Source organism: Micromonospora sp. C41 (assembly GCF_018070485.1).
GTDB classification, from domain to species: domain Bacteria; phylum Actinomycetota; class Actinomycetes; order Mycobacteriales; family Micromonosporaceae; genus Micromonospora; species Micromonospora chalcea.
This window is the reverse complement of the sequence record NZ_JAGPXP010000016.1, coordinates 56,197-112,078: the sequence shown is the minus strand read 5'-3', so window position 1 is coordinate 112,078 and position 55,882 is coordinate 56,197. Positions and strand designations below refer to the sequence as shown.

Sequence of the window (55,882 nt, the reverse complement as noted above, 5' to 3'; positions counted from 1 at the left end):
CGTCGGAGACCTGGACCACGCCGGCGTTCTCCCCGATGCCGGCGAGCAGCCGGTCGCTCGGCGGGGCCTTCTCGCCGAACTGGCGCAGGTGCACCTTGCTCGACTTGTAGGAGCAGTGCTCGCTCCACATGATCGAGTACATGGCCAGCTCGGCCTGGGTGGGCCGGCGGCCGAGGATGTGCCGGATCCGGTCGTACTCGTCGTCGCGGAGGCCCAGCTCGGCGTACGGCTGAAGCTCTTCCGGCGTCTCGGCGGCCCGGGGGACGGTGTCCACGCCCGGCGCCCACTCGTCGGTCGGGCCGCCCTGCGGCTCCCGCAGGGCCGGGTCCGGATGGGTGGTCATGACGTCTCCTTGTTGCGCTCGCCGCCCGTGCGGCGGGTGAGCCGACCGATGATCACGGCCACCATCACGCCGGCGCTCCCACCAGGTGCTTGAGCACCGAGGTGAAGAAGCCGAGGCCGTCCAGGGACGGGCCGGTGAGCGCCTCCACCGCGTGCTCGGGGTGCGGCATGATGCCGACCACGTTGCCGGCCTCGTTGGTGATCGCGGCGATGTCGCGCAGCGATCCGTTGGGGTTGCCGCCGACGTAGCGGGCGACGACGCGGCCCTCGCCCTCCAGCCGGTCGAGCGTCGCGGCGTCCGCGACGTAGCAGCCCTCGCCGTTCTTGACCGGGACGAGCACCTCCTGGCCCGGCTGGAACGCGTTGGTCCAGGCGGTGCCGGTGGCCTCGATCCGCAGGACCTGGTCCCGGTTGCGGAAGTGCAGGTGCTGGTTGCGGGTGAGCGCGCCGGGCAGCAGGTGCGCCTCGCAGAGGATCTGGAAGCCGTTGCAGATGCCGAGCACCGGCAGGCCACCTCGCGCGGCCTGGACGATCGTCTCCATCACCGGGGCGAACCGGGCGATGGCGCCGCAGCGCAGGTAGTCACCGTAGGAGAAGCCGCCGGGCAGGACGACGGCGTCCACCCCGTGCAGGTCCGGGTCGCCGTGCCAGAGCCGGACCGCCTCGGCGCCGGCGATCCGCACGGCCCGGGCCGCGTCCCCGTCGTCGAGCGAGCCGGGGAAGGTCACCACACCGACCCGGGCGGTCACGACTGCGCGCCCGCGGTCTCGTCGGTGTTTACCACGCGGACGGTGAAGTCCTCGATGACCGGGTTGGCCAGCAGCTTGTCGGCGATCTCCCGGGCCCGGTCCAGGTCCGGTTCGCCGGTGAACTCGATCTCGATCCGCCTGCCGATCCGAACCGAGGCGACGTCGCTGACGCCGAGCCGGGGCAGCGCGTTCGCGACGGCCTGGCCCTGCGGATCGAGGATCTCGGGCTTGAGCATGACGTCGACTACGACGCGAGGCACGGGGCACTCCTGACTGTGTACGCAGTTGGGTGCCGGCCCACTATCGGGCGAGCGCAGCCAGCCTACCTGGCAGATACCGCCCGGCCCGAACCGGCCGGGGGCAGTTCCGGCAGTGCCGGGCGGGACCGGCGACGCCGGCCGGGCACCGTTGCCCGTTCGTTGCTGCGTCGATGCGAATTCGTTGCGCTCGGTGCCTGTGGGTGACCCTCCGCACCCCCCTCTACCAGGCATTCTGCTGCGAAACGCCCCAGCTTGGACAGGTATCCGACAGCACGTCGACGCGACACGCGGCGGACGTCACGCCATCGGCGTTTTTCGATTCATCTCTTGTGACACCGCGAGGCACGCCCGTAGCATGCATCGTCAGATGTCGATGCACCCGATCGACGTCTCTCGCCGGCTCCCCCGTCCGGCGGGTGTCATTCTGCCCGGCAACCCCGGGCGTCGCGCAGAAGGAGCCCCGACATGCGCCTCCGTCCCCTGCTCGCCGTGCTGACCACCGCGCTGGCCGGTGTCCTGGCCACCGCCTCCGGCGCCGCCGCCGCGCCGGCCGGCCCGCAGCCGATCATCGGTGGCGGCACCGTCTCGTCCGCGCCCTGGGCCGCCGCCGTCTTCAGCAACGGCTCGTTCACCTGCTCCGGCAGCGTGATCGCGCCCCAGTGGGTGCTCACCGCCCGGCACTGCGTCAGCGGCACCATGTCCGTGCGGGTCGGCAGCGTCTACTACGCCTCGGGTGGCGTCACCCGCACCGTGAGCGCCTCCTACACCCGCTACGACCTGGCCCTGCTGCGCCTGTCCAGCACGGTGAGCACCTCCGCCGTCTCGCTCGCCAGCAGCAACCCGCCGGTCGGCTCCACGAACACCATCTACGGCTGGGGCATGACCTGCTACAGCGGTTGCGGCGCGTCGCCCCAGCTCAAGACCGCGAGCGTACGGGTGACCAGCACCAGCGTCACCGACGCGTACGGCGGCCAGGCGATCCGGAGCACCCGGGTCAACGGCAACGCCTGGCGGGGCGACTCGGGCGGCCCGCAGTTCTACAACGGCCAGCAGGTCGGCGTGGCCTCCACCGCCGACGGCCAGAGCATCCAGAACTACGGCAGTGTCGCGTACAACCGGTCCTGGATCGCCTCGACGGCCGGTGTCTGACGGTTGATGCCGATGCGGCGCGGATCGGCCGGGAGCAGCCCGGCCGTCCGCGCCGCGTCGTTTTTCAGCATGCGATCAGCTGAACACGGCTCCCGAACCACCCGGCCGGGGGCTGACAGCATCGGAAACGTGCTGGTCGTGACGACGGATCAACTGCCTGGCTACGAGATCCGCCAGATCCTCGGCGAAGTGGTCTCGTCGATGGCGAGGACCCGCAACCCGTACCGCGAGGGGGTCAAGAACCTGCGCGGTGGCGCATACGACCCGCTGGCGCCGGACAACCTGACCCGGTGGCGTACCGACTCGGTGGCCCGGCTCGGCGAGGAGGCCCGCCGCCTCGGCGCGAACGCGGTGATCGGCATGCGCTTCGACAGCCGCGACTGCGGCGAGATGTGGATGGAGATCTGCGCGTACGGCACGGCGGTGATCGTCGCGCCCAAGATGCCGGACGTCATGCCGCCGGACCAGCCGGCGATCGCGGCCGAGACCGCCCACGACCCGGAGATCGCCTCCGCCCCGGGCGGCATCGCCGAACCGGCCAGCGCCCCCAACCTGAGTTCCGCAGCCGAAACCCCCACCGGCCCCTGACCCCTCGCCCTGCGGCGTCGATCATGAAGTTGACGGCAGGAATGATCTCCCTGAGTGCCGCCAACTTCATGATCGCCGGGGAAAGAGCCTGGGTCAGAGGATGGGGGGTGGGGAGTAGGTCGCGGCCTGGGGGTGGGACTCGACCACACCGGTGATCCTCTCGGTCACGCGGTTGACCTGGTCGGCGGCGGCGCCAACGAAGGCGTTGCGGTCGGCCACCAGGGTGTCGATCTCGGCCCGGGTCAGGCCCAGCCGGCCGTCGGCTGCCAGGCGGTCGAACAGGTCGTTCTCCGCCGCGCCCTTCTCCCGCATGGCCAGCGCCACGGCGACCGCGTGCTCCTTGATCACCTCGTGCGCGACCTCCCGGCCGACACCCCGGCGTACGGCTGCCACCAGGATCTTCGTGGTGGCGAGGAACGGCAGGAAGCGCTCCAGCTCCCGGTTGATCACCGCTGGGTACGGACCGAACTCGTCCAGCACGGTGAGGAACGTCTGGAACAGCCCGTCGGCGGCGAAGAAGGCGTCCGGCAACGCGACCCGGCGTACCACCGAGCAGGAGACGTCGCCCTCGTTCCACTGGTCACCGGCCAGCTCACCGACCATCGACAGGTAACCCCTGATGATCACCGCGAAGCCGTTCACCCGCTCCGACGAGCGCGTGTTCATCTTGTGCGGCATGGCGCTGGACCCGACCTGGCCCGGCTTGAAGCCCTCGGTGACCAGCTCCTGGCCCACCATCAGCCGGATCGTGGTGGCCAGCGACGACGGCGCGGCGGCCACCTGGGCCAGCGCGGAGAGCACGTCGAAGTCCAGCGAACGCGGGTAGACCTGGCCGACGCTGTCCAGCACCCGGCTGAAGCCCAGGTGCCCGGCCACCCGGCGCTCCAGCTCGGCCACCTTCCCGGCGTCGCCGTCGAAGAGGTCGAGCTGGTCGGCGGCGGTGCCCACCGGCCCCTTGATCCCGCGCAGCGGGTAGCGGCCGATCAGGTCCTCCAGCCGCTCGTACGCGATCAGCAGCTCCTCCGCGGCGGACGCGAAGCGCTTGCCGAGCGTGGTGGCCTGCGCGGCGACGTTGTGCGACCGGCCGGTCATCACCAGCGCCGAGTACTCGCCCGCGTGCCAGCCCAGCCGGGCCAGCGTGGCGACCACCCGGTCCCGGATCAGCTCCAGCGAGGCACGGATCTGGAGCTGCTCGACGTTCTCGGTGAGGTCCCGGGAGGTCATCCCCTTGTGCACGTGCTCGTGCCCGGCGAGCGCGCTGAACTCCTCGATCCGGGCCTTCACGTCGTGCCGGGTGACCCGCTCCCGCGCCGCGATCGAGGCCAGGTCGACGTCGTCGACCACCCGCTCGTACGCCTCGACCACACCGTCCGGCACCGGCACGCCGAGATCACGCTGGGCCTTGAGCACCGCCAGCCAGAGCCGGCGCTCCATCCGGACCTTCTCCTCCGGCGACCAGAGGGCGACCAGTTCGGGCGAGGCGTACCGGTTGGCGAGCACGTTCGGGATCGTCGTCACGGCCCTCATTCTCGCGTACGGGCTCGCGCCGCCACCGGTCGGCCCGCTGGTGGCGGACGCCCTGGACCGGTCCGGCCCGGGGCGTCCGTCTTATCCGGTCAGGGCAACAGGTTGATCAGATCCGGGTGACCGGCAAGCGCCGTGACCTGCTCCAGAGTGAGCGGCGGGGTCGCGCCACCCTTGACGCCCTTCGGCCAGCGACGCCCGAAGTCTCCGTCCGTCGGCATGTCCGAGGCGCCTCCGGTGTTGGGCCGGTTGTCGATCACCACCTCGACCGTGCCGCGGTCGGGTCGCTGGACGAACACGCTGTAGACCACCGACCCGGCCGGACGGGAGACGATCGTGACGACCCGGTTCCCGTCCGGGCGGGTCGACTCGGTGCACTCGCCGTCATGCGCGTGCGCCCGGTGCGTCGCGGGCGGGAGCGCCCCGACCGTGGCGCAGCTCAGCACCAGGGCCGCGCGGCGCTCCACGATGATCTCCCCGTCGCCGGCCAGCCCGCCTCGCTGCACCATGAAGTTGTACGACAGGAGAGTCGCGCCGTTGGGCCCGTCGCCCCCTCCGCGGAAGGGCAGCAGATAGATCATTCCGTCCGGCGAGACGGCGTCGAGCGCGCCGGTGGCTGCCGCCGACGCTGCGCCGTCGTAGTCCCACCTGAGCGGGCTGTAGACCTGGCTGGTGGCGGTTCCCGCCGGGGGCCGTGGGGCCAGGACGAGCGACGGCTCCCGTGCAATCTCGATCGTCTGTTCCATCGAGAGCGCCGGCTTGTCCTGCGTGAGATAGAGGCGGACCAGCGTGCCGTCCGGGCGAAGCGACTCGATCAGGTAGCTGTTGCTTCCCACCGGCCGGGCCGAGTCGGGGCGCGAGCCGAAGTCGGAGAGCATCCGCCGGGCTCGCAGGCGCTCGCCACCAGGGAACTCGGTTACCGTGCAGTGACGGGCGGCGAGCGCGGCGGTCGGGCAGGGCGGGGCGACCGACCAGGCTGCCTGTCCGTCGCGCACCAGCCGTAGCGTGACCTGCGCGGCCCGGTTCCCGACCCGGAACGTGGCGGCATCCATCATCGGTGCGTCGACGCTCAGCCAGCCCTTGGGCTCGAACCCGACCGGGGTCGGGCTGCTCTCGCCGCCCCACTTGGTCAGCCAGGTGAAGTCGGGTGCCTGCCGGCGCAGAGCGCTGGTCAGCGCCGCCTCGAGACGCGCCGCGTCCGCGGCGGTGCCCGCGACAGTGGTGACGGTGGACGTGGCCGCCGGTGTGGGGGACGGCTCCGGCGCGAGGGCGACGGCCCGGTCGACCACGACCGGGATCAGCTGCCCGACGGCGACCGGAAGCTTGTCCTCGGCGGTGACGGTCCTGAGGCTCAGGTTCAGAAACGTGCCGTCCCGACGCAGTGCTGTCACGCCAGCGCTCTCTGTCCGGCTCGACATCTGATCCCGGAGCTGCGGAGGTACCTCCTGCTCCCAGACCGACCGGTGGTACCTGATCTTCTCGCCGTCCGGACCCGTCTGCTCGCCGCACTCGACGGCGTTCTTGGAACATCCGCGAGCCGCCTCGGCCTGCCAGCTCTTCGCGCCGTCAGGAGTGATCTGCAGGCTCGCGACCAGGTCCACCCCGTCCGCCCGGAAGCTGCCGTTTCCCCGGTAACCGAGGGAGCCGGGGCCCATCACGTTGGAAGCCCACGCGGGGGTGTCGATCACCGGCCCGTCCTTGACCGCCCAGGCCAGGCGCGGCACCGCGCGGGTCAACGCCGCGATCACCGCGGCGTCGATCCGGTCCAGGTCCTGATCGCTGCCGGGAATCGTCGTGACGGCCGGTGCCGGCTTGGCCGGCTGGGCGTGCGGCTTGCCGATGAGCGTCGTGGTGCCGACCAGCACTGCCGCCACCACCGCGGCGACAGCCGTCATGCCGCCCCCGATTCGCAGCCGCCGGGCCCGGCGCTGTCCGCTGATCACCCGGTCGACATCCACCGTGGAGATCGGCGGCTCGCCGATCAGGTCGTCGAACAACTGTCGGTACGTCATGACAGCTCCCCTCGGGTCGACGGGATGCCGCCCAGCAGCAGGCGCAACGCCTCCAGGCCGCGTGCGGACTGGCTCTTCACAGTGCCGGTACTGATACCCATGACGTCGGCGGTCTCCTCCACCGACAGGTCGCAGTAGTAGCGCAGCACCAGCACGGCGCGTCGTCGGGGCGGCAGCTGGCCGAGCAGGGCGAGCAGCATGTCGCGTTCGGCGAGCGTGGGCTCCGGCAGGATCATGTCGGCGGTCTCCGGCACCGTGTCGGTGCTGTGCTCGCGCCGCCAGGGCCGCCGCCGCTCGTCCAGCCAGGCGTTTGTGAGCATTCCGCGCACGTACGCGTCGATGTTCTCCGCCGCGCGGACCCGGCGCCAGTGCCGGTAGAGCTTGCCGATCGTGATGGAGACCAGGTCGTCGGCGGTGTGCCACTCGCGGCAGAGGAGGTACGCGGTGCGGCGCAACGACTCCAGCCGGGCGGTGACGAACTGCCGGTACTCGTCTTCCTCGGCCCGGTTCACGTCCCGGAGCCTCTCGTACGCCTCATGCCCAGGTGACGCGGCCGAGCCGCCCTCGGGTTGCTCCGGGCGCCGACGGGAACGTGGAGCAGGGCTGCGGCCGGGACCGCAGCCCTGCCGGAGGCTGTCAGCGCTCCAGGATGGCTGTCACGCCCTGCCCACCGGCCGCGCAGATGGAGATCAGGCCGCGCCCGCTCCCCTTCTGATCAAGCAGCTTGGCGAGCGTGGCGACGATCCGGCCGCCGGTGGCGGCGAACGGGTGGCCGGCCGCCAGCGAGGAGCCGTTGACGTTCAGCTTCTCCCGGTCGATCGAGCCGAGCGGCGCGTCCAGGCCGAGGCGCTCCTTGCAGAACTCCGGCGACTCCCAGGCGGCGAGGGTGGCCAGCACCTGGGAGGCGAACGCCTCGTGGATCTCGTAGAAGTCGAAGTCCTGGAGGCTGAGCCCGGCCCGGGCCAGCATCCGGGGCACCGCGTACGTGGGGGCCATCAGCAGCCCCTCGTCGCCGTGCACGAAGTCGACGGCGGCGGTCTCGGACCAGGAGAACCAGGCGAGCACCGGCAGGTTGTGCGCCTTGGCCCACTCCTCGGACGCGAGCAGGACGGTCGACGCGCCGTCGGTGAGCGGCGAGGAGTTGCCGGCGGTCATGGTGGCCCGCTCGGCGTCCGCGCCGGAGGCGCCGAAGACCGGCTTGAGCGAGCCGAGCTTCTCCAGGCTGGTGTCCGGGCGCAGGTTCTGGTCGCGGGTCAGCCCCAGGTAGGGGGTCATCAGGTCGTCGAAGAACCCCTTGTCGTACGCGGCGGCGAGCCGCTGGTGCGAGCGCAGCGCGAGTTCGTCCTGCGTGGTCCGGTCGACGTTCCAGCGCAGCGCCGTCCGGGCCGCGTGCTCACCCATGGACAGTCCGGTACGCGGCTCGGCGTTGCGCGGGATCTCCGGCTTGAACGGCTGGTGCGGGCGCAGCTTCGCCGCGATCTTGAGCCGTTCGCCGAGCGTACGGGCGGAGTTGAGCTGGAGCAGGGTGCGCCGCATGTCCTCGTTGACGGCGAGTGGCGCGTCCGAGGTGGTGTCGACGCCACCGGCGATGCCGACCTCGATCTGCCCGAGGGCGATCTTGTTGGCGACCAGGATGGCGGCCTCCAGGCCGGTGCCGCAGGCCTGCTGGATGTCGTACGCGGGGGTGTGCGGGTCGAGCCGGGAGCCGAGCACCACCTCACGGGTGAGGTTGAAGTCGCGGGAGTGCTTGAGCACCGCGCCGGCCACCACTTCGCCGACCCGCTCGCCGGCCAGCCCGAACCGGGCGACCAGCCCGTCGAGCGCCGCGCCGAGCATGTCGGCGTTCGACGCGTGCGCGTAGCGCGAGTTGGACCGGGCGAAGGGGATGCGGTTGCCCCCGATGACCGCGACCCGCCGGACACTCTGCACGATCGGCCTCCCTCGAAACTGTTGCCCGAACCCTACTCGCCAGTAGGCTACGCCTATGACCGACAGGTACGCGAGCTTCGTCCAGACGGGGGCCGGTCGCGCGCTGGTCAAGCGCCTCGGGCTGCCCGATCCGCCTCGACTGCGCCGGCACACGCCGGGCGACCCGCTCGTTCCCGGGCCGGTCCTGCTCGGCTCCTCGACCGGCGGCCGGATCGCCGAGCCGACCGGCAAGATCCTGACCGCCGCCGGGGTCGAGCTGGCCGATCCGGTCGCCGCCCACGACGCCGACCGCCGCTTCGCGGCCCTGGTGTACGACGCCAGCGGCGTCACCGACTCCACCGGGCTGCGCCAGCTCTACGACTTCTTCCACCCGCAGGCCCGCTCGCTGGTGCCGAGCGGCCGGGTGATCGTGCTGGGCACGCCGCCGGCCGAGTGCGGCTCCCCCCGGGAGGCTACCGCCCAGCGCGCGCTGGAGGGCCTGACCCGCAGCATCGGCAAGGAGTTCGGCCGGGGCGTCACGGCCCAACTGGTCTACGTGACACGCGAGGGTGACGCCGGTACCCCGGTGAGCCTGGAGTCCACGCTCCGGTTCCTGCTCTCCGGCCGGTCCGCGTACGTCTCGGGCCAGGTGATCCGGGTCGGCGCCGGCACCGCCGTCGCGCCGGCCGACTGGGACCGGCCGCTCGACGGGCAGGTGGTGCTGGTGACCGGCGCGGCCCGGGGCATCGGCGCGGCGCTGGCGAAGGTGCTGGCCCGCGACGGCGCCCAGGTGGTGGCGCTGGACATCCCCGCGGCCGGGGACGAGCTGGCCGCCGTCGCCAACGACATCGGCGGCAGCGCGGTGCAGCTCGACCTGACCGCGCCGGATGCGCCGACCCGGCTGGCGGAGCACCTGGCGTCCCGGCACGGGCGGGTCGACGTGGTGGTGCACAACGCGGGCATCACCCGGGACAAGACGCTGGGCCGGATGGACGCCGACCGGTGGGACTCGGTGATCGACGTGAACCTGTCCAGCCAGGAGCGGATCAACGACGTACTGCTGGAACGCGACCTGATCCCGGCCGGCGGCCGGATCGTCTCGGTCTCGTCGATCGCCGGGATCGCCGGCAACCGGGGGCAGACCAACTACGCGACCAGCAAGGCCGGCGTGATCGGCCTGGTCGACTCGCTCTCCCCGGTGCTGCGCGAGCGCGGGATCAGCCTGAACGCGGTGGCGCCGGGCTTCATCGAGACGCGGCTGACCGCGCGTATCCCGTTGACGATCCGCGAGGCGGGACGGCGGATGAACAGCATGGCCCAGGGCGGCCTGCCGGTGGACGTGGCCGAGACGATCGGCTGGCTCTCCTGGCCGGCGAGCGGCGCGGTCAGCGGCAACGTGGTCCGGGTCTGCGGCCAGAGCCTCCTGGGGGCGTGATGGCACCCCGTGACCACGAGGACGACGACCTGACCCTGCACGACCTGATCGAGGGCCCCACCCGCGACCTCACGGCCGCCCGAGCCGCCGCCCTGGCCCGCACCAACGCCGCCGCCCGCCCCACCTCCGACGATCATGAAGTTGACGGCACTTCTGGAGATCAACAAGGCAGCCAACCTCATGATCGACGGGGTGAAGGAGCGGTGGGGCGGCGGCGGGTGGAGTTGGACGGGCTGCCTGCCAGTGGGGCGCTTTATCGGCGGGCGCTACTCGGGGTCGTTCCGGGGGTTGGGGGGCGGCGCGGGGCTGACGTGCCGGGGCTGGAACTCGCCGTTGGCGGGGTCTCTGTGGATCAGCGGCACCTGGCGGACTATGACCGGGTGTGCGGGTTCCGGCTGACCGACCGGCTGCCGGCGACGTACCTGCACGTGCTCGGGTTCCCGCTGTCGCTGCGGCTGATGACGAGCCCCGGCTTCCCGATCCCGCTCACCGGCGTGGTGCACGTGGCCAACCGGATCACCGTGCACCGCCCGGTCGAGGTCGGCGAGCGCGTCGACTTCCACACGTACGCGGAGAACCTGCGCCCGCACGAGCGCGGCCGCCAGCTCGACGTGGTGCTGGTCGGCTCGATCGGCGGCGAGGAGGTGTGGCGCGGCGTGTCCACGTACCTCGGGAAGGAGCGTGCGTCCGGCGGCGGCCCGCGGCGCGACCGGGGTGACCGCCCGGCGCCGCCGGCCGCCTCGGCGCGGTGGCGGGTGACGCCCCGCGTGGGTACTGATTACGCGCGCGTCTCCGGCGACCACAACCCGATCCACACCTCGAAGCTGGGCGCGCGGCTGTTCGGTTTCCCGCGCCCGATCGCGCACGGCATGTGGAGCAAGGCCCGATGCCTGGCCGCGCTGGAACCCCGGCTACCGGAGGCGTACACGGTGGACGTGGCGTTCAAGCTGCCGGTGCCGCTGCCGTCGACGGTGGCGTTCAGCGCCTCGCCGAACGGCGCGGGCTGGGACTTCGCGCTGCACAGCGCCCGGGACGGGAGGCCGCACCTGACCGGTTCGGTGCGCTGAGGAAAAGAGGGGACTTGCCGTCCCCTCTTTTCGGCGCTAAGTTGTTCTCAGAGTGAGTTGTTCTCAACCTGAGAGAGTGAGTGACCGTGAACGAGCAGGACTTCCTCGCCGGGTACGACCCGCGGGACTACCCGGCGGTCGCGGTCACCGTCGACGTGGTCGCGCTGACCATCCGCGAGGGCGCGCTGCACCTGCTGCTGATCCGCCGCGGCGCGCCGCCCTTCGCGGGGCACTGGGCGCTGCCCGGCGGCTTCGTCCAGCCGGACGAGGACCTGACCGCCGGCGCCCGGCGCGAACTGGCCGAGGAGACCGGCCTCGGCGGCGAGCGGCTGCGCCGGGTGCACCTGGAACAGCTCGGCAGCTACGGCGCCCCGGACCGCGACCCGCGCATGCGGGTGGTCTCGGTCGCGCACCTGGCGTTCGCCCCCGACCTGCCCGACCCGGTCGCCGACACCGACGCCGACGAGGCGATCTGGCTGCCGGTCACCGCGCTGACCAGCCGGCAGCTCGCCTTCGACCACGGCCGGATCATCGACGACGGCTTGGAGCGCGCCCGTTCCAAGCTGGAGTACACGCCGCTGGCCACCCGCTTCCTCGCCCCCGAGTTCACGATCACCGAGCTGCGGGAGGTCTACGAGACGGTCTGGGGGCACCCGCTGCACGCCGGCAACTTCCACCGCAAGGTGCTCTCGGTGCCCGGCTTCGTGGAGAGCACCGGCGCCAGCACCGAGCGCGGCGGCGCGCGCGGCGGCGCGCGCGGCGGCCCCCGGGCCAAGCTCTACCGCGCCGGAGACGCCCGGCTGCTGCACCCGGCGCTGCTGCGCCCCGCCCGGGAGGAGACGGTGCGGTGAGGACCGAAGAGGCGATCCGGCTGGTCACTGCCGCGCGTACCGACGCCGACCTGTTCGGCGCCGACGAGCCGGCCCGCCGCTACCGCGAGCTGGTCGGCGCGCTGCACCCCGACCGGCTGGGCGCGGCCGACCCCGGCGTACGCGCCGCCGCCGCCGAAGCACTCGTCACCGTCACCACCCGCTGGCGCACCCCGGCCCCCGCGTACACCGGCGACGTCGCCACCCTGCACGAACGCAAGGAAGGGCCCCCTGTTAACGCCTCCGGTAGAGGAGGGGCCCCTTCTTATCACCTGGCCAAGGTGGCCCGGCACCCCGGCGACAACGACCTGATGGCCCGCGAGGCGCGCGCGTTGCGCCGCATCGCCGAGCGCGGCGACGCCAAACACCTCGCGTACGTGCCGAAGCTCGTCGACTCCTACCCGGCGCGTGACCCGTCGACCGGCGTGCAGCGGCAGGTCAACGAGCTGGTGACCGTACCCGGGCTGCGCAGCCTGGACGACGTGCGCCGCGCGTACCCGGACGGGCTGGACCCGCGCGACGCGGCCTGGATGTGGCGGCGGCTGCTCGTGGCGCTCGGCCTGGCCCACCGCGCGGGCGTGGTGCACGGCGCGGTGCTGCCCCGGCACGTGCTGATCGAGCCGGACGCGCACGGCCTGGTGCTCGTCGACTGGTGCTTCTCGGCCGAGCCGGGCGGGCTCGTGCCGGCGCTGGTGCCCGGCCACGAGGACTGGTATCCGCCGGAGGTCGCCGCGAAGCGGCAGTGCGGCCCCGGCACCGACATCGCGCTGGCCGCCCGCTGCATGACCTGGCTGATGGGCGACCGCGCGCCCCGCGAGCTGCGCGCCTTCGCCGACGGCTGCCAGGGCGCCGCGCTCGCCACCCGGCCCGACGACGCCTGGCGGCTGCTGCGCGAACTGGACGAGGTGCTGCACCGGCTGTACGGGCCGCGCACCTTCCGACCCTTCACCCTCAACCCGTAGGGAGGCTGCCATGGGCAGTGGAATCTGGTCCACCGACGTGTACGACGCCGCCGACCGCTACCGGCGCCGCACCGGCAAGAGCGCGTTCTCGTACAGCGACAGCGGCGCGCGCAAGGTGCACCCGGCGCTCGACCCGCGCGACGCGCTGCGGGAGAGCCGCGACTCCGCCGAGCACCCGCAGTCGACGCCGATCGCCGTACTGTTCGACGTCACCGGCTCGATGGGGCACGTGCCCCGGGTGCTGCAGAGCAAGCTGCCGCAGCTGCTCGGCCTGCTGCTGCGCCAGGGGTACGCGAGCGACCCGCAGGTCATGTTCGGCGCGATCGGCGACGCCACCTGCGACCGGGTGCCGTTGCAGATCGGGCAGTTCGAGTCCGACAACCGGATGGACGACGACCTCGGCCGGATCGTGCTGGAGGGCGGCGGAGGCGGCCAGATGATGGAGTCGTACGAGCTGGCGCTGTACTTCATGGCCCGGCACACGGCCACCGACAGCTGGGACAAGCGCGGCCGGCGCGGCTACCTGTTCATCATCGGCGACGAGCTGGCGTACGCGGGGGTGAAGCGCGCGGAGGTGGCCCGGCTGATCGGCGACGACCTGAGCGAGGACGTGCCGGTCCGGCAGATCGTGGACGAGGTGACCGCGCGCTGGGACACCTACTACCTGCTGCCCGCCGGCAGCCACTACGCGGGCAACCGCAAGGTGCTGGACTTCTGGCGCGGCCTGCTCGGGCAGAACGCGGTCGAGCTGGACGACCTGGACGCGGTCTGCGAGACGATCGCGCTCACCGTCGGGCTCGGCGAGCAGGCCATCGACCTGGACGCCGGGCTGCGCGACCTGGACCGCGCCGGCTCCACCGCCACCCGGACCGTCTCGAAGGCGCTCGCCCGGCTCGGCTCCGGCCGCCGCGCGGTGGCGACGCTGCCGTTCAGCCCGGCCGACGGCGGAAGCGGGGTCACCCGGCTGTGAACCACGTGATGGTGGTCGACCTCGGCTACGGCGACGCCGGCAAGGGCACAGTGGTGGACCTGCTCTGCGCCACCCGGCAGGTGCACACGGTGATCCGGTTCAACGGGGGCGCGCAGGCGGCGCACAACGTCGTCCTGCGCGACGGGCGGCACCACACGTTCGCGCAGTTCGGCGCCGGGACGTTCCGTCCGGGCGTACGGACGCACCTGGCGCGGCACGTGGTGGTGGACCCGCTGGCGCTCGCCGCCGAGGCCGACCACCTCGCGTCGGTCGGCGTTCCAGACGCGCTCGACCGTCTGACTGTGGACGGGGAGGCGCTGCTCGCCACCCCGTACCACCGGGCCGCCAACCGCGCCCGGGAGATCGCCCGGGGAGCCGACCGGCACGGCTCCTGCGGGCTCGGGGTGGGCGAGGCGGTCGCGTACGGCCTCGCCCACCCCGACGAGGCACCCCGGGTGGCGGACTGCCGCCGCCCGGCGGTGCTGCGCCGGCGGCTGACCGCGCTGCGGGACCGGCTCACCGCCGAGCTGGGCCCGCTGGACGCGCCGCCGGTCCAGGACTGCCTGCCCGCGTACGCGGCCTTCGCGCGCCGGGTGGCGATCGTCGACCGGACCTGGCTGGCATCCGCGTTGCGCGAGGGCACCTGCGTGTTCGAGGGCGCGCAGGGGGTGCTGCTGGACGAGTGGCACGGCTTCCACCCGTACACGACGTGGAGCACCACGACGTTCGCCAACGCCGAGACGCTGCTCGGGGAGGCGGGGATGGCCGGTACCGCGCAGCGGCTCGGCGTGCTGCGCACGACCACCACGCGGCACGGTCCCGGGCCGCTGGTCACCGAGGACGCGGCGCTGCCGTTCCGCGACCGGCACAACGGGACGAACCCCTGGCAGGGCCGGTTCCGGTTCGGGCACTTCGACGCGGTCGCCCACCGGTACGCGCTGGAGGTCGCCGGTGGGGTGGACGGGCTGGCGCTGACCCACCTCGACCTGGCCGGGTCCGAGCTGCGGATCTGCCGCCGGTACGAGGGCCTGGACCGGCTCGTCCCCGGCCCGGCCGGTGACCTGGACCGGCAGGCGGCGCTCACGCAGCGGCTGCTGCGGGCCCGGCCGGTGCTGGACTCGGCGCCCGCCGACTGGGCGGGGGCGGTCTCGGAGGCGCTGGGGGCGCCGGTGGTGCTCACGTCGCGCGGACCCACGGCCGAGGAGAAGGAAGGGCCCCTTGTTAACGCCTTTTGTATGGGAAGGGCCCCTGCTTAACACCGCACCACCGAGCATGGGTGCATGGGGGACGCGCTCGACCTGCTGCACCACACGGTGACCTCACCGTGGGCGTACCTGGTGATCATCGCGGTCACCGCCGTCGACGCGTTCTTCCCGGCGGTGCCCGGCGAGACCGTGGTGATCACCGCCGGGGTCTTCGCGGCGGGCGGCGAGCCGGACCTGGCGCTGGTGATCGTGACCGCCGCGTTCGGCGCGCTCGTCGGCGATCACGTCTCCTACGCGATCGGGCGCGGCGGCGGCGCGCACCGGCTGGCCCGCTTCCCGGCGGACAGCAGGCGGCGGGCCGGCTCCGAGTGGGCCCGCCGGGCCGTCGACAGGCGCGGCGGGATGATCCTGACCACCGCCCGGTACGTTCCCGGCGGCCGCACCGCCGTCACGCTGACCATGGGTGCGGTCCGCTATCCGGTGCGGATGTTCCTGCTGTACGACGCGCTGGCCTGCGCGACCTGGGGGATCTACTGCACGCTGCTCGGCTACTTCGGCGGCCTGGCGTTCGAGCACAACCCCGTCTCCGGGCTCCTCGCCGGGGTCGCCATCTCGCTCGCGGTCACCGGGCTGTTCGAGGCCGCCCGCTGGGGCCGGCGGCGGGCACACCGGCGAGCCGCCGCGCGCCGCGACTGTTAAAAAGGGGCCCTTCCACTACCGGAGGCGTTAAGAGGGGGCCCTTCCTTACACAGCGCCGGGGTGCCAGGTGGCGCCGCGCAACAGTTGGTCGGCGCCGAGCCAGGCCACGTTCATCATCCGGGTCGCGGTCTTGCCGGCATCGGCCTCCGGGTGGTCGGCAAGCCAGTCGGCGAGCGACTCGGAGGCGCCGACGAGCGCGTACGAGACCACCTCCAGGTCGGTGGCACCGACCTCCCGTCCGGCGGCGCGCAGCGCGTGGTCGAGCATCCCGGCCACCACCTCGACCAGCCGTCCCCGCATGGCGGCGAGTTCGGCGGCGAACGGCTGCGAGCCGCGGGCCTGCCGGTAGAGCACGGCCCAGCCGTCCCGGTGCGCGCCGACGAAGCCGAAGAACGCGCGCAGCCCGCGCCAGAGCCGCTCGTCGGCGGGCAGGTCGGGGGCGGCGGCGCCGGCGATGGCCTCCATCATCCGGGTGCTCTCGCGGTGCAGGCAGGCGATGAAGAGTTCTTCCTTGGTGCCGAGGTAGGCGTAGACCATCGGTTTGGAGATGCCGGCGTCGTCGGCGATCTCGTCCATGCTGGCGGCGTGGAAGCCGCGGCGGGAGAACACCTTCACCGCCGCGTCGAGCATCTGCTGCTCGCGTACGGCTCGGGGGAGGCGCTTGAAGGTCGGCGTGCTGGACACTCTTGCGAGCATACCTACCCGTGCGTAGGGTTACGCCAGAGTAACCAAGCTGGCCCCGCCCGAGAGGTGCATTTCCTGATGACTGACTTCGACCCGGCCAACTTCGCGAACGTCGGCCCCAAGGAGTTCGCGCAGCTGGTCAAGTCCACGCCGGACGCCAAGATCGCCGAGATCATGTCCGGCGAGTCGCGCGGCAAGATCCTCAGCGAGGTCTTCAACCGGATGCCCACGCTGTTCCGCGCCGACCGCGCCGGTGCCACCAACGCGGTCATCCACTGGAACATCACCGGCCGCCCGGACGGTGGCACCGACACGTACGAGATCGTCATCGAGAACGGCGCCTGCACCGTCTCGGAGACCGCCACCCGCGACCCGAAGCTGAGCCTCACCATGGGCCCGGTCGAGTTCCTGAAGATCGTCTCCGGTGGCGCCAACCCGGTGATGATGTTCATGACCGGCAAGCTGAAGGCCAAGGGCGACCTGGGCCTGGCTGCCAACATCGCCAACCTGTTCGACATCCCCAAGGCCTGACATGGCCGAGTTCTCGCTCGACCTGAACGAGGAACAGCGGGATCTACGCGACTGGGTGCACGGCTTCGCAGCCGAGGTCGTGCGCCCGGCCGCGGCCGAGTGGGACGCCCGGGAGGAGACCCCGTGGCCGATCATCCAGGAGGCGGCGAAGGTCGGCCTGTACGGCTTCGAGTTCCTCGCCACCTGCTGGGCCGACCCCACCGGCCTCTCCCTGCCGATCGCCAGCGAGGAACTCTTCTGGGGTGACGCCGGCATCGGCCTGAGCATCTTCGGCACCTCGCTCGCGGTCGCCGCGATCTACGGCGCCGGCACCCCCGACCAGCTCGTCGAATGGGTGCCGCAGTGCTTCGGCGACGTCGACTCCCCGGCCGTCGCCGCGTTCTGCACGAGCGAGCCGGAAGCCGGCTCCGACGTCGGATCGATGCGTACCCGCGCCGTCTACGACGAGGCCACCGACGAGTGGGTGCTCAACGGGCAGAAGGCGTACGCCACGAACGGCGGCATCGCCGGCGTGCACGTGGTCACCGCCTCGATCGACCCCGAGCTGGGCTCGCGCGGGCAGGCCGCGTTCGTCGTACCCCCGGGCACCTCCGGTCTGACCGCCACCCGCAAGCTGCGCAAGCTCGGGCTGCGCGCCTCGCACACCGCGGACGTCTTCCTCGACGACGTCCGGGTGCCGGGCCGCTGCCTGCTCGGCGGCAAGGACGCGCTCGACGAGCGTCTGGCCCGCGCCCGGTCCGGGCAGCGCGCCTCCGGCCAGGCGGCGATGCGCACGTTCGAGCTGTCCCGTCCGACAGTCGGCGCGCAGGCGCTCGGCGTGGCCCGCGCCGCCTACGAGTACGCCCTGGACTACGCCAAGGAACGGGTCCAGTTCGGACGGCCGATCATCACCAACCAGGCGGTCGCGTTCGCGCTCGCCGACATGAAGATGGAGATCGACGCCGCCCGGCTCCTGGTCTGGCGCGCCTCCTGGATGGGCCGCAACAACCGGCCGTTCGCCGCCGGCGAAGGCTCGATGTCCAAGCTCAAGGCCGGCGAGGTGGCCGTCTCGGTGACCGACAAGGCGGTCCAGCTCCTCGGCGGCGCGGGCTTCCTGCGCGACCACCCGGTCGAGCGGTGGTACCGCGACGCCAAGATCTACACCATCTTCGAGGGCACCTCCGAAATCCAGCGGCTGGTCATCTCCCGGGCCATCTCCGGCATGCAGATCCGCTGACCGCCGGCGGCACGCCGCCCGGCCCGTGACGACAGGCAGCGCCGTCGCGGGCCGGGCGCCCCCGCCTGGCCGACCCGACCCGCGATCGGGCGCAAGATCACGCAAAACCGGACGGCCGACCCGTCCGGAGCCTGGTCGACGAACCACGAACGCGAAGGAGTTGCGCCTTGGACCTGCCGTTCATCGCCGCCACGCTGACCCGCCGTGGACTGCTCACCCCGGGCCGCCCGATCCGGGTCGTCTCGCAGCTCAACGCGCTGCGCCGGTGGGGCTGGAGCCTCGCCGGGGAGCTGCGCCAGGCCGCCGCCCGCGACCCCGGCCGCGTCGCGGTGGTCGACGAGCGCGGCGCCACCATGACGTACCAGGAACTGCTGGAGCGCTCCGAACGGCTGGCCCGCTCCCTCCGGTCCCACCTCGACGTCCAGGCCGGCGACCGGGTCGGCGTGCTCTGCCGCAACCACCACGGCCTGATCGAGGCGATAGTCGCCGCGATGCTCCTCGGCGCGGACGCCGTCCTGGTAAACACCGGCCTGTCCGCGGCTCAGCTGGGCACCGTGGCCGAGGAACAGGGCCTGCGCGTCCTGGTCCACGACGGCGAGTTCACCGAGCGCGTCCTCGCCCTCCCCGCCGAGGTGCACCGGGTCGACGAACGGCGGCACGAGGAGCTGATCGCCGCCGCGGTCCCCGGCGAACAACTCCAGCCGCCCGAGCGGGACGGCCGCACCATAGTGCTGACCTCCGGCACCACCGGCGCGCCCAAGGGCGCCCGCCGCCCCACCCCGCACGGCTTCGGCCCGCTGGTGTCCATCATCGACCGCATCCCGCTGCACGCGCGGAACACCACCATGATCGCCGCGCCGATCTTCCACACCTGGGGGTACGCCGCCCTCCAGGTCTCGTTCGCGCTGCGCGCCACAGTCGTGCTGCACCGCCGATTCGACCCCGCCGCCACGCTGACCGCGCTCGTCGCCCAGCGGTGCGACGCGATGTTCGCCGTACCGGTGATGCTGCAACGACTCATGGAGGTCGAGCCGCCGCTGCCCCGGCCCCCGCTCAAGGTGGTCGCGGTCAGCGGATCCGCCCTGCCCGGCAACCTGGCCACCGCCTTCATGGACCGCTACGGCGACGTGCTGTACAACCTCTACGGCTCGACCGAGGTCTCCTGGGCCTCCATCGCCGGCCCACGCGAACTGCGCGCCGCGCCCACCACCGCGGGCCGGCCGCCGCACGGCACCCGGCTGGCGATCCTGGACGAGAACGGCCGCCCCGTCCGGGACGGCGAGGTCGGGCGGATCTTCGTGGGCAACGAGATGCTCTTCGAGGGCTACACCTCGGGCGTCGGGCGGGAGAGCCGCGACGGCCTGCTGGACACCGGCGACCTCGGCCGGCTCGACGCCGACGGCCTGCTCTTCGTGGACGGCCGGGCGGACGACATGATCGTCTCCGGCGGCGAGAACGTGTTCCCGTCCGAGGTGGAGGACCTGATCGCCCGGCTGCCGCAGGTCCGCGAGGTCGCGGTGATCGGCGTACCGGACCCCGACTACGGCCAGCGGCTGGCCGCGTTCCTGGCGCTGCGGCCGGGCGAGACGCTCGACCCGGAGGCGGTCCGCGAGTACGTCCGGCGCTACCTGGCCCGCTTCTCCGTGCCGCGGGACGTGGTGTTCGTCAAGTACCTGCCGCGCAACGCCACCGGCAAGGTGCTGAGCCGGGAGTTGCGCCGCTACTTCGACTGACGGACGGCACCCCGCGAACCGGTCCCGCCGCCGGGCGCCGTCCGTCAGCCGGGAATCGTGATCCGGCCCTCCACCGCACCCGCCGCGATGTCGGTGCGGTGGTGGGAGCCGGCCAGCTCGACCTCGCGTACCAACTCGTAGGCGGCGTCGCGCGCGGCGGCCAGGTCCGGGCCGGTCGCCGTACCGCAGAGGACCCGGCCGCCCGCGGAGCGCAACGTGCCGTCGGCGTCGCGGCGGGTCCCGGCGTGGATGATCCCGGCGCGGTCCGCGCCGGTGATCACGTCACCGGTACGCGGGCCCGCCGGGTAGCCCTCGGCCGCCACCACGACTGTCACCGCCGCGCCGTCGCGCCACCGCAGCGGCGGGTGCGCGCCGAGCGTGCCGGTGGCGGCGGCGTGCAGCAGCCCACCCAGCGGCGTCTCCAGCAGGGCGAGCACCACCTGGGTCTCCGGGTCGCCGAAGCGCGCGTTGAACTCGATCACGCGCGGCCCGGACGGGGTGATCGCCAGGCCCACGTAGAGCAGGCCGGCGAACGGGGTGCCCCGGTCGCGCAGCTCCGCGAGCGTCGGGTGCACCACGTCGCGCATCACGTCGTCCACCAGGTTCGGCGGGGCCCACGGCAGCGGCGCGTACGCGCCCATCCCGCCCGTGTTCGGGCCGGTGTCGCCGTCGCCGACGCGCTTGAAGTCCTGCGCGGGCAGCAGCGGCACCGCCGCTTCACCGTCGGTCACCACGAACAGGGAGACCTCGGGACCGGACAGGTACTCCTCGATCACCACCCGGCCGCACTCCGCGGCGTGCCGCTCGGCGGCGGCCCGGTCGTCGGTGACCACGACGCCCTTGCCGGCGGCCAGCCCGTCGTCCTTCACCACGTACGGCGCGCCGAACTCGTCCAGCGCCCGCGCCACCGCAGCCGCGTCCTCGCAGGTGTACGCGCGCGCGGTCGGGACACCGGCAGCCGTCATCACGTCCTTCGCGAACGTCTTCGAGCCCTCCAGCCGGGCCGCCTCGGCGCTCGGGCCGAACACCGCGATGCCCTTGGCGCGTACCGCGTCGGCGACGCCCGCCACCAGCGGCGCCTCCGGGCCGATGACCACCAGGTCCGCCGCGACCTCGACGGCGAGGGCCGCCACGGCCGCCGGGTCGGTGGGTGTCACCTCCCGAAGCGAGGCGACCTCGCCGATCCCCGGATTCCCCGGCGCTGCGACGAGCGCCTCGACAGCCGGATCCCCGGCGAGTCCGAGCGCGAGAGCGTGCTCCCGCCCACCACCACCCACAAGAAGTACGCGCACGACCCCGCATCCTACTGACCACCCCACCCCACCCCGTTGATCATGAAGTTGGCGGCAGGATGTGAGATCGAAATCGCCGTCAACTTCATGATCGATCCCCGCTCCTCGCGGCCAGTGCCGCGCGGACGACCTGGGGGATGTAGTCGGGGCGGAGGGTGTCGGGCCAGGTGAATCTGAGGACGGTCCAGCCGGCGTTGGTCAGGCGGTTCTGCCGCTGCCGGTCGTCGAAGAGCGCACCGGGCGTGGAGTGCGGATCTCTCCCGTCCGCCTCGGCGATCACCCGGGCCGCCCGCCAGCCCATGTCACCGATGCCGAGCAGGTAACCATCGGCGTCGCGCACCTCGATCTGGAGCGCGTCGGGCGGAACGCCGCCGTCGACGCACCGCAACCGGGTACGCGTCTCCAGCGGAGACTGGGCGCCGCCGTTCGCCTCGGCCAGATGGCGACGCGCGTTCACCACACCCCTCCGGCCCGCGATCAGTGCGGGGATGGCGCCGAACTCACCCTCGTCGATCACTCCCTGGTTGAGCGCCGAGTCGAGCAGGGCTACCGCGTAGTAGCGGCGCACCCGAAGGACGAGTCCCGCGAGCGTGTGCGTGGGAATTGTCACCGGAATGCCGTCGACAGTCGTCAGCGCCTGCTCGGGATGCTCGAACTGGTGCAACGTCACGGCAGGATCCCTGACGCGGGCCGGCCGGGCGGCCCGACCCGGCAGCGCGACGTGAATCGCACCCGTTCTCGGCAGCCCCGCGATCCCGTGCAGCTCGGCGGCGGTGCCGAGCACTGCGTGCGCCGCCGGGCCCAGCGACAGGACCGCCGCCCGGATCCGCCGACGCCGTTCCACGCAGTCGGGGCCGGAGCGCTCGACGGCGTAGGTCGCACGAGCCAGCCGCCGCCACCGGCGCGAGGTCAGGAGATTGTCGATCTCGTGCCTGCTGTAGCCGGCTCGGAGCGCCTGCACACGGGTGACAACGCCGCCCTGGTCACGCGCGATCTGCCGGATCACCCAAGCCCGTTCCACCCACCGAGCGTCCCCGCGCACCCCACCCACGCGAAGCCCCTGTGGACAACCCACCCCACCCTGTGGATAACCCACCCCCTCGCCCTCACCCTCGCCCCGTTGATCATGAAGTTAGCGGCGATGTGGATCTACGAAACAGCCGCTAACTTCATGATCAACGGAGTGGTGCAAAGGGCGGGTTTAGGGGAGGAGGGGGTGGCGGAGGACGTTTTCCTCTCGGCCCGGGCCCACACCCACCACGCTCACCCGGGTGCCGGTCAGCTCCTCGATGCGGGCGATGTAGCGCCTCGCGTTCTCCGGGAGCTCGTCCTCGGTGCGCGCCTTGGTGATGTCCTCCCACCAGCCGTCGTGCTCTTCGTAGATCGGCGTGGCGTGGTGGAAGTCGGTCTGCGTCATCGGCATGTCGTCGAAGCGCTCGCCGTTGATCTCGTACCCGACGCAGATCGGCACCTTCGCCAGACCGGTCAGCACGTCCAGCTTCGTGACCACGAGGTCGGTGACGCCGTTGAGGCGGCACGCGTACCGGGCCACCACCGCGTCGAACCAGCCGCAGCGGCGCTCCCGGCCGGTGGTGGTGCCGTACTCGTGGCCGACCTTGCGCAGGTGCTGCCCGTTGTCGTCGAACAGCTCGGTCGGGAATGGGCCGGAGCCCACCCGCGTCGTGTACGCCTTGCTCACCGCGATGACCTTGGTGATCGCGGTCGGCGGGATGCCCGCGCCCACGCACGCCCCGCCGGCGGTCGGGTTCGACGAGGTGACGAACGGGTAGGTGCCGTGGTCCATGTCGAGCATGGTGGCCTGGGCGCCCTCCAGCAGCACGGTCTCGCCGCGGTCGAGCGCGTCCCAGAGCATCACCCGGGTCTCGGCGATGTACGGGCGCAGCCGCTCGGCGTACTGGAGGTACTCCTCGACCGTCTCCTCGACGTCGATCGCCTTGCGGTTGTAGACCTTGAACAGCAGCTGGTTCTTCTCGCGGAGCGCCAGCTCCAGCTTCTTGCGCAGGATGCCCGGGTCGAGCAGGTCCTGCAGGCGGATGCCCATCCGGGCGACCTTGTCGCCGTACGCGGGGCCGATGCCCCGGCCGGTGGTGCCGATGCGGGCGCTGCCGAGGTAGCGCTCGACCACCCGGTCCAGCGCCCGGTGATGCGGCATGATCAGGTGCGCGTCGCCGGAGATGCGCAGGCGGGACACGTCCACGCCGCGCTCGGCGAGCCCGTCGATCTCCTGCAGCAGCACCTTCGGGTCGACCACCACGCCGTTGCCGATCACGATCATCGCGCTCGGTGACAGCGCACCGGACGGCATCAGGTGCAGCGCGTACTTCTGGCCGTCCGGCGTGATCACCGTGTGGCCTGCGTTGTTGCCGCCGGAGTAGCGCACGACGTAGTCGACCCGCTCACCCAGCAGGTCGGTAACCTTGCCCTTGCCCTCGTCGCCCCACTGGGCGCCGAGCAGCACGATCGCTGGCATCTCTTCCGCCTCCAGAAGGCTCGGGTGCCAGGTGGCGACCGGTCTGCGAGCCCGGGGTGTCAGGCTAACAAGTAGTGACGGCGGGACCAGCAGGGGTTGGTCGAGAAGCAGGAGGCTCCTTCGTGTACGACGTGGTGCTGCTCACCCTCGGCTCGGAGCGGGACGCTCCCGGTGGTGGCTGCGGCAGCGGCGGCGCCTGCTGCGGCGGCGCGGACGACACCGCCGCCGAGAGCGGCGAGGAGCGCTGCGAGACGCCGCGCGTACCGGTGCTGGCCTGCGCGGACGAGCTGACCGCCCGGGGTGCCCGGGTGACCACGGTGACCGCCCGGTCGGACGCCGAGATCGACGAGGTGCTGGCCCGGCTCGACGGCCCACCGCGCCCCGACGGCCTCACCTGGCCGGACCCCGACGGCAAGACCCGGCTGATCGTCGCCACGGCCAGTGACGGTCAGTTGCGCGCCGTCCTGCGCCGGCTGGTGCGCCGGTACGCTCCGCCGCCGAGCCGCCGCCCCGCTGACCTGGCCGACAACCGGACGGTGCCCGACCTGCCCCCGGTCGGCGTACTCCCGCTCGATCCGGCCCGGTCCGGGACGGCGCGTGACCTGGCCGCGCAGCTCGGGCTGCCCCGGGATCCGGCCGGGGTGGCCGCGGCGGTGCTGGACGGCACGGCCCGGCGGCTGGACCTGCTGCGCAACGACGGCGGCTCGGTGACGCTCGACGGCGCGCTGCTCGGCGCCGCCGACGACGCCGGCCGGCCGCTGCACTGGCGGGCCCGGGTCGAGGTCGACGGCACGGTGCTCAGTGACGGCGCCGAGCCGATCACCGCGTGCGCGATCGGCAACGCGGGCGGGTACGCGCGCCTCGGCGAGGTGGACCTGCTGGGCGGGCCGGACCCGGCCGACGGACGGGTGACGGTCGGCGTCGCCGTACCAGTGGTGACCCGGTCGGCGTTGGGCCGGAAGAAGGTCCGCCTGGAGGTACGGCGGGCGCGGGGACGTGCGGTGGCGGTGGTGCCCCGCGACGAGAAGGTGCCCTTCCTCGACGACGGCGTCGAGGGCGAGCTGAGCCGCAAGCGCTCCTGGTGGACCGAGCCGGGCGCCTGGGCGGTCTGGACGGGCTGACCTCGGTCGATCCCCGTCCGGCTCGCGCCGCTGGCCGTACCGCCTATCCTCGGCGGAAGGAATGGGGAGGAACCGTGGTGCACGACAACGACGACCGGGCCCACGTGCCGGGTCGAGGGCAGGTGCCGGAGCGGGACGTCGAGCCGCTCTGGCCGCCGGAGGAGACCGACGGCGTGGTCACCGCCCCGCCCTGGGCGGCCGTGCCCTGGCCGCTTCCGCCGGCCGACGCCCCCACGCCGTCGACGTCGGACGTCCCGGGGCCACCGGCGCCCGCGGTCGATCTGGACCTGCCGTTCACGCTCGACCAGCCGCCTGCCGGCGCGGCGCCGGCCCAGCCGGGCTCACCGGTCACGGCCGCCACGCCTCCCGCGTCGCAGGCAGCGCCCGGCCCGGATCCGGCCGCCGCATATCCCTCGTTGCAGGGCGCGCCCGCTCCCGACCCGGCCGCCACGCGGACACTGCCGGACCCGGCTGACACGCAGACGGCAGCCGACCCGGAGGACACGCGGACAACGGCGCGCTCGGCCGACGCGCGGGCATCGGCCGACGCGGACGGCGAGGGCGCCGGCAACGGCCGGGCCGTGTCTCCGTGGGCCCAGCCGCCGCAGCGGGCCACTGCCGACTCCGCACCGGACCTCGTTCCCGCTGACAGCGACACGCCGGGGTCCGGCACCGACCCGGCGCGGGCCGTCCACGCCGACGGCGCCGTCTCCGGCCGGGCCTCGGTCGCCGGCACTGCGCTCCCGCCGCCCGACACCGCCCCGGTGACCGGCCGGGCGCAGGTCACCGGAGCGTCGTCGCCGGGCACGGGTGAGCCGGCGCCGGAGCCGCCGCGTCTCGGGCCGTTCCCACCGTCGCCGGGCGTGCCGGCGCCGCCGTCGCCCTACGGCAACGGCTACCCGCAGGCCGGCTATCCCCAGGCCGGCTACCCACAGGCCGGCTACCAGCCGCAACCCGGCCAGCCCGGCTGGTACCCGCCGCCCGGCTGGACGCCACAGCCCGGCCCGCCCCAGACCGGCTCGACCCAGACCAGTCCGGCGCAGGCCAGTCCGGCGCAGGCCGGTCCGACGCAGGCCGGTCCGACGCAGGCAGTCGCGGCGCCCAACGGCCCGGCGCACAACGGCCCAGCGCAGACCGGGCCGGCGCAGACCGGCGCCCCGGTTCCACCGCACGTGCCCGCCCCGCCGGTGTCCGGCCCGGCCGCGCCCCAGCCACCACAGCAGCCGGCGTACCCGGAGCAGGGCTGGACGCCGCAGCAGGCGGTACCCCCGACCGCCGAGGACTTCGCCCGCCGCCGCCAGGCCCGGCCGGTCGACCCGGTGGCCACCATGGGCGTACGCGCGGTGGTCAACAAGATCGGGCTGGTCCGGCTCGCGCCCGGGCGGCACGAGCAGGAGGTGAAGCGCGACATCGAGATGGTCCGCCGCAACTTCGGCGGGCTGCGCCAGGTGACTGTGGTCAACCCGAAGGGCGGCGCCGGCAAGACGGTGGCGATCCTGCTGCTCGCCATGACGTTCGGCCAGAAGCGCGGCGGATACGTGCTGGCCTGGGACAACAACGAGACCCAGGGCACCCTCGGCATGCGGGCGCAGCAGGACTTCCACGCCCGTACGGTGCGCGACATGCTGCGCGACCTGGCGCAGTTCCAGGGGCCGCACGGCCGGGTGGGTGACCTCTCGCAGTACGTCCGCTCGCAGGGCGAGGGCATGTTCGACGTGCTCGCCTCGGACGAGTCGGCGACCGGCGGCGAGATGCTCACCGCCGCCGCGTTCGCGGAGATCCGCGAGGTGGTCAGCCGCTTCTACAAGCTGATCTTCGTGGACACCGGGAACAACGTCCGGGCGCAGAACTGGCAGGCCGCGATGGACGCCACCGACCAGCTCGTGGTGACCATGTCGGCCCGGAACGACTCGGCCGAGACCGCCGCCCGGATGCTCGACCACCTAGAGCAGAGCGGCCGGCAGCGGCTGGTCCGGCAGGCGGTGACAGTGGTGTCGATGCCGCCGTCGCGCAAGGAGATCGACCTGCCCGCGATCCAGGCCCACTTCGCGGCGCGGACCCGGGCGGTGCTGCTGGCGCCGTACGAGCGGCTCATCGACACCGGCGAGCCGCTGCGGTACGGGCAGCTCTCCTCCGCCACCCGGGACGCCTGGCTGAAGATCGCCGCGTCGGTGGCGGAAGGGCTGTAGGACGGGCGCGACGGCCGGTACCCAGGTGGGGACCGGCCGTCGCGGCAGTGGTCAGTCGCCGGAGAGCGCGTCTCCGGCGGCCGGGTCGCAGTCACGGAGGAACTGGGCGCACCGGGCCGCCTCGTCCGCCTCGCCGATCTCGCCCGCCGCGCGGGACAGCACGTAGAGGCAGCGCAGGAAGCCCTGGTTGGGCGCGTGCGACCAGGGCACCGGGCCGTGGCCCTTCCAGCCGCTGCGGCGCAGCTGGTCGAGGCCCCGGTGGTAGCCGGTGCGGGCGTACGCGTACGCCGTGACGACCTGGCCCGCGGCGAGCGCGCGGCCGGCCAGCGCGGCCCAGGCCGCACTGTAGGTCGGGAAGCGGGCCGCGACCTCGGCGTACGCCTCGTCGGTGCCCTGCTCGGCCGCCGCCGCCAGCGCGGCGTCGGCCTCCTCGTGGGCCGGGAGCAGGGTGGCCGGTGGCTCAGGCAACAGGTTCTGCATCGCCCCATTCAACCCGCTTCGCCATCGGGTACGCGAGGGGCCTCGCCCGTACGGTTGGCTGAACGGCTGAGGGTTTCGTCACGCCTGCGGCGGGAGCACACGTACCCGCGGCCCATGCCGCCGACGTGGTTCTTGCACTACAAATACAGATCCGGAGCCTCCCCAGGACCCGGTTACGCAGGAGCCCGGCGGCGTGCCCGCCGGGCTCCTGTCGTTCCCGCCCCCGGTTTCGGCACTTGCCGTGCGGAGGCAGGATGACGGGGTGCCGACCCCACCACCCGCGGACGTCATCGAGCCGCACGCGCCCCACGTCAACGAGATCGAGACCCGCACCGCGTTCGAGCAGCGGCTGGCCGGGGGGACCCTGGCCGGGCTGACCGTGCAGGGCCTCCGCCTCGACCTCGACCCGGTCCCCGACCTGCGCCACGTCGACGTCACCGGCACGCTCTTCGTGGGCTGCCGGTTCGCCGGCCGCGAGGTGGGCGCGGACCTGGTCCGGCGGGGCGCCAACGTGGTCCCGCCGTTCTCCGGGCTGCCCTACCCGACCCAGCCGTCGCACCTCTACACGGCCGACGAGCTGGCCGCCGGGTTCGCCGAGAGCGGGTTCGCCGGGATGTACGACACCCGGGTGTACGCGCACTTCCGGGCGCACGGCGGCGCGCTGCCGGACGTACGCGAGGCGCTCGGGCAGCGACTGCACGACCACGGTGTGGACAACGCGCTGGCCGACGCCACCCGGTCGTGGCTGGCCGCGCACGGCCCGCAGTCGGTGGTGGGCGTGATGGGCGGGCACGCGGTGCCGCGCGGCAGCGTCGCGTACCGGATGGCGGCGGTGCTGGGCTGGGAGCTGGCGCGGGCCGACCGCTTGGTGGTGACCGGCGGCGGTCCGGGCGTGATGGAGGCGGCGAACCTCGGCGCGTTCCTCGCTGCGTGGCCGGCCGAGGAGCTGTCCGCCGCGATCGACACGCTCGCCGTCGCGCCGGACTTCACCGACCACGAGCGGTACACGGCGGCGGCGCTGGCGGTGCGCAAGCGGTACGCGGACGGCCCGTCGCTGCCGTCGCCCCGTCCGTCGGCGCCCGGCACCGAGTGGGCCCGGTCCGGCGGGCTGGCCATCCCCACCTGGCTGTACGGCCACGAGCCGGCGAACCTGTTCGCGGGCCGGATCGCGAAGTACTTCTCCAACGCCATCCGGGAGGACACGATCCTGCGGCTGGCCCGGGGCGGGATCGTGTTCGCACCAGGCAAGGCCGGCACCGTGCAGGAGGTGTTCCAGGCGGCCACCAAGACGTTCTACGGCACCGACGGGGCGAGCGGGGCGTACGTGTTCCTGGACCGCGCGTACTGGACCACCGAGCTGCCGGTGGAGTCGCTGCTGCGGCCGCTGTTCGCCGCGTCCCCGTTCGGCGACCTGTCGCACACGATCCACCTGACCGACGACGTACGCGACGCCGTCCGCCTGCTGGTGCAGTGAAAGGAAGGGCCCCTTTTTAACGCCTCCGGTAGAGGAAGGGCCCCTTGTTAACGCACGGCGTTAACAAGGGGCCCTTCCTTACACGCGGAGGGTCACTTCATGGTGGTGCCGGTGGAGCGCAGGTGCTCGCAGGCCTCGACCACGCGGGCGGCCATGCCGGCCTCGGCGGCCTTGCCCCAGACGCGCGGGTCGTACATCTTCTTGTTGCCGACCTCGCCGTCGACCTTCAGCACGCCGTCGTAGTTGCGGAACATGTGGTCCGCGACCGGGCGGGTGAAGGTGTACTGGGTGTCGGTGTCGATGTTCATCTTCACCACGCCGTAGTCCAGCGCCTCCCGGATCTCCGAGAGCAGCGAGCCGGAGCCGCCGTGGAAGACCAGGCTGAGCGGCTTGTCCTTGCCGTACTTGGCGCCGACCGCGTCCTGGATCTGCTTGAGCACCTCGGGGCGCAGCTTGACGTTGCCCGGCTTGTAGACGCCGTGCACGTTGCCGAAGGTCAGCGCCGCCATGTAGCGGCCCTTCTCGCCCAGGCCGAGCGCGTCGACCATGGCCAGGCCGTCCTCGACGGTGGTGTAGAGCTTGTCGTTGATGGCGTTCTCGACGCCGTCCTCCTCGCCGCCGACGACGCCGACCTCGATCTCCAGGACGATCTTGCCCTTGGCGGCCTCGGTGAGGAGCTGCTCGGCGATCTCCAGGTTCTCCGCCACCGGCACGGCCGAGCCGTCCCACATGTGCGACTGGAACAGCGGCTCCTGGCCGGCCTTGACGCGCTCCTGCGAGATGGCCATCAGCGGCCGGACGAACTTGTCCAGCTTGTCCTTCGGGCAGTGGTCGGTGTGCAGCGCGATGTTCACCGGGTACTTCTTGGCGACCTCGTGGGCGTACGCGGCGAACGCCACCGCGCCGGTCACCATGTCCTTCACGGACGGGCCGGACAAGTACTCCGCGCCGCCGGTGGAGACCTGGATGATGCCGTCGCTCTCCGCGTCGGCGAAGCCCTTGAGCGCCGCGTTCAGCGTCTGCGAGGAGGTCACGTTGATCGCGGGGTACGCGTACCGGCCGGCCTTGGCCCGGTCCAGCATCTCCGCGTAAGCCTCAGGGGAAGCGATGGGCATGTCGAACGCTCCTTACTTACCGCTCTCGGCCGTGCAGGCCGCTGTCTTCCATGGGCGCGACCGTTCCGGTCGCTCACGTCCACGGGTGCGCCGGACCGCGCTGTCCACCGCGGGCAGTATCCCGTAGGAGCGCGCACGGGGCACAACCGGCCCGGGCGCTGCTCACCGATTCTCCAGCCGGTCCGGCACGACGACGCTGATCAGCCAGCTCACCACCGCCACCACGATGGCGCCCCAGAAGGCGGCCCAGAACCCGTCCACGTGGAACGGGAGCTTCAGCAGACCGGCGATCCAGTCGGTCAGCATGAACAGCAGCGCGTTCACCACCAGCGCGAACAGGCCGAGCGTGAGCAGGTAGAACACACAGCCGAACACCTTGATGAGCGGCTTGAGCACCGCGTTCACGACACCGAAGACCAGCGCCACCACGATCAGGGTGAGCACGTTGTTGCCGGTGTTACGGCCGCTCACCTCCACCCCGGGCACGATCAGCGTCGCGATCCACAACGCGACCGCCGTGATCGCCAGTCGGATCAGAAAGCCCATGGCAACCATCCTGGCACCGGCCGCGCGCCGGGAGCGGGACAATCGCCGACTCCGCGTTCCGCCCGCCGCCGGGCGGCGACCCGGACCAGCCCGTACGGTGGTGGGGACGATGCCCGCACGGAGATCAGGGAGGGACGATGGGTCAGCCCGACGAGGACTTCGCGCCCAGTGACCACCTCGCCCCGGAGGAGCGGGATCTGGAGGCCGAGCCGGCCGACGCGGTCGAGCAGGCCACCACAGTGACCGACGACAGCGACGGCGAGCCGCACCGCGGCCTGGAGGTCGACGACTGGGACGCCATGGAGCAGGCCCGCGTGGTCACCGCCGACGAGGACGACTACCGCTGATCCGGCGCCCGGGTCACCGCAGGGCGGTGACCCGGGCCGGATGGGCGGCGGCCCATTCCCCCAGCCGGTCGGCCCGCAGCGCGTCCAGGAACCCCGGGGTGAGTTCGGGGTCCGCCTCGTACCCGCGACCGTTCCACTCGGCGAGCACCGGGAAGGCGACCGCGACCGGCTCGGCGGCGCCGGCCCGGGCGGTCGCGCCCACCAGCGCCGGCAACGACAGGTCACCGGCGTCGACAGTGACGGCCGGGCCGATCCGGATGAGCAGCCGGTTGAGTTGCGCCGGATCGGTCGCCGTTCCCCGCTCACGCATCTGGCGGAGCAGGCCGGCGGCGTAGCGCGCCGCGTTGCGGTCGCGGTCCAGTCCGCCGCCGCGCAGGCCGTACCGCTGCCGCAGCAGGTCCACCGCCGCCGCGCCGTCGAGCCGCTGGCATCCGGCGGGAAAGCGCCGCTCGGTGTGCACCGAGCGAACCGGCTCCGGCAGGCAGACCGGCACGCCGCCGACCGCGTCGGTCAGGTCACGGGCCCCCGGGTACGTGAGCACCGCGCCCGCGTCGACGCGTACCCCGGTCAGCCGGGCGACCGCCTGGCGGGTCGCCCGGTAGCCGGCCGCCAGGTCGGCGCCCGAACCGGTGGCGCGGGAGAAGGTCGCGTTGAGTTTCTCCGTTCCGCCCGGCGCCGGCACCAGCAGGTCACGCGGGAGCGACACCAGGTAGAGCCGGCTCCGGTCGGCCGGCACGTGCACCAGCAGCACCGAGTCGGCACGGCGGCTGCCGGCCGACTGGTCGACGCCGAGCAGCAGCAGGTTCAGCGCGCCGCCGGGCTCCGGCTCCGGCGTGGCGAGCAGGGGCGCCGCCGTGGGCGCCGGTGGCCGGGGCGCCATGGCGGTGAAGCCGACCAACGCGACGGCGGCGACCGCCAGCGCCGTGCCGGCCAGGCGTACGCGCCGACGGCGTCGACGGCGGGTGATCACCGCCCGGTCGACGGCGGCCCGGACCGGGCCGACGGGCGGGGTCGACTCCTCGAGGCGGGCGAACGCGGCCCGCAGCTCGTCCTCGATCATCAGGAGACCTCCACGAGTTCGGCTCGGAGGGTGGCCAGCGCGCGCGAGATGCTGGACCGGACGGTGCCCACGGCGCAGCCGAGGATCTCGGCTATCTCCCCGTCCGGCAGGTCCTCGTAGTAGCGCAGCACCAGCGCGGCGCGCTGCCGCCGGGGCAGTCGGGACAGCCAGGAGCGGACCTGGTCCCGGTCGACTGCGGACTGGGCGTGGTCGGCGGACGCGGGCACCGAGTCGTCGACGTCGCCGCGCAGCAGCACGCGCCGCGCCCACGAGCCGCGCCGCCAGTCGATGAACTGGTTGGTGAGCATGCGTCGCACGTATCGCTCCGGGGCGTCGCTGCGAGCCACCCGCCGCCAGTGCAGCTGCACCCGGACCATGGTGTCCTGCACCAGGTCCTGGGCCTGGTGCGGGTCTCCGGTCAGCATGACCGCGTACCGCAGCAGGGCGCCCAACCGCGCGTCGGCGAACTCCTCGTACGTCACTGCACCTCCCGGTGTCCGTTTGAAGGACGGTCCCGGGCGGCTGGAACATTGCGGCGGCGACGATCATCCGTTCGGTCAATATTCATCATCTGGGACAACGCGATCCCTTAAGGAATCTTTAAGCTCCGTGGGCTCCACCTGATCACCCCCACGGGAGGACCCTCCACATGCTCAGCAACTCCAGCCGGCGTCTGCTCGCCGGGTTGGGCGTCGCAGGCGCGTTCGTCGCCGCCTCCGCCACACCCGGCTTCGCGGCTGACCCCAAGGTCAAGCTCGGCGTCTACTTCAGCGACACGACGATCGCCGCCGACTCGGACGGCAAGATCGACTACAGCATCATCCGCAGTTCGACCTCGGTCGTGCTGCACGACCTCACCGTCCGCTACGACCTCACCGGCCTCGCCGGCAAGGTGACCGTCGGCGAGGAGGAGAACACCGGTACGGACTGCACCTCGCCGTCGGCGAACGTGCTCGTGTGCACGACGCCCTGGGAGGTGGAGCTCGACGAGTGGGGTCTGTCCGGCGTCTTCCCGGTGCAGATCAAGCCCACCGGCAAGGCCCAGGACGGCGACACCGGCACGCTCAAGGTGACGCTGTCGGCGAACGGCGTCGACAGCGTCTCGCACGAGGCCAAGGTGCGCGTCGGTGAGGGCGTCGACCTGGCCGCCGGCCCGGAGACCACGGTGTCGGCCGCTCCGGGCAAGGGCTTCACCGCGCCGCTGAAGGTGACGAACGTCGGCGAGACCACCGCCAAGGGCGCCGCCGTCGTCTTCTACAACGACTACGGCATGAACGCCGCCAAGCACTACAGCAACTGCACGTACGTCGGTGACGAGCTGCGCACCTGCCGGTTCGACGAGGAGCTCCCCGGCGGCAGCACGTTCGGCGCGACGCTGCCGTACGCGCTCGGCGCGGACACCATGGCGCCCGGCAACCGGTACGGCGAGATCATCTGGATGACGCCGGACGAGTTCGAGGACTTCGAGAACTACCTCGGCAACTACGACGTGACCATCGGCAAGCCGGGCACCGACGGCAAGCTGACGCTGGCCGAGGCCGCCGGCCGCGCCGCCGCGCGGGGTTTCCAGGCCGACCCGCGGCCGGAGAACAACGCCTCGTACCTGCAGGTGAAGGTCACCGGCAACAACAGCACCGACCTGGAGGCGCTCGGCGCGTCGGTCACCGGCAAGGCGGGCGCGACCGTCAAGGCGACGGTGGGGCTGCGCAACAACGGCCCGGCCACGCTCGACTACAGCCGCTCCGGCAGCTCGGTCACGTACCTGACCTTCGACGTGCCGAAGGGCACCACCACGACCGCCGTGCCGGAGAACTGCTTCCCGGTGAAGGGCGACGAGTGGGGTGAGCCGGGCAAGCCGGGCGCGCGTCACTACCGCTGCTACTTCGACTCGTTCCTGAAGGCCGGGGACACCGTGAAGCTGGACTTCGGCCTGAAGATCGACAAGGTGATCGCCAACGACACCGGCCTCGTGAAGATCAACGTGCCGTGCGAGTGCGACGGCGGCTTCTACCGTGACCTGAAGCCGGCCAACGACACCGCCAAGGTCGTCGTCAACGCGGCGCCGGGTGGCGGCGACGGTGGCCAGGGCGGCGGTGACGGCGGCACGCTGCCGATCACCGGTTCCTCCACCGGCCTGATCGCCGGCCTCGGTGCGCTGCTGCTCGCCGCCGGCGCGGTCGGCTACGTGCTGACCCGCCGCCGCAAGACCCGCTTCGTAGCCTGACGAGAAGCACAAAGGTGCCCCGCCGACCACAGGTCGGGGGGGCACCACCACATAGAAAGCAAAGACACCCAGCAGCACGGATGAGACAAGCCGGACCAGGTCGGGTTTCCGGGGGAGCCCGACCCGCGCAGGGATCAAGCCTGACCGCCCGGAGCGGGTCGGGCTCCCCCGGAAACCCCCACGACAGAAGACACAAACCCAAGAGATCATCGACAAGTGCTACTGACCCTGACCACGACCCACCGCCCCGCGACCGACCTCGGCCACCTTTTGGTGAAGCATCCGGACCGCGTGCAGACCTTCGATCTGCCCGCCGGCGCCGCGCATGTGTTCTACCCGGAGGCGGACGAGGCGCGCTGCACGGCGGCGCTGCTGGTCGAGGTCGATCCGCTCAAGCTGGGCGGGGGCCGGAAGAACCGCGCGCCGGAGGGCTTCGCGCTCGGGCAGTACGTCAACGACCGCCCGTACGCCGCCTCCAGCCTGCTCTCGTCGGCGCTGTCGAAGGTGTTCCGCTCCGCGCTGCGGGGCGAGTCGCGTGACCGTCCCGAACTGGCCGCGACCGCGATCCCGCTGACCGTACGGGTGCCGGTGCTGCGCTGCCGGGGCGGCGCGGAGCTGGCGGTACGGATCTTCGCCCCGCTGGGCTGGACCGTGACTGCCACCCCGATCCCGCTCGACGAGACGTACCCGGAGTGGGGTGACAGCCGCTACGTCGACCTGACGCTGACCGGCACGCTGCGGCTCGCGGACGCCCTCAACCACCTGTACGTGCTGCTGCCGGTGCTCGACGACGCGAAGCACTACTGGGTGGCGCCGGACGAGGTGGACAAGCTGCTGCGCGCGGGCGCCGGCTGGCTGGCCGGTCATCCGGAGCGGGCCCTGATCACGCGGCGCTACCTGGCGCACCGCCGGGCGCTCGCGGGCGTGGCGATGGCCCGCCTGACCGAGCTGCGCCTGGCCGACGAGCCGCCCGCCGACGACAGCATCGACCCCGCGCCCGGAGAAGCGCCGGTGGTGGAGGACGTCCGCCGCGCCTCGCTGGCGGTACGGCGGCGCGAGGCGGTGCTCGCCGCGCTGCGGGACAACGGTGCGAGCCGGGTGCTGGATCTGGGCTGCGGTGGCGGCGCGCTGCTGACCGCGCTCGTCGCGGACCGGCGCTTCACCGAGGTGGTGGGCGTCGACGTGTCCGACCGGTCGCTGGCCATGGCGGCCCGGCGGCTGCGCCTGGACCGGCTGCCGGAGCGGCAGCGGGACCGGATCCGGCTGTGGCAGTCGGCGCTGACCTACCGCGACGACCGGCTCCGGGGGTACGACGCGGCGGTGCTGATGGAGGTCGTGGAGCACCTCGATCCGCCGCGCCTGCCCGCGCTGGAGGACGCGGTGTTCGGTCACGCCCGGCCGGGCACGGTCGTGGTGACCACCCCGAACGTGGAGTACAACGTCCGCTACGAGGGGCTCGGGCCGGGCCGGTTCCGGCACGCGGACCACCGGTTCGAGTGGACCCGGGCCGAGTTCGCGGCCTGGGTGGATCAGGTGGCGGCGGCGCACGGCTACACGGCTGTCGTCGGCGGTGTCGGCGACGACGACCCGGAGGTGGGCGCGCCGACCCAGATGGCGGTGCTCACCCGCGCCGACCGCAACGAGAACACCAGCGACGACCGGAAGGAGGCGACGAACCGATGACCGTCCTGGACATCCCCGAGCTGGCACTGGTGGCGCTCGTCGGCGTCTCCGGCTCCGGCAAGTCCACGTTCGCCCGGCGGCACTTCGCGCCCAGCCAGGTGCTCTCCTCGGACACGTTCCGCGGCCTGGTGGCCGACGACGAGAACGACCAGTCCGCGTCCGCCGACGCGTTCGACGCGCTGCACCACGTCGCCGCCATCCGGCTGCGGCGCGGCCTGCTGACAGTGGTCGACGCGACGAACCTCCAGCCGCACGCCCGCGCCGGGCTGATCCGGGTCGCCCGGGAGCACGACGTGCTGCCGGTGGCGATCGTGCTGGACGTGCCGGAGGCGGTGGCCTGGGAGCGTACCGAGGCGCGCGCCGACCGCACGCACGGCCGGCAGGTGCTCAACCGGATGCGCCGCGACCTGCGGCAGTCGTACGGGCGGCTGGCCCGCGAGGGCTTCCGCAAGGTGCACGTGCTGCGCGGCGTGGAGGAGATCGACGCCGCGGAGATCCGCTACGAGAAGCTGTTCAACGACCGGCGCGAGCTGACCGGCCCGTTCGACGTGATCGGGGACGTGCACGGCTGCCGTACCGAGCTGGAGGCGCTGCTGTCCCGGCTCGGCTACGTGCTGCGACGCGACGACGCGGGCCGCCCGGTGGACGCGGAGCACCCGTCGGGGCGTACCGCGGTGTTCGTCGGTGACCTGGTGGACCGCGGCCCGGACTCCCCCGGCGTGCTCCGCCTGGTGATGGGCATGGTGGCGGCCGGCCACGCGATCTGCGTGCCGGGCAACCACGAGCAGAAGCTGCAGCGCAAGCTGCGCGGCCGGGACGTCCGGCTGACCCACGGTCTGGCCGAGACGATGGAGCAGCTCGCCGCGGAGCCGCCGGAGTTCGTCGCCGAGGTGGAGACGTTCATCGACGGCCTGGTCAGCCACTTCGTGCTCGACGGCGGCCGGCTGGTGGTGGCGCACGCCGGGCTGAAGGAGGCGTACCACGGGCGGGCGTCCGGCCGGGTGCGGTCGTTCGCGCTCTACGGCGAGACCACCGGCGAGACCGACGAGTACGGCCTGCCGGTGCGCTACCCGTGGGCGCGCGACTACCGGGGCTCGGCGATGGTCGTGTACGGGCACACGCCGACTCCCGAGCCGGAGTGGGTGAACAACACCATCTGCCTGGACACCGGTTGCGTGTTCGGCGGAAAGCTGACCGCGCTGCGCTACCCGGAGAAGGAGCTGGTCGCCGTACCGGCGGTGAAGGAGTGGTACGCCCCGGCCCGGCCGCTGGTCCCGGTCGCGCCCGTGCGGCCGGACACCGTGCTGGACCTGGCCGACGTGACCGGGCGACGCCACGTCACCCACCCGTACGGGTCGCTCACAGTGCCGGCCGAGAACGCCGCCGCCGCGCTGGAGGTGATGAGCCGCTTCGCTGTCGACCCGGGCCGGCTGGTGTGGCTGCCGCCGACCATGGCGCCCTGCTCCACGTCGACTGTCGAGGGGTTCCTGGAGCACCCGGCCGAGGCGTTCGCCGACTACCGGGCGGCCGGTGTCGACCGGGTGGTCTGCGAGGAGAAGCACATGGGCTCGCGGGCGGTGGTGCTCGTGGAGCGGGAGCCGGGCCGGTTCGACGGCGGGGTGGTGCACACCCGTACCGGTAGGCCGTTCTTCGGCCCGCCGCTCGACGGCGAGCTGCTGGCCCGGGTGCGCGCCGCGGTCACCACCGCCGGTCTCTGGGCCGAGCTGGGCGCCGACTGGCTGCTGCTCGACGCCGAGCTGCTGCCCTGGTCGGCGAAGGCGAGCGGGCTGATCCGCGAGCAGTACGCCGGGGTGGGCGCGGCCGGGCGGGCGGCGCTGCCGCCGGTGCTCGCCGCGCTGGACTCGGCCGCCGCGCGCGGGCTGCCGGTGGACGGGCTGCGTGACCGGATGGCCGAGCGGGCCGCCGAGGTGACCGCCTACTCGGCGGCCTACCGGGCGTACGTCCGGCCGACCGACGGGTTGCGCGGGGTGACGCTGGCGCCGTTCGCGGTGCTGGCCGGGGCCGGGGTGAGCTACGCCGACCGCGACCACGGCTGGCACCTGGCGCTGGCCGACCGGCTCTGCGCCGCCGACCCGGAGTTCTTCACCCCGACCCGGCGGCGGGTGGTGGACCTGTCCGACGAGTCGGCGGTGGCGGACGCGACGCAGTGGTGGCTGGCGCTCACCGCGGCCGGCGGCGAGGGCATGGTGGTCAAGCCGTACGCGGGCCTGGCCGCCCGTGGTCCGAAGGGCCCGCTGCTGCAGCCGGGGATCAAGTGCCGGGGCCGCGAGTACCTGCGGATCATCTACGGTCCCGGTTACACGGACGCACGTCAGCTCGCCGCGTTGCGCCGGCGCTCGCTGGGTCGCAAGCGCGGGCTCGCGCTGCGCGAGCACGGCCTGGGCCTGGCCGCGCTGGACGCGCTGTCCGAGGACGCGCCGCTCTGGCGCCGCCACGAGCTGGTGTTCGCGATCCTCGCCTGCGAGTCCGAGCCCGTCGATCCCCGCCTCTGACGAGGACGCCCGGTCCGGCCGAAATGCCGGACCGGGCCGGGGTACCCTGTGTGGCCGTGGACACAGCAGAGAAGACACGGATGTTCTCCGAGAGCGTGGCGCTGAACCCGCTCGATCCGAAGGACCTCATCCACACCTTCGGCATGATCGGCGTCTGGGTCATCCTCTTCGCCGAGACCGGGCTGCTGGTCGGCTTCTTCTTCCCGGGCGACTCGCTGCTGTTCCTCGCCGGGGTGGCCGCCTCCCCGGTGGCCGACGCCATCTTCGGCGACGGCACCCGCCTGTCCCTGGCCGGGCTGATGATCGGCGGGCCGCTCTGCGCCATCGTCGGCGCGCAGCTCGGGCACTGGCTCGGCGCCCGGTACGGCCGCCGCATGTTCGACAAGCCCAACTCCCGCCTGTTCAAGCGGGAGTACGTGGAGAAGGCCGAGTACTACTTCCAGAAGTTCGGGCCGGCGAAGGCGGTGGTGCTGGCCCGGTTCATCCCGATCGTGCGGACGTTCCTCAACCCGGTGGCCGGCGTGCTCGGCATGTCGGCCCGCCAGTTCTTCGTGTGGAACGTGGTGGGCGCGGTCCTCTGGGTCGACGGCATCCTGCTGATCGGCTACCTGCTGGCCCGGCAGATCTACGACGCCATCGGCGACAAGATCGACAGGTACATCCTGCCGGTGGTCGCGCTGATCATCGTGATCTCGGTGCTGCCGATCTTCTTCGAGTTCCTGCGGGACCGGCGTGCGCGCAAGCGCGGCGAGGCGGTCGCGGTGATCACCGCGGCGACCGTGGCCGGCACCGTGGAGGCGGCTCGCGAGGGCATCGAGGAGCACCGGCCGGGCCACGGAGACGGCGGGCAGCACCGCCGCTGAGCACGGTTCAGACACCGAAGGCCGGCCCTCGGGCGAGGACCGGCCTTCGGCATGACTGATCGAACCGGGTCACACGAACGGCCGCAGCCGTCATCGTGCGCTGATGGCGCCACCCCTCGCACGCCACCGGGCACCCGGCCGGGACGACCCTCTACGGGCCGGCCCGAAAGGTTTCAGCGAGCCTTCTTGGTGGCCCGCTTCCGCGGCGGGGTGAGCAGATCCGCGATCGTGGCGATCGCGGACGGCACCAGCCGGTAGTACGCCCAGACCCCGCGCTTCTCCCGCTCCAGCAAGCCGGCCTCGGTGAGGATTCGCAGGTGGTGGCTGACCGTCGGCTGCGAGAGGCCGAGCGGCGCGGTGAGGTCACACACGCACGCCTCCCCCTCGGGAGCCGACTGGATCAGGCTGAGCAGCCGCAGCCGTGCGGGGTCCGCGAGGGCCTTGAGGACCCCCGCAAGCCGCTCGGCGTCGGCGCGTTCGATCGGCTCGCCGGCAAGCGGCGAGATCTGAGGCATGGTCATTTCAGCCAACGCAGTTCCCACGTATTCCATCCTTCCACCAGCAGCATCGATCCGCCTGCATATCAGCAGATCCGAATCGGCAGACTTTTACGCCACAAGGCCGAGGTCAGCCAACGTATAGGCCGCCCGATAGGGCAATCCGGCGGCTCGCACCGCGTCGCCGGCGCCTCGATCAACAATAACCGCCACACCCACCACTTCGGCCCCCGCCTCGCGTAATGCCTCGACCGCCGTCAAAACACTTCCGCCAGTGGTGGAGGTGTCCTCAACCGCCAGGACCCGGCGACCGGCCACGTCCGGACCTTCGATCCGGCGCTGGAGGCCGTGCGCCTTGCCCTCCTTACGGACCACGAACGCGTCCACCGCGCCGTCGGTGCCGGCCGAGGCGTGCAACATGGCGGCGGCCACCGGATCGGCGCCCAGGGTCAGCCCACCAACCGCGTCGTACGCCCAGTCGGCGGTCAGATCGAGCATGACCCGACCGATCAACGGAGCCGCTTCGTGATGGAGCGTGACCCGGCGCAGATCCACGTACCAGTCCGCCTCGCGGCCCGACGAGAGCACCACCCGGCCGTGGACCACAGCCAGGTCACTGATGAATTTGCGCAGGTCGTCGCGGTCGCCCATGGCCCAAGAGAGTACTTCGCAAGTCTGAGAGCCGTGCTCGGGGTCCGCCCTGGTCAACCCAGTGGGCGACCGATGGGTGGCGATGAGCGGCTACGCTGCGCGACCGTCCATCGAGGTCGGCCGCCGACCGGCCCCGCCGCCGCTCAGCCGCGTCGCCGGTCGACCGCGCCCCGGGTGTCCCGGCGGAAGCCCCGCAGCAGGCGCTTCGGGGCGTACCGCAGCCCGGCGACCGCCACCTTGTACTTCCAGTCCGGGACACTCACGAACTTGCCTTTATGCAGGTCACGGAGCCCTTCGGCGACCACATCGTCGGCACGCAGCCAGGCCCAGGCGGGCAGGCGCGACATGTCGATGCCGACCCGCTCGTGGATGCCGGTGCGGGTGTAGCCGGGGCAGAGCGCCATCACCCGTACGCCGAGCGGCGCGACGGACTGGCCGATCGACTCGCTGAAATTCGTCACCCACGCCTTGCTGGCCGAGTACGTGGATCCCGGCATGGGGACACCGAAGCCCGCAACGGAAGAGACATTTATCACTGCCCCTTGCCCTCGTTCGATCATCGGGCCGAGCGCGGCGTGGGTCAGACGCAGCACCGCGAGCACGTTGAGCCGTACCAGCCGCGCCTCGTCGGCCACCGGCGACCGGACGAACGAGGTGTTCAAGCTGATCCCCGCGTTGTTCACCAGCAGGTCGACCGGTGGGCCGTCGGCAAGCCGGCGCTCGACCGCCGCACAACCGTCCTCGGTGGACAGATCGGCCGCGATCGTCTCCGCGTCGCCGCCGTGCCGGCCGGTCAGCTCGGTCGCGAGCGCGTCGAGCCGGGTGGCGTCCCGGGCCACCAGGACGAGGTCCCAGCCGCCGGCGGCGAGCCGCCGGGCGAACGCCTCGCCGATGCCGAGGCTGGCGCCGGTGACCAGGGCTCGGCGCCGGGAGGGGTGGGTGTCACCGGTCATGGGCGGTCCTCGGGAGGCGGCGGGGCGGCCCACGGCGACGCGGGCGGGGCGGACGCGGGCGGGGCGGACGGCTGTTGCAGGCCGGGCGGCGGTCCCCAGGGCGTCGGCCCGGAGACGGGCGCGCCGGACACGGTGGCGCCGTACCCGGACGGCCGCGCCGGTCCGGTGCCGCTGCGCAGGAACGCGCCGGCCGACGGCAACGTGAGCAGCGCGGCGACCACCAGATAGCCGAGGATCTGCGCCACCGACACCACCGCGTTCACCGGGATCCACCACCCCGGGTAGGCGTCCCCGACCAGCCCGAGCAGGTCGGCGGTGATCCGGTCCTCGGGGCCGAGTTGCAACGGGTCGGCCCGCTGGCCGACCAGCAACGCCAGCCCGCAACAGCCGCAGAGCAGGCCGGTGCCGGCGACGACCCAGGTTCCCACGCGGGCCCCGGACCGGCCGGCGAGCAGGCCGAGCGCCAGCCCGACCAGCAGCAGCGCGGCCAGCACGCCGAGCACGGCGGCGAGGTAGGTCGAGGCGCGCAGCAGGCCGGCCACCTGGTCGATGTCGCCACCGCTCGCGCCGGTCTCGTCCGCCGCGGCGGCCCGGAACCGGTCCACCGTGCCGCCGGTGACGGCGAGGTTCGCCACCGCGTACGCCACGGCGCCGACCGCCATCGCCAGCAGCACCGCCACCGCGGCGAGGACGGCGCCCGGCCGGCGGGGGGCGGCCCGATCGGGGTACGACACGACTGATCCCTCCGGTAGGCGTCGGATGCAACCTACTCGGAGGGATCGTCGGCGTCGCCTCAATCCGGACGTCAACTTCCGGGTGGCGGCTCCGGGTCGCGGCGCTCGCCCGGCTGACCGGCCGGCCCGGCCGACGGCGGCGGACCGCCCGGCGTGGACGGCGGCGGGGTGCCGGGAGCCGGCGGGTACGCCGGGTCGCCGGTCGGGCCCGGGTACGACGGGTACGACGGGTCACCCGCGTGCCCCGGGGCCGCCGGGTACGCGCCGCCCGGTACCGGCGGCTCCCAGCCGGCCTTGGGCTTGCGGAAGAACTCGTTCGCCTTCGGCAGCGCCAGCAGGATCAGCGCGGCCAGCAGGGCGAGCAGCGCCACCAGGCCCAGCAGCAGGTTGACCGGGGTGTACCAGGACGGCAGAGCGTCGTCGAGCCGGCGCTGGATCTCGTCCGGGCTGGGCATGTCACCCGTGGCGGTGCCGCCGGTCATGCCACCGGTGAGGCCGGTGAGCAGCCCGCCGCCGGTGCAGCAGAGCAGGATGCCGCCCAGCACCCAGGTGGTGATCCGGGAGGCGTTCTTGCCCCTGTTGTTCAGCAGCGCGAGCACGACGAGCCCGGCCGCGATCAGCAGCGACACGATCGCCGTGACGATGCTGAACACGTACGCGATGTCGGCGGCCCCCTCGGCCGAGGAGCCCGCGTACGCGTCGGTGAGGACGTCGCGGACGGTGCCCGCGACGGTCAGCGCCACGATCAGGTTCACCACCTGGATCGCGGCGACGAGAATGAGCAGCCAGCTGGAAAGCGTCACCACACTGGGACGCGCGCGGGGCGCGGTGCCCGGAGCATCGGCCATGATTCTCCCTTTCCTGGATCAGGTGACCACCGTAGCGATCTCGCACCAGGTCAGCATGTCGGAACGGCTCACCGGTCCGCGGCGCGGCGCAGCCGGCGGTGCTCGGCGGTGACCACACCGAGCAGCGCCAGGTCGAGCGCGACCGCGGAGACCGCGCCGAACTGGTTGACGGTGAAGTTGAAGACCTGCCCGAACAGCAGGTCGACCAGGAGCGCCAGCTTGAACAGCCGGAACGCCTCGGCCCGGTCGCGGCGCAGCAGCCAGGCGGCCCACAGGCCGAGCACGGCCGTGATCAGCGCGCTGGCGCTGACACCGAGGATCGCACCCCACTCCCGTTCCTCGCCCAGGTGCCCGGTCACGCCGTCGAGGAACACGGCCAGCACGGTGAGCACCGGCTCCACCACCAGATAGACCACCACCGGCCAGATGAGCCAGCGGCGTCCGGCCGCCCAGACGGCGAGACGCCGGGCCCGGTCCGCCGCTCGCTGCCAGAACCGCACCGGCGGCGGCTCCCGGCGGGGTACGGCGTCCAGCAGTTGCGCCACCGCCGTCTCGGTGGCCGGTCCGGTGCCCTGCACGAGACGCAGCACGGCGATCCGCCGCCTGTCGGTCAATCCGCCGGGCAGGCCGCTGAGCACCACGTCCAGCGCGTTGGCGGTGCGTTCGGCGGGGGTGAGCCGGGAGCGGCCGGTGCGCCCGCGTACCGCCTGGGTGAGCAGGACCAGCAGCGCGAACGCGACGTAGATGATGGCGGCGGCGGGGGCGTAGAAGTAGTCGGTGCCGGTGGTGACGAACTTGCCCACCTCGTCGATGAACAGCCCGAACCCGATGCCGCCGATCACCGCTCCGCCGCTGCGGGCGCCACCGCCGAGGAAGACCAGCGGGATGCCCAGACCCACGGCGAGCAGCAGGCCGCCCCAGAGCACGTGCGCGATGTGCAGCCCGCCGCCACCGAGCTGTGGATAGTCGGCGGCCTTCAGGTACGCGCGTACGGCCAGCACGGTGACCACGCCGGAGAGCACGAACGCCTGGAGGTAGGACGCAGCCTGGATCGCCCGGGTCGGCAGCCGGCGGACCAGCCAGCCGATCCCCGGCCGGTAGCGCGGCGATTCGGGTGGCATGCCCCGAAACCTAGTAGCCGCGCCACTCCTCGCGGGCGTAGTCCAGCACCCTCGGTCGCAACAACGTGTTGGCCGGCATGTCCAGCCGGGCCCGGTCGGCGGGGAACGTGGCGGCTGCGGCCACCACCTCCGGGGTGAGGAAACGCAGCGGCGGCCGGTCGTCCGGCAGCGCCAGTTCCGGCGCCACGTCACCCGGCGCGGCGAGCACGAATCCCCAGTCGCCGAAGCTCGGCACGTCGACGTGGTACGGCACGGTGGCGAAGCCGGCCTCGCGGATCGACCGCTCGATCGACCAGTACGACCGGGGTGCGAAGTAGGGCGACCCGGACTGCACGACGAGCCGCCCGCCGGGGGCCAGCACCGGCCGGATCAGCGTGTAGAACTCGATCGTGTAGAGCTTCGCGGTGGCCGTCTCGTCCGGGTCGGGCAGGTCGGCGATCACCACGTCGAAGCGGTCCGTGGCGGTACGCAGCCACGCGAACGCGTCAAGGTTGAGCACCCGTACCCGGGGGTCGGTGAGCGAGCCGCCGTTCAGCTCGCGCAGTTGCGGCTCGCGGCGGGCCAGCTCGACCACTGCCGGGTCGAGGTCGACGAGCGTCACCGAACGCACGTCCGGGTACTTGAGGATCTCCCGCGCGGCCAGCCCGTCCCCGGCGCCGAGCACCAGCACGTCGCCGTGCGCCCCGCGCATCGCCGGGTGCACGAGTGCCTCGTGGTAGCGGTACTCGTCGATCGAGCTGAACTGCAGGTCGCCGTTGAGGAACAGCCGCAGGTCGGTGTCGGAGCGGCCGGGCTCGGGCACCGACCGGGTCAGCACGATCTCCTGGTAGCGGCTGCGCTCGGCGTGCACCACCGGGTCGCGGTAGAGCTGCTGGCGGGTGGTCACCTCGAAGTCGTGGGCGGTCACCCAGGCGTACCCGAGGAGCAGGCCGACCACGGCGGTGGCCGCGCCCAGCGCGGCCCGCGCCCGGCGGCTGAGGTCGGCGCGGAACACGGTGAAGACGAGCACCACCCCGGCGACCGCGTTCACCGCGCCCACCACGAGCGCGCCCTTGAGCTGGCCGAAGGCCGGGATCAGCAGGAACGGGAAGGCCAGCCCGCCGAGCAGCGCGCCCACGTAGTCGGCGGCGAACAGGTCGGCCACCGCGCTGCCCGCGGACTGTTCCCGGATGCGTTGCAGCATCACCATGAGCAGCGGGATCTCCGCGCCGATCAGCAGGCCGAGCACGAACGCGGTGCCGACGAGCGCCGGGCCGTACAGGTCGAGCCAGGCGAACGCGGCGTAGAGGCCGAGCACGGAGAGGCCGCCGAGCAGCGCCAGCGTCAGCTCGATCACCGCGAACGAGACCACCGCCCGGGACTGCAACGGCTTCGCCACCAGCGCGCCGACGCCCATCGCGAAGACCATCACGCCGAGCACGATCGACGCCTGACCGACCGTGTCGCCGATCAGGTAGCTGCCGAGCGCGACCAGCGCCAGCTCGTACACCAGGCCGCAGGCCGCGCAGACGAAGACCGCGAGCAGGACCGCCGCGCGGGCCAGGCGCCACCGCGGCCGTGCGGCCACGTCGGCGGTCACCGTCTGCTCCGGGTACGTCCGGCGGCTCCCGCCCCGGCACGCTGCGCGGGCACCCGTCCCCGGTGGCTGCGGCGCTGCCGCACGCCCACGGCGATGAACAGCGCGGCGAGCAGGAACAGTCCGACCGAGCTTAGGACGTAGATCCAGCGGTCCCGCCAGAAGTCGTTGCCGGCGTCCGGCAGCGGCGCGGCAGCGGTGGACGGCGCGGCGGTGGGCGTCGCGGCCGGTCCGGCCAGCCCGCGTTCGGCGGCGAGCAGCGGCAGGATCGTGGCGGCCCGGGTGACGGCCCAGCCCGGGTCGTCGAGGAACGCGTCCTCGTCCAGCCCGAAGCGACCCAGCCGGGTCTCGATCGCGGCGAGGTCGGCGAACTCGATGTCGTCCGACCCCTTGATCCGGATCGTGGCGGAGTCCTCCGACTCGCTGCTGGACGAGGTGTACCTGACGTTCGCGGAGACCGCGATCCAGCGCGCGCAGCCGGGCGCGTCGACGACTGTGATGCCGTCGCCGAGGTTGGAGCCGACGCTCACCTCGTCGTACACGTCGAGCAGTTCCCAGCCGTAGCAGATGCCCTGGCTGTCGGCGGCGGCCCGGAGGATCGGCACGGTGCCGGAGCGTTCGTCGGCGGCCGGCGCGGGGACGGAAGTGTCCGAGTCGCCGCTGAACGCGCCGACGGCGCAGACGACGACCACGACCCCCACGACCACGGACCAGATCACCGTCTGGCTGCGTTTGTCCTTCCCCGCCGAATGCTGTGCGGGCTTTCCGCTCATCAGATGATTGCGGCTGCGATGATCGCGCCGGTGGCGAGGTGCACGGTGGCCGAGACCCACACCGCCGGGTGCGGCTCCGGATCGACCAACAGCTCACCGAGCTTGCCCGGAGTGGCGGCGTCGAGCAGCATGAACGCCACCGCCATGATCACCAGGCCGAGGATGCCGTACGCGCCCGCGCCGATCAGCCCCAGCCGGAAGTCGTTGTCGCTGGCCACGATCGCGGCCACCACGATGGTGCCCACCCCGACCAGGTTCGACGAGAGCAACAGCGCCGCGTTGCGGTTGCGCTCGACCCAGATCAGCTCGTGAAGCTTGCCCGGGGTGGCCACGTCGACCAGGACGTAACCGATGGCCATCAGAACGACGCCGACCACGCCGTACGCGAGGGTGACCAGCAGATCGGTGACGAGATGCTGCACAGAAGACTCCAGGGTGAGGGGGCGAAGGGGGCTACTTACCGGAACCGGGGCCGCCGCCCCGGACCGTGCTGCCTCGGCCCCAGCCCCAGCTGTTGCCGACGACGGTGTGGTAGCGGGGGTAGGCGGTGGTCATCTTCTCCAGCAGGATCACCGAGCCGACGGCGAGCGGGAGGATCACCACCGAGTCGTCGTCGTAGCGCAGGTAGACCCCGCTGCCGTCGACGTACTGGTCGGCCGGCTTCCAGGCGTCGGTGATCTGCTTGGACACCTCGCTCGGCGTCTTCCGGGAGGTGTACGCGATCGCGTTCGAGCCGATGTCCCGCCCGGAGGCGCGGGAGAAGTTGTCCTCCACGTAGCCCCGGGGCGAGAAGTTGCCGTAGAAGATCGTGAAGGTGGCGATGAGCGCGCCGATGACGGCGACCGCCACGCCCACCACGAACCACCGTCGGTACGTCACAGCTCCTCCACCACGGTCTCGGTCAGGACCAGCTCGTTCGTCTGGGGGTAGACGTGCCAGGTACGCCAGGCGAGCACGCCGTCCGGCGGCCGGGGCCGGACGGAGAGCGCGGTGACCGCGTCCTCGTCGCCGGGGAAGACCCCGATCAGCGCGTACGGGTCCTCGGCCAGCTCGGCGCGCAGCGCCGCGACCCGGGTACGCAGGCCGTCGCCGTCCGGCCGGAGCACAGCGGCCATGAACCGGTAGCCGGTCGTCTCGTCGTGCAGCGCGTCCGGCAGGTGCGGCGGGCGGCCGGGCAGGCAGGCGACCGTCTCCGTGAGCCCGCCGAGCACCACCTGGTGGGAGGCACCGAGCAGGCGCAGCCGCAGCCGGGGCAGCCCGGGCAGGTCGATGTCGCGTACGGCGAGCGCCGGCAGCTCCGGGCCGCCGAGGGCCAGGCTCAGATCGGCGGCGCTGGTGTCGACGTAGGGCGCGTCCAGGCAGACGAGCACGTCAGCGCACCGTCTCCGGGCCACCCTGCGGGTAGATCATCACCTCGGCGCGGCGCAGCTCCTCACCGAGGTTGACCTCCCAGCCGGCCTCCCCGTACGCCTCGAACGACAGCCGCGCGCCGCCCGGCGCCTGGTAGTCGTAGTAGCGCATGGTGCCGTGCGGATCGAGGCCGGTGCCCTCGGTCGCGGTGTACCGGGCCTGGCCCGACTCGTCCCAGTTGTAGCGGCGGCCGGCGATCTCCAGCGTCGGGGCGCCCGGCGTGACGGTGGCTGACGGCTCGCTGGTCCAGAGCACCAGCTCCAGGTCCGGGTCGGACTCGACGGAGAGCCAGCGCTTCACCCCGCCCGCGTCGTCGAGCAGGTGCTCCGCCCAGCTCCAGCCACCCTCGACCAGGTGCACCGAGCCTCGCACGGTGTACGGCACCGAGCGGATCTCGACGATGTCGCCGGGCTTGAGCGCGCGCGGGTCGCCGCGCAGCGCGTCCGCGTCCCGGTCCCGGAACGGGTCACCCGGCGCCGCCTTCGTCTTCGGGCGGGACTCCGACCGGGATTTCCGTACCGCGATCACGGCGATCACCACACCGGCCACCCCGACGAGGCACCCCAGCGTGGTCACCACGTACGCCAACGAACCGTTCACGACCGCCTCCCCCAACCTGCTAGGCGGGAACGGTAACAACCGCATGCACGCCTTCTGAAGTCCCGTTCGCTGAGTGTGCGGTCAGCTACTGCTCGCCGCCGGCGAGCCGGTCGGCGGCGTATTCACCCAGCGTGGCGCGGCCCATGAGGCAGCCGGAGAACGTGGTGAACTCGCCGTCGTCGTCGCGCAGCCGCGCCCAGGCGTCCCGCCCGGCGGCCGGGTCGACCGCCTCCAGCAACGTGGCCGCGTACGCCCGGCCGGCCGGGGAACCCTTGCGGAGCAGCTTGTCGACCCGCTTGCGGGCCGCCTCCGGGTGCTCCCGCAACCCCTGTTCCAGCCGTCGGTACGCCTCGGTCGCGGGCAGCACCTGCCCCGCCAGTCCCACCCCGCCGAAGGCGAGGGTGTCCGCGCCGTCGAGTTCCCGCGCCGCCTCGTCCAGTTCCCGCTCCCACACACTCATGCCCCACTATGTGCCCACCCCGCCACCCCCTCCAACCGCAAGGAAGGGCCCCCTTTTAACGCCTCCGGTAGAGGAAGGGCCCCTTGTTAACAACCTCCACGAGCAGGGCGCGGCCGGGAACGGCGAAGGCCCGGCCAAGACGGCCGGGCCTTCGCAGGAGCGGGTCAGGCGGCGGTGACCGCCAGGGACTCCTTGGTGTCGGACAGGTCGACGCGCACCGTGTCGCCGTCGCGGATCTCACCGGCCAGCAGCGCCTTGGCGAGCTGGTCGCCGATCGCCGACTGCACCAGCCGGCGCAGCGGGCGGGCACCGTAGATCGGGTCGTACCCGTGCTCGGCCAGCCAGGTACGGGCCGCTTCGGTGATCTCCAGGCCCAACCGGCGGTCCGCCAGTCGGCGGCGCATCCGGTCGAGCTGAATGTCCACGATCGAACGCAGGTCCTCGCCCTGGAGCGCGGCGAACACCACGATGTCGTCGAGCCGGTTGAGGAACTCCGGCTTGAAGTGCGACCGGACCACCGCGAGCACACCTTCCCGGCGCTCGTTCTCGGTGAGCGTCAGGTCGCTGATCACCGACGAGCCCAGATTCGAGGTGAGGATCAGGATCGCGTTGCGGAAGTCCACGGTGCGACCCTGACCGTCGGTGAGCCGGCCGTCGTCGAGCACCTGCAGCAGTACGTCGAAGACGTCCGGGTGGGCCTTCTCCACCTCGTCGAGCAGGATCACCGAGTAGGGCCGGCGGCGCACCGCCTCGGTGAGCTGGCCACCCTCCTCGTACCCGACGTACCCGGGCGGGGCACCGACCAGGCGGGCCACGGAGTGCTTCTCGCCGTACTCGCTCATGTCGATGCGGACCATGGCCCGCTCGTCGTCGAAGAGGAACTCGGCGAGCGCCTTTGCCAGCTCGGTCTTGCCGACGCCGGTCGGGCCGAGGAACAGGAAGCTGCCGGTCGGCCGGTCCGGGTCGGCGACACCGGCCCGGGCACGGCGTACCGCGTCGGAGACCGCGCCCACCGCCTCGGCCTGGCCGACCACGCGGGCCCGCAGCGACTCCTCCATCCGGAGCAGCTTGGCGGTCTCGCCTTCGAGCAGCCGACCGGCGGGGATGCCGGTCCAGGAGGCGACCACTGCGGCGATGTCGTCCGCGCCGACCTCCTCCTTGAGCATCGCGCCGTCGGCCTGGAGCCGGGCCAGTTCCTCCTCGGCCTGCTTCAGCTCGGTCCGCAGCGCCGGGATCCGGCCGTACCGCAGCTCGGCGGCGCGTTCCAGCTCGCCGTCGCGCTCGGCCCGCTCGGCCTCGCCGCCGAGGCGCTCCAGCTCCTCCTTGGCGGTGGAGAGCTTGGTGATGTGGCTCTTCTCGGTCTGCCAGCGCTCGGACAGCGCGGTGAGCTGCTCGCGCTTGTCGGCCAGCTCCTTGCGCAGTCGCTCCAGGCGCTCGGCGGACGCGGCGTCCGGCTCCTTTGCAAGCGCCATCTCCTCGATCTCCAGGCGGCGGACCGCCCGCTCGATCTCGTCCACCTCGACCGGGCGCGAGTCGATCTCCATGCGCAGCCGGGACGCGGACTCGTCCACCAGGTCGATTGCCTTGTCCGGCAGGAACCGGTCGGTGATGTAGCGGTCGGAGAGCGCGGCGGCGGCGACCAGCGCGGCGTCGGTGATGCGTACGCCGTGGTGCACCTCGTAGCGCTCCTTGAGCCCGCGCAGGATGCCGATGGTGTCCTCGATGGTGGGCTCGCCGACCAGCACCGGCTGGAAGCGGCGCTCCAGCGCGGGGTCCTTCTCGATGTGCTCGCGGTACTCGTCGAGCGTGGTCGCGCCGACCATCCGCAGCTCGCCGCGCGCCAGCATCGGCTTGAGCATGTTGCCGGCGTCCATCGAGCCCTCGCCCTTGCCGGCGCCGACCACGGTGTGCAGCTCGTCGAGGAACGTGATGACCTGGCCGTCGGAGTTCTTGATCTCCTCCAGCACGGACTTCAGCCGCTCCTCGAACTGGCCGCGGTACGACGCGCCGGCGACCATCGCGCCGAGGTCGAGCGAGACCAGCTTCTTGTCCCGCAGCGACTCCGGCACGTCGCCGGCCACGATCCGCTGGGCCAGGCCCTCCACGATCGCGGTCTTGCCGACGCCCGGCTCGCCGATCAGCACCGGGTTGTTCTTGGTACGCCGGGACAGCACCTGGATCACCCGGCGGATCTCCGAGTCCCGGCCGATCACCGGGTCGATCTTGCCGTCGCGGGCGCTGGCGGTGAGGTCCACGCCGTACTTGGCCAGGGCCTGGTAGGTCTGCTCCGGGTCGGCGGTGGTGACCCGGCGGTCCCCGCCCCGGACGGTCGGGAACGCGGCGACCAGGTTCTCCTCGGTGGCGCCCGAGTTCTTCAGCGCGACCGAGACCGCGCCGCCGACCCGGGCCAGCCCGGCCAGCAGGTGCTCGGTGGAGGTGTACTCGTCGCCCAGAGGCCGCGCGATCTGCTCGGCGGCGCCGATGGCGTTGACGAACTCGCGGGCCAGCGTCGGCTCGGCGATGCTCGACCCGCGGGCGGCGGGCAGCGCGTCGACCGAACGCTGGGCGACTCGGCGCAGCTCGGCGGGGTCGGCCCCGACGGCGCGCAGCAGGCCCGCGGCGGTCGAGCCCTCGGTGTCCAGCAGTGACAGCAGCAGGTGCCAGGGCTCCGCGGTGGCGTGACCGCGCTGGTTCGCCAGCGCGACGGCACCGGTGATGGCCTCGCGGCTCTTGGTGGTGAGACGTTCCGTGTTCATGGGCTCCCCCGGATCGGCGTGTCCACTGGACATGACACAACCAGAGTTGAGTCTATTCCGCTCAACTCCACCCCTGTGACCTGAGTCACCCTCCGCCGGCAAGGCCGGGTAGATCTTGGTACGAAACGGCCCTCATAGGGGCGCTTTCGTACCAAGATCTCAGCGACGCGGGAGGCGCGCGAGGCAGGGCGTCTCGTGGTCGGCGCGCAGCACGCAACGCCGGCCGCCGTCCAGCTTGCGGTCGCAGAAAACCCAATGGCGTACGGCCTGGTCGTCCTCCGTCGACACGGTGATCCCGCCCAACTCCACCACCGCGAGGAACGCCAACGACCGGCCGGCCGTGCGACCGAGCATCTTCGCCCGGGCCAGATCCGCCGCGCGCACCGGCAGATGGATCACGTACCGCCCGGTCACGGCCGCCCGGCCAGGTCGCGCATTGAGGGAGCCTGACGGGACTGCCACTCGCGCAACGCGCCCTTGATCCGCGCCGTCTCCTCACGGCTCCGGGCGACTTCGGCGTACGCGGCGGCGAGGTCACCGGCCACGCGGTCGAGGAACGCGGCGACCTCGGCGGGGTCCAGCCCCCGGCGGCGCGTCGCGAAGCGGCGGCCCCGCACCTGCCAGGGCCGGAGCGGAAGGTACGACGCGGAGCGGTACGCGGCGCCCGGCGCGGAGTCGGGCGGGCGCGCGTTCCGCCGCTTCGGACGTATTCGCAGGAGATTGCGCACGACACTGTCCCTTCTTCCAGGCCAAGGAGACGGGTAAGGCGACACGACTGGCCGCGCACGACCAGTCGCGCCGACCACGGGTGCCAACCGGAGGGCCGGTTTGCCTACCAGGCGTTCCGCCGAGGGCATCCGCACGAGCAACATACAATGCAAAGCATTGTATGACAAGGAGTGAGCATGCTTAGCACGCGAAGTGTTGGCTGACCGGTCTGACTCGTGGGAAGATCTTGGGGCCTACCAGGAGTTGCCGCCATGCCCCGAGTTTCAGACCGTCAGAGAATCGCGCAGGACATCAGAGACAAGATCGCTTCGGGCGAGTACGGCCCCGGCGACAAACTCCCCTCCCTGCGTGAACTGATCGCGCACTACCAAGTGTCCGCAGAGCCGGTCCGGTCGGCGCTGTTGATCCTTCAGGCCGAAGGTCTCGTCGAGGGGCACCAGGGCAAGGGCACCTACGTAACCGGTCGGGACGAGACCCCCTGATCGCACGATGACGGGCGATCGATCGACCCCGGACGCAGCAGGTGCGCGCCCGGAGTAGCCTCACCCGCGTGCGAGTACGTGTCGAACAGACCGCCCTGCCGGGTATCGGCGTACGTCATGACCTGATGACGGAGTCCGGCCGCCGGCTCGGCGTGGTCTCCCACCGCAATGGCCGTCGCGACCTGGTCCTCTACGACCCGGAAGATCCCGACTCCTGTCAGCACGACATCCCCCTGACGGACGACGAGGCGGAGGCGCTCGCCGACATCCTCGGCGCGTCGCTGATGCTGGGTCAGCTCTCCGGGCTGCGCGAGCAGGCCGCCGGGCTGCTGACCGAGCAGATCGCCATTCCGGCCGGCTCGAAGTACGTCGGCAAGCGGCTGGGTGACACCAAGGCCCGGACCCGGACCAGCGCGTCGATCGTCGCCGTGCTGCGTCAGGGCACGGTGAACGTCTCGCCGGATCCCACTTTCCGGTTCGAAGCCGGCGACGTGGTCGTCGTGGTCGGTACCCGCCAGGGGCTCGACGGCGTGACCGCGATCCTCGCCGAGACCGACCCGGACGTCTGACGCGTATGCACGAAACCACAATCCTGCTCATCGAGGTCGGTGCGCTGCTGCTCCTGCTCGGCCTGCTCGGCCGGCTGAGCCGTCGCGTCGGTGTCTCGCCCATCCCGCTCTACCTGCTCGCCGGCCTGGCGTTCGGGCACGGTGGCCTGCTGCCGCTCAACGCCAGCGAGGAGTTCTTCGCCGTCGGCGCCGAGATCGGCGTGATCCTGCTGCTGGTCATGCTCGGCCTGGAGTACAGCGCCAACGAACTGGTGGGCAACCTCCGCTCGGCCGCGCCGGCCGGTCTGATCGACGCGGTGCTCAACGCGCTGCCCGGCTTCGGGTTCGCGCTGCTGCTCGGGTGGGGCTGGGTCGCCGCAGTGGTGCTCGGAGGCGTCACCTGGGTGTCGTCCTCGGGCGTGATCGCCAAGGTGCTCGGCGACCTGGGCCGGGTCGGTAACCGGGAGACGCCGGTGATCCTCTCCGTCCTGGTGATCGAGGACCTGGCGATGGCCCTCTACCTGCCGCTGGTCACCGCGCTGCTCGCCGGGGTCGGCCTGATGAAGGGCGGCATCGCGCTCGCCATCGCGGTGTTCACCGTCGTCGTGGTGCTGGCCGTGGCGATCCGGTACGGCCACCTGATCTCCGCCGCGCTCTCCGCCAAGGACCCGGAGGCGCTCCTGCTCGGGGTGCTCGGCCTGACCCTGCTGGTCGCCGGTATCGCGGCCAAACTCCAGGTCTCCGCCGCTGTCGGCGCGTTCCTGGTCGGCATCGCGTTGTCCGGGCCGGTGGCGCACCACGCCACCGAACTGCTCTCCCCGCTGCGGGATCTCTTCGCCGCTGTCTTCTTCGTGTTCTTCGGGCTGGTCACCAACCCGCTGGACATGCCGCCGGTGCTGCTGCCGGCGCTGGTGCTGGCAGTGGTCACCATGGCGACGAAGGTGGCCACCGGCTACCTGGCCGCCCTCCGGGCGGGGATCGCCGAGCCCGGTCGCTGGCGGGCCGGCCTGGCGCTGACCCCGCGCGGCGAGTTCTCCATCGTCATCGCCGGACTGGCCGTCGCGGCCGCCTACCCGGTGAACCCGAAGCTGGCGGCGCTCGCCACCGCGTACGTGTTGATCACGGTGGTGACCGGGCCGCTGCTCGCCCGGCTGCCCGACACCCAGTGGTTCAAGCAGTGGCTGCGCTCCCGCGCCGCCGCCGCCCGTGCGGCAGCGGCGTTGCCCGCGCCGACCGGGGACTGACCCGCGCCGGGCCGGACCTGCCACAGGCAGATCCGGCCCGGCGTTGTCAAATTGATCCCCGGAAGGTCTACCACTGCTCCGCTCAGCCGCGTTAACGTTTCGGCCCAGCAGCCAGGGTCCGCGGGTGGCCGGTGCCCCCGCCAGCGCAAGCGGAAGGTCGGCCGGTGAGCGTGCAGGAAGATACGTTCCACGGCTTCGCCAATCCGGTCGATCCCTCGCCCGCCGAACTCCGGGCGTGGGCCTATCAACCGGATTCGGTGCCGCTGACCTCGATGCCGCCCGACTGGGACCTGCTGGTCGCCGGTGACCATCTGGTGCAGACGCTGTTCGACCTGGCGATGGACGAGCGCTGCCCGGCCCGGCGGTTCGCGCTGCACTGCCTCTACATCTACGCCGCCGACGGCATCCGGACGAACTTCCGCGCCCATCCCAAACGCCGGTTCCGCAAGCTTGTCGAGCAGGCCGAACGCGCCGGTGACGACCTGATGCGCAACTGGGCGCACAACAGCCGCGTGCTGCTCGCCCGGCCCGACCTGTTCGTCTACCGGGACTGGTGCGAGGGCGGCCTGGTCCGCGAGAACCGCCGCCTCTGACGCGAACGGCGAACGGGCCGGGATCCCCCGTGGATCCCGGCCCGCACGTCGGCGGATCGTCAGGTCGACCCGCCCTGCTTCTTGCGCCTCTCGTCGTCCCGGGCCCGGTCTACGCCGTGGTCCGTCTGGTCGGCGAAGCGCCCTTCCTTGACCTTGTCGCTGAAGCGTCCCTCGGTGACCCGGTCGAACCGCTCGCGGACGTTCTCGGCCACCTTCTCCAGCCGTTCCTCGGCGCGTTCCGCCACCTTCTTAGCCGGTTCCGCCATGGCTCCCCCTGCCAACTCGGCGTCCGATTTAGGGGTTTTGGCCCTACCGGCGAGCCTAGTCGACAGCGCCCTGCCGCATCCCGCTTTCCCCGACGAGCGCCCCGAACCAGGGACGCACGAGGGCCGGACGTACGAAGGCCGGCGCGGCCCCGGGGGAGCGGGGCGCGCCGGCCTTCCGGTGAAAGGTCAGCGGTCGGGAGCGCGGCGTGGTCGCCAGACGACGAGCGCGGTGGACGTGCGGTTGGTCGGCACGAGGTCGCCGCGGGCAAAGCCACCGAGCGACTCCAGCTCGGCGATCCGCCGGTACGCGGCGTCCAGCTCCGCCTCCAGCCGGGCCACC

General features: G+C 72.5%; 58 protein-coding genes (2 of these 58 running past the window's edge). 24 read left to right on the top strand and 34 right to left on the bottom strand.

Features of this window, described 5'->3' with window-relative positions; genetic code table 11:
- From purL to purS, 3 genes are all read right to left on the bottom strand, one after another.
- On the bottom strand, window positions 1-343 hold the 5' end (the start) of the coding sequence (purL, locus tag KBX43_RS18710) for a phosphoribosylformylglycinamidine synthase subunit PurL (RefSeq protein ID WP_187692731.1). The gene continues 2,330 nt to the left of window position 1, outside the view; 343 of the gene's 2,673 nt are visible here — the first part of the coding sequence; its start codon is at window positions 341-343; the stop codon falls past the left edge of the window.
- A 64-nt stretch (window positions 344-407) separates the two neighbouring features.
- Entirely contained in the window at window positions 408-1,091 is a 684-nt protein-coding gene (gene purQ / locus KBX43_RS18705) for a phosphoribosylformylglycinamidine synthase subunit PurQ (RefSeq protein ID WP_043327540.1), read from the bottom strand.
- On the bottom strand, window positions 1,088-1,351 hold the full coding sequence (gene purS / locus KBX43_RS18700; protein WP_043327541.1) for a phosphoribosylformylglycinamidine synthase subunit PurS: 264 nt from the start codon (window positions 1,349-1,351) through the stop codon (window positions 1,088-1,090). Before purS ends, purQ begins: the two co-directional genes overlap by 4 nt.
- 465 nt (window positions 1,352-1,816) lie before the next feature.
- On the opposite strand from purS, the gene KBX43_RS18695 reads away from it, so the two are divergent.
- Both KBX43_RS18695 and KBX43_RS18690 read left to right on the top strand, forming a co-directional pair.
- On the top strand, window positions 1,817-2,500 hold the full coding sequence (locus tag KBX43_RS18695; RefSeq protein ID WP_043327542.1) for a trypsin-like serine protease: 684 nt from the start codon (window positions 1,817-1,819) through the stop codon (window positions 2,498-2,500).
- Window positions 2,501-2,512: 12 nt separating this feature from the next.
- Window positions 2,513-3,088: a YbjQ family protein gene (locus tag KBX43_RS18690; protein WP_176722791.1), complete on the top strand. Its 576-nt coding sequence runs from the start codon at window positions 2,513-2,515 to the stop codon at window positions 3,086-3,088.
- 93 nt (window positions 3,089-3,181) lie between these two features.
- Here the strand turns inward: KBX43_RS18690 and purB are convergent, their stop codons facing one another.
- The 4 genes from purB to KBX43_RS18670 form a co-directional block, all read right to left on the bottom strand.
- Window positions 3,182-4,615, bottom strand: a complete 1,434-nt coding sequence (purB, locus tag KBX43_RS18685) for an adenylosuccinate lyase (protein WP_247677513.1) — start codon at window positions 4,613-4,615, stop codon at window positions 3,182-3,184.
- A gap of 89 nt (window positions 4,616-4,704) precedes the next feature.
- Window positions 4,705-6,624, bottom strand: coding sequence for a hypothetical protein (locus KBX43_RS18680; protein ID WP_210885994.1), 1,920 nt, complete (start codon window positions 6,622-6,624; stop codon window positions 4,705-4,707).
- On the bottom strand, window positions 6,621-7,136 hold the full coding sequence (locus KBX43_RS18675; RefSeq protein WP_043327545.1) for a SigE family RNA polymerase sigma factor: 516 nt from the start codon (window positions 7,134-7,136) through the stop codon (window positions 6,621-6,623). The genes KBX43_RS18680 and KBX43_RS18675 overlap by 4 nt, the downstream gene beginning before the upstream one ends.
- A gap of 124 nt (window positions 7,137-7,260) precedes the next feature.
- Window positions 7,261-8,553: an acetyl-CoA C-acetyltransferase gene (locus tag KBX43_RS18670; protein WP_104113528.1), complete on the bottom strand. Its 1,293-nt coding sequence runs from the start codon at window positions 8,551-8,553 to the stop codon at window positions 7,261-7,263.
- 55 nt (window positions 8,554-8,608) lie between these two features.
- Between KBX43_RS18670 and KBX43_RS18665 the strand changes: the two genes are divergently transcribed.
- From KBX43_RS18665 to KBX43_RS18635, 7 genes are all read left to right on the top strand, one after another.
- Window positions 8,609-9,967, top strand: a complete 1,359-nt coding sequence (locus KBX43_RS18665; protein ID WP_140946128.1) for a 3-oxoacyl-ACP reductase — start codon at window positions 8,609-8,611, stop codon at window positions 9,965-9,967.
- Window positions 9,967-11,034 (top strand): MaoC/PaaZ C-terminal domain-containing protein, encoded by a 1,068-nt coding sequence (locus KBX43_RS18660; RefSeq protein WP_247677512.1) that lies wholly within the window; start codon window positions 9,967-9,969, stop codon window positions 11,032-11,034. The genes KBX43_RS18665 and KBX43_RS18660 overlap by 1 nt, the downstream gene beginning before the upstream one ends.
- A gap of 80 nt (window positions 11,035-11,114) precedes the next feature.
- Window positions 11,115-11,885 (top strand): NUDIX domain-containing protein, encoded by a 771-nt coding sequence (locus KBX43_RS18655; RefSeq protein ID WP_210885991.1) that lies wholly within the window; start codon window positions 11,115-11,117, stop codon window positions 11,883-11,885.
- Window positions 11,882-12,865, top strand: a complete 984-nt coding sequence (locus KBX43_RS18650) for a serine/threonine protein kinase (protein ID WP_210885989.1) — start codon at window positions 11,882-11,884, stop codon at window positions 12,863-12,865. Before KBX43_RS18655 ends, KBX43_RS18650 begins: the two co-directional genes overlap by 4 nt.
- Window positions 12,866-12,875: 10 nt before the next feature.
- A complete protein-coding gene (locus tag KBX43_RS18645; protein ID WP_113972262.1) occupies window positions 12,876-13,835 on the top strand; it encodes a hypothetical protein in 960 nt (319 codons plus the stop codon).
- On the top strand, window positions 13,832-15,091 hold the full coding sequence (locus KBX43_RS18640) for an adenylosuccinate synthetase (RefSeq protein WP_210885986.1): 1,260 nt from the start codon (window positions 13,832-13,834) through the stop codon (window positions 15,089-15,091). Before KBX43_RS18645 ends, KBX43_RS18640 begins: the two co-directional genes overlap by 4 nt.
- A gap of 24 nt (window positions 15,092-15,115) precedes the next feature.
- A complete protein-coding gene (locus tag KBX43_RS18635) occupies window positions 15,116-15,739 on the top strand; it encodes a DedA family protein (protein WP_113972264.1) in 624 nt (207 codons plus the stop codon).
- 45 nt (window positions 15,740-15,784) lie between these two features.
- Here KBX43_RS18635 and KBX43_RS18630 read toward each other — a convergent pair whose 3' ends face one another.
- Complete coding sequence (locus tag KBX43_RS18630; RefSeq protein ID WP_030500578.1) at window positions 15,785-16,423, bottom strand: TetR/AcrR family transcriptional regulator; 639 nt, start codon at window positions 16,421-16,423, stop codon at window positions 15,785-15,787.
- 78 nt (window positions 16,424-16,501) lie between these two features.
- Here KBX43_RS18630 and KBX43_RS18625 point away from each other — a divergent pair, with 78 nt between their 5' ends.
- From KBX43_RS18625 to KBX43_RS18615, 3 genes are all read left to right on the top strand, one after another.
- The gene (locus tag KBX43_RS18625; RefSeq protein WP_043327552.1) at window positions 16,502-16,954 is read left to right on the top strand and encodes an SCP2 sterol-binding domain-containing protein; all 453 of its coding nucleotides are present in this window, start codon (window positions 16,502-16,504) and stop codon (window positions 16,952-16,954) included.
- 1 nt (window position 16,955) lies between these two features.
- Complete coding sequence (locus KBX43_RS18620) at window positions 16,956-18,170, top strand: acyl-CoA dehydrogenase family protein (RefSeq protein ID WP_064447943.1); 1,215 nt, start codon at window positions 16,956-16,958, stop codon at window positions 18,168-18,170.
- A gap of 167 nt (window positions 18,171-18,337) precedes the next feature.
- Window positions 18,338-19,903, top strand: a complete 1,566-nt coding sequence (locus KBX43_RS18615; protein ID WP_210885983.1) for an AMP-binding protein — start codon at window positions 18,338-18,340, stop codon at window positions 19,901-19,903.
- Window positions 19,904-19,947: 44 nt separating this feature from the next.
- Here the strand turns inward: KBX43_RS18615 and purD are convergent, their stop codons facing one another.
- The 3 genes from purD to KBX43_RS18600 all read right to left on the bottom strand — a co-directional run bounded on the left by purD (window position 19,948) and on the right by KBX43_RS18600 (window position 23,686).
- Complete coding sequence (gene purD, locus KBX43_RS18610) at window positions 19,948-21,195, bottom strand: phosphoribosylamine--glycine ligase (protein WP_064447945.1); 1,248 nt, start codon at window positions 21,193-21,195, stop codon at window positions 19,948-19,950.
- Window positions 21,196-21,280: 85 nt separating this feature from the next.
- Window positions 21,281-22,216 carry a type IV toxin-antitoxin system AbiEi family antitoxin domain-containing protein gene (locus tag KBX43_RS18605; RefSeq protein ID WP_210885981.1) on the bottom strand — a complete coding sequence of 312 codons (936 nt, stop codon included), beginning with the start codon at window positions 22,214-22,216 and terminating at the stop codon, window positions 21,281-21,283.
- A gap of 180 nt (window positions 22,217-22,396) precedes the next feature.
- Window positions 22,397-23,686, bottom strand: coding sequence for an adenylosuccinate synthase (locus KBX43_RS18600; RefSeq protein WP_043327554.1), 1,290 nt, complete (start codon window positions 23,684-23,686; stop codon window positions 22,397-22,399).
- A 122-nt stretch (window positions 23,687-23,808) separates the two neighbouring features.
- Between KBX43_RS18600 and KBX43_RS18595 the strand changes: the two genes are divergently transcribed.
- Together KBX43_RS18595 and KBX43_RS18590 are read left to right on the top strand one after the other, a co-directional pair.
- Entirely contained in the window at window positions 23,809-24,807 is a 999-nt protein-coding gene (locus tag KBX43_RS18595) for a diacylglycerol kinase family protein (RefSeq protein ID WP_043327555.1), read from the top strand.
- 74 nt (window positions 24,808-24,881) lie between these two features.
- Window positions 24,882-26,996, top strand: coding sequence for a chromosome partitioning protein (locus KBX43_RS18590; protein WP_210885978.1), 2,115 nt, complete (start codon window positions 24,882-24,884; stop codon window positions 26,994-26,996).
- Window positions 26,997-27,047: 51 nt separating this feature from the next.
- Here the strand turns inward: KBX43_RS18590 and KBX43_RS18585 are convergent, their stop codons facing one another.
- Window positions 27,048-27,476, bottom strand: a complete 429-nt coding sequence (locus KBX43_RS18585; RefSeq protein WP_043327556.1) for a DUF3151 domain-containing protein — start codon at window positions 27,474-27,476, stop codon at window positions 27,048-27,050.
- 262 nt (window positions 27,477-27,738) lie between these two features.
- On the opposite strand from KBX43_RS18585, the gene KBX43_RS18580 reads away from it, so the two are divergent.
- Entirely contained in the window at window positions 27,739-28,950 is a 1,212-nt protein-coding gene (locus tag KBX43_RS18580) for an LOG family protein (protein ID WP_210869622.1), read from the top strand.
- A gap of 92 nt (window positions 28,951-29,042) precedes the next feature.
- Here KBX43_RS18580 and fbaA read toward each other — a convergent pair whose 3' ends face one another.
- Window positions 29,043-30,065, bottom strand: a complete 1,023-nt coding sequence (fbaA, locus tag KBX43_RS18575; RefSeq protein ID WP_043327558.1) for a class II fructose-bisphosphate aldolase — start codon at window positions 30,063-30,065, stop codon at window positions 29,043-29,045.
- A 162-nt stretch (window positions 30,066-30,227) separates the two neighbouring features.
- Window positions 30,228-30,611 (bottom strand): phage holin family protein, encoded by a 384-nt coding sequence (locus KBX43_RS18570; RefSeq protein ID WP_043327559.1) that lies wholly within the window; start codon window positions 30,609-30,611, stop codon window positions 30,228-30,230.
- A 137-nt stretch (window positions 30,612-30,748) separates the two neighbouring features.
- Here KBX43_RS18570 and KBX43_RS18565 point away from each other — a divergent pair, with 137 nt between their 5' ends.
- Window positions 30,749-30,958, top strand: coding sequence for a hypothetical protein (locus KBX43_RS18565; RefSeq protein ID WP_030500565.1), 210 nt, complete (start codon window positions 30,749-30,751; stop codon window positions 30,956-30,958).
- A gap of 13 nt (window positions 30,959-30,971) precedes the next feature.
- Here KBX43_RS18565 and KBX43_RS18560 read toward each other — a convergent pair whose 3' ends face one another.
- Complete coding sequence (locus KBX43_RS18560) at window positions 30,972-32,018, bottom strand: LCP family protein (protein ID WP_210885962.1); 1,047 nt, start codon at window positions 32,016-32,018, stop codon at window positions 30,972-30,974.
- Complete coding sequence (locus tag KBX43_RS18555) at window positions 32,018-32,500, bottom strand: SigE family RNA polymerase sigma factor (RefSeq protein WP_043327561.1); 483 nt, start codon at window positions 32,498-32,500, stop codon at window positions 32,018-32,020. The genes KBX43_RS18560 and KBX43_RS18555 overlap by 1 nt, the downstream gene beginning before the upstream one ends.
- A gap of 167 nt (window positions 32,501-32,667) precedes the next feature.
- Here KBX43_RS18555 and KBX43_RS18550 point away from each other — a divergent pair, with 167 nt between their 5' ends.
- The 4 genes from KBX43_RS18550 (at window position 32,668) to KBX43_RS18535 (ending at window position 39,301) form a co-directional block, all read left to right on the top strand.
- Entirely contained in the window at window positions 32,668-34,242 is a 1,575-nt protein-coding gene (locus KBX43_RS18550; protein WP_043327562.1) for an LPXTG cell wall anchor domain-containing protein, read from the top strand.
- Between the two features lie 216 nt (window positions 34,243-34,458).
- Window positions 34,459-35,925, top strand: coding sequence for a 3' terminal RNA ribose 2'-O-methyltransferase Hen1 (locus KBX43_RS18545; protein ID WP_210885958.1), 1,467 nt, complete (start codon window positions 34,459-34,461; stop codon window positions 35,923-35,925).
- A complete protein-coding gene (locus KBX43_RS18540) occupies window positions 35,922-38,438 on the top strand; it encodes a polynucleotide kinase-phosphatase (RefSeq protein WP_210885955.1) in 2,517 nt (838 codons plus the stop codon). The genes KBX43_RS18545 and KBX43_RS18540 overlap by 4 nt, the downstream gene beginning before the upstream one ends.
- A 23-nt stretch (window positions 38,439-38,461) precedes the next feature.
- Complete coding sequence (locus KBX43_RS18535) at window positions 38,462-39,301, top strand: DedA family protein (protein ID WP_104113383.1); 840 nt, start codon at window positions 38,462-38,464, stop codon at window positions 39,299-39,301.
- A gap of 173 nt (window positions 39,302-39,474) precedes the next feature.
- Here KBX43_RS18535 and KBX43_RS18530 read toward each other — a convergent pair whose 3' ends face one another.
- The 16 genes from KBX43_RS18530 to KBX43_RS18455 all read right to left on the bottom strand — a co-directional run bounded on the left by KBX43_RS18530 (window position 39,475) and on the right by KBX43_RS18455 (window position 52,408).
- Window positions 39,475-39,852 (bottom strand): helix-turn-helix transcriptional regulator, encoded by a 378-nt coding sequence (locus tag KBX43_RS18530; RefSeq protein WP_007454255.1) that lies wholly within the window; start codon window positions 39,850-39,852, stop codon window positions 39,475-39,477.
- A 57-nt stretch (window positions 39,853-39,909) separates the two neighbouring features.
- A complete protein-coding gene (gene pyrE / locus KBX43_RS18525; RefSeq protein WP_043327566.1) occupies window positions 39,910-40,449 on the bottom strand; it encodes an orotate phosphoribosyltransferase in 540 nt (179 codons plus the stop codon).
- Window positions 40,450-40,592: 143 nt separating this feature from the next.
- On the bottom strand, window positions 40,593-41,402 hold the full coding sequence (locus tag KBX43_RS18520; RefSeq protein ID WP_113972275.1) for an SDR family oxidoreductase: 810 nt from the start codon (window positions 41,400-41,402) through the stop codon (window positions 40,593-40,595).
- A complete protein-coding gene (locus tag KBX43_RS18515; protein WP_210885952.1) occupies window positions 41,399-42,136 on the bottom strand; it encodes a hypothetical protein in 738 nt (245 codons plus the stop codon). The genes KBX43_RS18520 and KBX43_RS18515 overlap by 4 nt, the downstream gene beginning before the upstream one ends.
- 71 nt (window positions 42,137-42,207) lie before the next feature.
- Window positions 42,208-42,984 carry a hypothetical protein gene (locus tag KBX43_RS18510; RefSeq protein ID WP_210885949.1) on the bottom strand — a complete coding sequence of 259 codons (777 nt, stop codon included), beginning with the start codon at window positions 42,982-42,984 and terminating at the stop codon, window positions 42,208-42,210.
- Between the two features lie 68 nt (window positions 42,985-43,052).
- Window positions 43,053-44,051, bottom strand: coding sequence for a hypothetical protein (locus KBX43_RS18505; protein ID WP_043330768.1), 999 nt, complete (start codon window positions 44,049-44,051; stop codon window positions 43,053-43,055).
- A 64-nt stretch (window positions 44,052-44,115) separates the two neighbouring features.
- Window positions 44,116-45,684, bottom strand: a complete 1,569-nt coding sequence (locus KBX43_RS18500; RefSeq protein ID WP_140946125.1) for a polyamine aminopropyltransferase — start codon at window positions 45,682-45,684, stop codon at window positions 44,116-44,118.
- The gene (locus KBX43_RS18495; protein ID WP_210885946.1) at window positions 45,681-46,454 is read right to left on the bottom strand and encodes a hypothetical protein; all 774 of its coding nucleotides are present in this window, start codon (window positions 46,452-46,454) and stop codon (window positions 45,681-45,683) included. The genes KBX43_RS18500 and KBX43_RS18495 overlap by 4 nt, the downstream gene beginning before the upstream one ends.
- Window positions 46,454-46,876: a DUF350 domain-containing protein gene (locus tag KBX43_RS18490; protein ID WP_043327571.1), complete on the bottom strand. Its 423-nt coding sequence runs from the start codon at window positions 46,874-46,876 to the stop codon at window positions 46,454-46,456. Before KBX43_RS18490 ends, KBX43_RS18495 begins: the two co-directional genes overlap by 1 nt.
- A gap of 31 nt (window positions 46,877-46,907) precedes the next feature.
- Entirely contained in the window at window positions 46,908-47,333 is a 426-nt protein-coding gene (locus KBX43_RS18485; protein WP_043327572.1) for a DUF4247 domain-containing protein, read from the bottom strand.
- Window positions 47,330-47,824, bottom strand: coding sequence for a DUF2617 family protein (locus KBX43_RS18480; protein WP_166457376.1), 495 nt, complete (start codon window positions 47,822-47,824; stop codon window positions 47,330-47,332). Before KBX43_RS18480 ends, KBX43_RS18485 begins: the two co-directional genes overlap by 4 nt.
- Window position 47,825: 1 nt before the next feature.
- Window positions 47,826-48,464, bottom strand: a complete 639-nt coding sequence (locus KBX43_RS18475; RefSeq protein WP_210885943.1) for a DUF4178 domain-containing protein — start codon at window positions 48,462-48,464, stop codon at window positions 47,826-47,828.
- An 85-nt stretch (window positions 48,465-48,549) separates the two neighbouring features.
- On the bottom strand, window positions 48,550-48,924 hold the full coding sequence (locus tag KBX43_RS18470; protein ID WP_113972281.1) for a hypothetical protein: 375 nt from the start codon (window positions 48,922-48,924) through the stop codon (window positions 48,550-48,552).
- Between the two features lie 164 nt (window positions 48,925-49,088).
- Window positions 49,089-51,680: an ATP-dependent chaperone ClpB gene (gene clpB / locus KBX43_RS18465; RefSeq protein ID WP_210885940.1), complete on the bottom strand. Its 2,592-nt coding sequence runs from the start codon at window positions 51,678-51,680 to the stop codon at window positions 49,089-49,091.
- 159 nt (window positions 51,681-51,839) lie between these two features.
- Entirely contained in the window at window positions 51,840-52,094 is a 255-nt protein-coding gene (locus KBX43_RS18460; RefSeq protein WP_073826847.1) for a hypothetical protein, read from the bottom strand.
- Window positions 52,091-52,408 (bottom strand): DivIVA domain-containing protein, encoded by a 318-nt coding sequence (locus tag KBX43_RS18455; protein WP_113972283.1) that lies wholly within the window; start codon window positions 52,406-52,408, stop codon window positions 52,091-52,093. The genes KBX43_RS18460 and KBX43_RS18455 overlap by 4 nt, the downstream gene beginning before the upstream one ends.
- A 252-nt stretch (window positions 52,409-52,660) precedes the next feature.
- Between KBX43_RS18455 and KBX43_RS18450 the strand changes: the two genes are divergently transcribed.
- From KBX43_RS18450 to KBX43_RS18435, 4 genes are all read left to right on the top strand, one after another.
- Complete coding sequence (locus KBX43_RS18450) at window positions 52,661-52,891, top strand: winged helix-turn-helix domain-containing protein (protein ID WP_043327577.1); 231 nt, start codon at window positions 52,661-52,663, stop codon at window positions 52,889-52,891.
- A 68-nt stretch (window positions 52,892-52,959) separates the two neighbouring features.
- The gene (locus tag KBX43_RS18445) at window positions 52,960-53,460 is read left to right on the top strand and encodes a cation:proton antiporter regulatory subunit (RefSeq protein ID WP_064447962.1); all 501 of its coding nucleotides are present in this window, start codon (window positions 52,960-52,962) and stop codon (window positions 53,458-53,460) included.
- A gap of 5 nt (window positions 53,461-53,465) precedes the next feature.
- The gene (locus KBX43_RS18440) at window positions 53,466-54,683 is read left to right on the top strand and encodes a cation:proton antiporter (protein WP_210885913.1); all 1,218 of its coding nucleotides are present in this window, start codon (window positions 53,466-53,468) and stop codon (window positions 54,681-54,683) included.
- Window positions 54,684-54,847: 164 nt separating this feature from the next.
- Window positions 54,848-55,276 (top strand): hypothetical protein, encoded by a 429-nt coding sequence (locus tag KBX43_RS18435; protein WP_030500541.1) that lies wholly within the window; start codon window positions 54,848-54,850, stop codon window positions 55,274-55,276.
- A gap of 59 nt (window positions 55,277-55,335) precedes the next feature.
- Here the strand turns inward: KBX43_RS18435 and KBX43_RS18430 are convergent, their stop codons facing one another.
- Complete coding sequence (locus KBX43_RS18430) at window positions 55,336-55,542, bottom strand: hypothetical protein (protein ID WP_043327580.1); 207 nt, start codon at window positions 55,540-55,542, stop codon at window positions 55,336-55,338.
- Between the two features lie 186 nt (window positions 55,543-55,728).
- Window positions 55,729-55,882, bottom strand: the 3' end of a protein-coding gene (locus tag KBX43_RS18425; protein WP_030500539.1) for a heat shock protein transcriptional repressor HspR. 287 nt of this gene lie beyond the right edge of the window; only the last 154 of its 441 coding nucleotides appear in the window; its start codon lies beyond the right edge, outside the window; its stop codon occupies window positions 55,729-55,731.

What these genes read in the sequence shown, in the direction of transcription:
- fbaA (WP_043327558.1), bottom strand. Translation starts at nt 30,065, where the DNA reads ATGCCCATCGCTTCCCCTGAGGCTTACGCGGAGATGCTGGACCGGGCC.
- KBX43_RS18680 (WP_210885994.1), bottom strand. Translation starts at nt 6,624, where the DNA reads ATGACGTACCGACAGTTGTTCGACGACCTGATCGGCGAGCCGCCGATC.
- KBX43_RS18560 (WP_210885962.1), bottom strand. Translation starts at nt 32,018, where the DNA reads ATGATCGAGGACGAGCTGCGGGCCGCGTTCGCCCGCCTCGAGGAGTCG.
- KBX43_RS18665 (WP_140946128.1), top strand. Translation starts at nt 8,609, where the DNA reads ATGACCGACAGGTACGCGAGCTTCGTCCAGACGGGGGCCGGTCGCGCG.
- KBX43_RS18430 (WP_043327580.1), bottom strand. Translation starts at nt 55,542, where the DNA reads ATGGCGGAACCGGCTAAGAAGGTGGCGGAACGCGCCGAGGAACGGCTG.
- KBX43_RS18695 (WP_043327542.1), top strand. Translation starts at nt 1,817, where the DNA reads ATGCGCCTCCGTCCCCTGCTCGCCGTGCTGACCACCGCGCTGGCCGGT.
- KBX43_RS18440 (WP_210885913.1), top strand. Translation starts at nt 53,466, where the DNA reads ATGCACGAAACCACAATCCTGCTCATCGAGGTCGGTGCGCTGCTGCTC.
- KBX43_RS18520 (WP_113972275.1), bottom strand. Translation starts at nt 41,402, where the DNA reads ATGACCGGTGACACCCACCCCTCCCGGCGCCGAGCCCTGGTCACCGGC.
- KBX43_RS18690 (WP_176722791.1), top strand. Translation starts at nt 2,513, where the DNA reads ATGCGGCGCGGATCGGCCGGGAGCAGCCCGGCCGTCCGCGCCGCGTCG.
- KBX43_RS18600 (WP_043327554.1), bottom strand. Translation starts at nt 23,686, where the DNA reads ATGCCAGCGATCGTGCTGCTCGGCGCCCAGTGGGGCGACGAGGGCAAG.
- KBX43_RS18495 (WP_210885946.1), bottom strand. Translation starts at nt 46,454, where the DNA reads ATGAGCGGAAAGCCCGCACAGCATTCGGCGGGGAAGGACAAACGCAGC.
- KBX43_RS18530 (WP_007454255.1), bottom strand. Translation starts at nt 39,852, where the DNA reads ATGGAATACGTGGGAACTGCGTTGGCTGAAATGACCATGCCTCAGATC.
- KBX43_RS18450 (WP_043327577.1), top strand. Translation starts at nt 52,661, where the DNA reads ATGCCCCGAGTTTCAGACCGTCAGAGAATCGCGCAGGACATCAGAGAC.
- clpB (WP_210885940.1), bottom strand. Translation starts at nt 51,680, where the DNA reads ATGAACACGGAACGTCTCACCACCAAGAGCCGCGAGGCCATCACCGGT.
- KBX43_RS18645 (WP_113972262.1), top strand. Translation starts at nt 12,876, where the DNA reads ATGGGCAGTGGAATCTGGTCCACCGACGTGTACGACGCCGCCGACCGC.
- KBX43_RS18470 (WP_113972281.1), bottom strand. Translation starts at nt 48,924, where the DNA reads ATGAGTGTGTGGGAGCGGGAACTGGACGAGGCGGCGCGGGAACTCGAC.
- KBX43_RS18550 (WP_043327562.1), top strand. Translation starts at nt 32,668, where the DNA reads ATGCTCAGCAACTCCAGCCGGCGTCTGCTCGCCGGGTTGGGCGTCGCA.
- KBX43_RS18565 (WP_030500565.1), top strand. Translation starts at nt 30,749, where the DNA reads ATGGGTCAGCCCGACGAGGACTTCGCGCCCAGTGACCACCTCGCCCCG.
- KBX43_RS18625 (WP_043327552.1), top strand. Translation starts at nt 16,502, where the DNA reads ATGACTGACTTCGACCCGGCCAACTTCGCGAACGTCGGCCCCAAGGAG.
- pyrE (WP_043327566.1), bottom strand. Translation starts at nt 40,449, where the DNA reads ATGGGCGACCGCGACGACCTGCGCAAATTCATCAGTGACCTGGCTGTG.
- KBX43_RS18510 (WP_210885949.1), bottom strand. Translation starts at nt 42,984, where the DNA reads ATGGCCGATGCTCCGGGCACCGCGCCCCGCGCGCGTCCCAGTGTGGTG.
- KBX43_RS18535 (WP_104113383.1), top strand. Translation starts at nt 38,462, where the DNA reads ATGCCGGACCGGGCCGGGGTACCCTGTGTGGCCGTGGACACAGCAGAG.
- KBX43_RS18660 (WP_247677512.1), top strand. Translation starts at nt 9,967, where the DNA reads ATGGCACCCCGTGACCACGAGGACGACGACCTGACCCTGCACGACCTG.
- purB (WP_247677513.1), bottom strand. Translation starts at nt 4,615, where the DNA reads ATGAGGGCCGTGACGACGATCCCGAACGTGCTCGCCAACCGGTACGCC.
- KBX43_RS18620 (WP_064447943.1), top strand. Translation starts at nt 16,956, where the DNA reads ATGGCCGAGTTCTCGCTCGACCTGAACGAGGAACAGCGGGATCTACGC.
- KBX43_RS18540 (WP_210885955.1), top strand. Translation starts at nt 35,922, where the DNA reads ATGACCGTCCTGGACATCCCCGAGCTGGCACTGGTGGCGCTCGTCGGC.
- KBX43_RS18585 (WP_043327556.1), bottom strand. Translation starts at nt 27,476, where the DNA reads ATGCAGAACCTGTTGCCTGAGCCACCGGCCACCCTGCTCCCGGCCCAC.
- KBX43_RS18570 (WP_043327559.1), bottom strand. Translation starts at nt 30,611, where the DNA reads ATGGGCTTTCTGATCCGACTGGCGATCACGGCGGTCGCGTTGTGGATC.
- KBX43_RS18635 (WP_113972264.1), top strand. Translation starts at nt 15,116, where the DNA reads ATGGGGGACGCGCTCGACCTGCTGCACCACACGGTGACCTCACCGTGG.